The sequence below is a fragment of the Kitasatospora sp. NPDC056651 genome, assembly GCF_042792155.1.
Lineage (GTDB): Bacteria > Actinomycetota > Actinomycetes > Streptomycetales > Streptomycetaceae > Kitasatospora.
In genome coordinates, this window is sequence record NZ_JBHTWX010000061.1 from 1 (window position 1) to 52,357 (window position 52,357).

At 71.7% G+C, this 52,357-nt stretch carries 43 protein-coding genes and 4 tRNA genes; 7 read left to right on the forward strand and 40 right to left on the reverse strand.

Features of this window, described 5'->3' with window-relative positions; translation table 11 throughout:
- Window positions 1-68: 68 nt before the first annotated feature.
- The 9 genes from ACFRAR_RS22940 to ACFRAR_RS22980 form a co-directional block, all read right to left on the reverse strand.
- Window positions 69-518, reverse strand: coding sequence for a GtrA family protein (locus ACFRAR_RS22940; RefSeq protein WP_380700003.1), 450 nt, complete (start codon window positions 516-518; stop codon window positions 69-71).
- On the reverse strand, window positions 515-1,477 hold the full coding sequence (locus ACFRAR_RS22945; protein WP_380700004.1) for a glycosyltransferase family 2 protein: 963 nt from the start codon (window positions 1,475-1,477) through the stop codon (window positions 515-517). Before ACFRAR_RS22945 ends, ACFRAR_RS22940 begins: the two co-directional genes overlap by 4 nt.
- A 190-nt stretch (window positions 1,478-1,667) precedes the next feature.
- Window positions 1,668-2,861 carry an elongation factor Tu gene (gene tuf / locus ACFRAR_RS22950; RefSeq protein ID WP_380700005.1) on the reverse strand — a complete coding sequence of 398 codons (1,194 nt, stop codon included), beginning with the start codon at window positions 2,859-2,861 and terminating at the stop codon, window positions 1,668-1,670.
- Between the two features lie 196 nt (window positions 2,862-3,057).
- Window positions 3,058-5,163 (reverse strand): elongation factor G, encoded by a 2,106-nt coding sequence (fusA, locus tag ACFRAR_RS22955; protein ID WP_380700006.1) that lies wholly within the window; start codon window positions 5,161-5,163, stop codon window positions 3,058-3,060.
- 39 nt (window positions 5,164-5,202) lie between these two features.
- Complete coding sequence (gene rpsG, locus ACFRAR_RS22960; protein WP_030055803.1) at window positions 5,203-5,673, reverse strand: 30S ribosomal protein S7; 471 nt, start codon at window positions 5,671-5,673, stop codon at window positions 5,203-5,205.
- A 2-nt stretch (window positions 5,674-5,675) separates the two neighbouring features.
- The gene (gene rpsL / locus ACFRAR_RS22965; RefSeq protein WP_014144289.1) at window positions 5,676-6,047 is read right to left on the reverse strand and encodes a 30S ribosomal protein S12; all 372 of its coding nucleotides are present in this window, start codon (window positions 6,045-6,047) and stop codon (window positions 5,676-5,678) included.
- Window positions 6,048-6,436: 389 nt separating this feature from the next.
- Window positions 6,437-8,038, reverse strand: coding sequence for a DUF2142 domain-containing protein (locus tag ACFRAR_RS22970; RefSeq protein WP_380700007.1), 1,602 nt, complete (start codon window positions 8,036-8,038; stop codon window positions 6,437-6,439).
- Between the two features lie 18 nt (window positions 8,039-8,056).
- Window positions 8,057-9,718 carry a hypothetical protein gene (locus ACFRAR_RS22975; RefSeq protein WP_380700008.1) on the reverse strand — a complete coding sequence of 554 codons (1,662 nt, stop codon included), beginning with the start codon at window positions 9,716-9,718 and terminating at the stop codon, window positions 8,057-8,059.
- A 263-nt stretch (window positions 9,719-9,981) separates the two neighbouring features.
- Window positions 9,982-10,422, reverse strand: coding sequence for a DUF1707 and DUF4190 domain-containing protein (locus ACFRAR_RS22980; protein ID WP_380700009.1), 441 nt, complete (start codon window positions 10,420-10,422; stop codon window positions 9,982-9,984).
- Between the two features lie 342 nt (window positions 10,423-10,764).
- Here ACFRAR_RS22980 and ACFRAR_RS22985 point away from each other — a divergent pair, with 342 nt between their 5' ends.
- The 4 genes from ACFRAR_RS22985 to ACFRAR_RS23000 all read left to right on the forward strand — a co-directional run bounded on the left by ACFRAR_RS22985 (window position 10,765) and on the right by ACFRAR_RS23000 (window position 15,763).
- Window positions 10,765-11,586 carry an ABC transporter ATP-binding protein gene (locus ACFRAR_RS22985; protein ID WP_380700010.1) on the forward strand — a complete coding sequence of 274 codons (822 nt, stop codon included), beginning with the start codon at window positions 10,765-10,767 and terminating at the stop codon, window positions 11,584-11,586.
- A complete protein-coding gene (locus tag ACFRAR_RS22990) occupies window positions 11,583-13,199 on the forward strand; it encodes a transporter (protein WP_380700012.1) in 1,617 nt (538 codons plus the stop codon). Before ACFRAR_RS22985 ends, ACFRAR_RS22990 begins: the two co-directional genes overlap by 4 nt.
- Before the next feature lie 82 nt (window positions 13,200-13,281).
- Window positions 13,282-14,562: a DUF2786 domain-containing protein gene (locus ACFRAR_RS22995; protein ID WP_380700013.1), complete on the forward strand. Its 1,281-nt coding sequence runs from the start codon at window positions 13,282-13,284 to the stop codon at window positions 14,560-14,562.
- An 88-nt stretch (window positions 14,563-14,650) separates the two neighbouring features.
- A complete protein-coding gene (locus tag ACFRAR_RS23000; RefSeq protein WP_380700014.1) occupies window positions 14,651-15,763 on the forward strand; it encodes an ADP-ribosylglycohydrolase family protein in 1,113 nt (370 codons plus the stop codon).
- Between the two features lie 22 nt (window positions 15,764-15,785).
- On the opposite strand, the gene ACFRAR_RS23005 is transcribed toward ACFRAR_RS23000, so the two are convergent.
- The 21 genes from ACFRAR_RS23005 to ACFRAR_RS23105 form a co-directional block, all read right to left on the reverse strand.
- Window positions 15,786-17,105 carry a serpin family protein gene (locus tag ACFRAR_RS23005; RefSeq protein ID WP_380700015.1) on the reverse strand — a complete coding sequence of 440 codons (1,320 nt, stop codon included), beginning with the start codon at window positions 17,103-17,105 and terminating at the stop codon, window positions 15,786-15,788.
- A 56-nt stretch (window positions 17,106-17,161) separates the two neighbouring features.
- Window positions 17,162-18,160 (reverse strand): ADP-ribosylglycohydrolase family protein, encoded by a 999-nt coding sequence (locus ACFRAR_RS23010; protein ID WP_380700016.1) that lies wholly within the window; start codon window positions 18,158-18,160, stop codon window positions 17,162-17,164.
- A gap of 22 nt (window positions 18,161-18,182) precedes the next feature.
- Window positions 18,183-19,397, reverse strand: a complete 1,215-nt coding sequence (locus ACFRAR_RS23015; protein WP_380700017.1) for a cytochrome P450 — start codon at window positions 19,395-19,397, stop codon at window positions 18,183-18,185.
- 91 nt (window positions 19,398-19,488) lie between these two features.
- Window positions 19,489-20,229 carry an NAD-dependent deacetylase gene (locus ACFRAR_RS23020; RefSeq protein WP_380700018.1) on the reverse strand — a complete coding sequence of 247 codons (741 nt, stop codon included), beginning with the start codon at window positions 20,227-20,229 and terminating at the stop codon, window positions 19,489-19,491.
- 151 nt (window positions 20,230-20,380) lie between these two features.
- The gene (locus tag ACFRAR_RS23025; RefSeq protein ID WP_380700019.1) at window positions 20,381-20,983 is read right to left on the reverse strand and encodes a hypothetical protein; all 603 of its coding nucleotides are present in this window, start codon (window positions 20,981-20,983) and stop codon (window positions 20,381-20,383) included.
- A gap of 127 nt (window positions 20,984-21,110) precedes the next feature.
- Window positions 21,111-21,791 (reverse strand): response regulator, encoded by a 681-nt coding sequence (locus ACFRAR_RS23030; protein WP_380700020.1) that lies wholly within the window; start codon window positions 21,789-21,791, stop codon window positions 21,111-21,113.
- Window positions 21,788-22,975 carry a sensor histidine kinase gene (locus ACFRAR_RS23035; protein WP_380700021.1) on the reverse strand — a complete coding sequence of 396 codons (1,188 nt, stop codon included), beginning with the start codon at window positions 22,973-22,975 and terminating at the stop codon, window positions 21,788-21,790. Before ACFRAR_RS23035 ends, ACFRAR_RS23030 begins: the two co-directional genes overlap by 4 nt.
- Before the next feature lie 82 nt (window positions 22,976-23,057).
- On the reverse strand, window positions 23,058-23,366 hold the full coding sequence (locus tag ACFRAR_RS23040; RefSeq protein ID WP_380700022.1) for a hypothetical protein: 309 nt from the start codon (window positions 23,364-23,366) through the stop codon (window positions 23,058-23,060).
- 175 nt (window positions 23,367-23,541) lie between these two features.
- Window positions 23,542-23,615, reverse strand: a tRNA-Met gene (locus ACFRAR_RS23045).
- 134 nt (window positions 23,616-23,749) lie between these two features.
- Entirely contained in the window at window positions 23,750-27,643 is a 3,894-nt protein-coding gene (locus ACFRAR_RS23050) for a DNA-directed RNA polymerase subunit beta' (protein ID WP_380700024.1), read from the reverse strand.
- Between the two features lie 98 nt (window positions 27,644-27,741).
- A complete protein-coding gene (rpoB, locus tag ACFRAR_RS23055; RefSeq protein ID WP_380700025.1) occupies window positions 27,742-31,218 on the reverse strand; it encodes a DNA-directed RNA polymerase subunit beta in 3,477 nt (1,158 codons plus the stop codon).
- Window positions 31,219-31,927: 709 nt separating this feature from the next.
- Entirely contained in the window at window positions 31,928-32,311 is a 384-nt protein-coding gene (gene rplL / locus ACFRAR_RS23060) for a 50S ribosomal protein L7/L12 (RefSeq protein ID WP_380700026.1), read from the reverse strand.
- A 91-nt stretch (window positions 32,312-32,402) separates the two neighbouring features.
- Window positions 32,403-32,966: a 50S ribosomal protein L10 gene (gene rplJ, locus ACFRAR_RS23065; RefSeq protein WP_030232356.1), complete on the reverse strand. Its 564-nt coding sequence runs from the start codon at window positions 32,964-32,966 to the stop codon at window positions 32,403-32,405.
- A 394-nt stretch (window positions 32,967-33,360) separates the two neighbouring features.
- Entirely contained in the window at window positions 33,361-34,236 is an 876-nt protein-coding gene (locus ACFRAR_RS23070; RefSeq protein WP_380700027.1) for a hypothetical protein, read from the reverse strand.
- Between the two features lie 164 nt (window positions 34,237-34,400).
- The gene (locus ACFRAR_RS23075) at window positions 34,401-35,339 is read right to left on the reverse strand and encodes a hypothetical protein (RefSeq protein ID WP_380700028.1); all 939 of its coding nucleotides are present in this window, start codon (window positions 35,337-35,339) and stop codon (window positions 34,401-34,403) included.
- A gap of 286 nt (window positions 35,340-35,625) precedes the next feature.
- Complete coding sequence (locus tag ACFRAR_RS23080) at window positions 35,626-36,408, reverse strand: hypothetical protein (protein WP_380700029.1); 783 nt, start codon at window positions 36,406-36,408, stop codon at window positions 35,626-35,628.
- Between the two features lie 202 nt (window positions 36,409-36,610).
- Window positions 36,611-37,333: a 50S ribosomal protein L1 gene (rplA, locus tag ACFRAR_RS23085; protein WP_380700030.1), complete on the reverse strand. Its 723-nt coding sequence runs from the start codon at window positions 37,331-37,333 to the stop codon at window positions 36,611-36,613.
- A gap of 77 nt (window positions 37,334-37,410) precedes the next feature.
- Window positions 37,411-37,845, reverse strand: coding sequence for a 50S ribosomal protein L11 (gene rplK / locus ACFRAR_RS23090; RefSeq protein WP_380700031.1), 435 nt, complete (start codon window positions 37,843-37,845; stop codon window positions 37,411-37,413).
- A 165-nt stretch (window positions 37,846-38,010) separates the two neighbouring features.
- Window positions 38,011-38,895, reverse strand: coding sequence for a transcription termination/antitermination protein NusG (gene nusG / locus ACFRAR_RS23095; protein WP_380700032.1), 885 nt, complete (start codon window positions 38,893-38,895; stop codon window positions 38,011-38,013).
- A 209-nt stretch (window positions 38,896-39,104) separates the two neighbouring features.
- Window positions 39,105-39,428, reverse strand: coding sequence for a preprotein translocase subunit SecE (secE, locus tag ACFRAR_RS23100; RefSeq protein ID WP_380700033.1), 324 nt, complete (start codon window positions 39,426-39,428; stop codon window positions 39,105-39,107).
- 147 nt (window positions 39,429-39,575) lie between these two features.
- Window positions 39,576-39,648 (reverse strand) — tRNA-Trp (locus tag ACFRAR_RS23105).
- A gap of 284 nt (window positions 39,649-39,932) precedes the next feature.
- Here ACFRAR_RS23105 and ACFRAR_RS23110 point away from each other — a divergent pair.
- Window positions 39,933-41,180 (forward strand): pyridoxal phosphate-dependent aminotransferase, encoded by a 1,248-nt coding sequence (locus ACFRAR_RS23110; RefSeq protein WP_380700034.1) that lies wholly within the window; start codon window positions 39,933-39,935, stop codon window positions 41,178-41,180.
- A gap of 115 nt (window positions 41,181-41,295) precedes the next feature.
- Window positions 41,296-42,360, forward strand: a complete 1,065-nt coding sequence (locus ACFRAR_RS23115) for an adenosine deaminase (RefSeq protein ID WP_380700035.1) — start codon at window positions 41,296-41,298, stop codon at window positions 42,358-42,360.
- A gap of 8 nt (window positions 42,361-42,368) precedes the next feature.
- On the opposite strand, the gene ACFRAR_RS23120 is transcribed toward ACFRAR_RS23115, so the two are convergent.
- From ACFRAR_RS23120 to ACFRAR_RS23155, 8 genes are all read right to left on the reverse strand, one after another.
- A complete protein-coding gene (locus ACFRAR_RS23120) occupies window positions 42,369-43,412 on the reverse strand; it encodes a UDP-N-acetylmuramate dehydrogenase (protein WP_380700036.1) in 1,044 nt (347 codons plus the stop codon).
- A 79-nt stretch (window positions 43,413-43,491) separates the two neighbouring features.
- Window positions 43,492-44,943, reverse strand: coding sequence for an MFS transporter (locus tag ACFRAR_RS23125; RefSeq protein WP_380700037.1), 1,452 nt, complete (start codon window positions 44,941-44,943; stop codon window positions 43,492-43,494).
- Between the two features lie 88 nt (window positions 44,944-45,031).
- The gene (locus ACFRAR_RS23130) at window positions 45,032-45,595 is read right to left on the reverse strand and encodes a TetR/AcrR family transcriptional regulator (protein WP_380700038.1); all 564 of its coding nucleotides are present in this window, start codon (window positions 45,593-45,595) and stop codon (window positions 45,032-45,034) included.
- A gap of 98 nt (window positions 45,596-45,693) precedes the next feature.
- The gene (locus ACFRAR_RS23135; protein ID WP_380700039.1) at window positions 45,694-46,116 is read right to left on the reverse strand and encodes a MaoC family dehydratase; all 423 of its coding nucleotides are present in this window, start codon (window positions 46,114-46,116) and stop codon (window positions 45,694-45,696) included.
- 5 nt (window positions 46,117-46,121) lie between these two features.
- Window positions 46,122-46,580, reverse strand: a complete 459-nt coding sequence (locus tag ACFRAR_RS23140) for a MaoC family dehydratase N-terminal domain-containing protein (RefSeq protein ID WP_380700040.1) — start codon at window positions 46,578-46,580, stop codon at window positions 46,122-46,124.
- 116 nt (window positions 46,581-46,696) lie between these two features.
- Window positions 46,697-46,861, reverse strand: coding sequence for a 50S ribosomal protein L33 (rpmG, locus tag ACFRAR_RS23145; protein WP_006604855.1), 165 nt, complete (start codon window positions 46,859-46,861; stop codon window positions 46,697-46,699).
- 83 nt (window positions 46,862-46,944) lie between these two features.
- Window positions 46,945-47,017, reverse strand: a tRNA-Met gene (locus ACFRAR_RS23150).
- Between the two features lie 44 nt (window positions 47,018-47,061).
- A tRNA-Thr gene (locus tag ACFRAR_RS23155) sits at window positions 47,062-47,134 on the reverse strand.
- Between the two features lie 278 nt (window positions 47,135-47,412).
- Here ACFRAR_RS23155 and ACFRAR_RS23160 point away from each other — a divergent pair.
- Window positions 47,413-48,678, forward strand: coding sequence for a hydrolase (locus tag ACFRAR_RS23160; protein ID WP_380700041.1), 1,266 nt, complete (start codon window positions 47,413-47,415; stop codon window positions 48,676-48,678).
- A gap of 299 nt (window positions 48,679-48,977) precedes the next feature.
- Here the strand turns inward: ACFRAR_RS23160 and ACFRAR_RS23165 are convergent, their stop codons facing one another.
- Together ACFRAR_RS23165 and ACFRAR_RS23170 are read right to left on the reverse strand one after the other, a co-directional pair.
- Window positions 48,978-49,652, reverse strand: coding sequence for a response regulator (locus ACFRAR_RS23165; protein ID WP_380700042.1), 675 nt, complete (start codon window positions 49,650-49,652; stop codon window positions 48,978-48,980).
- Window positions 49,649-52,276: an ATP-binding protein gene (locus ACFRAR_RS23170; RefSeq protein ID WP_380700043.1), complete on the reverse strand. Its 2,628-nt coding sequence runs from the start codon at window positions 52,274-52,276 to the stop codon at window positions 49,649-49,651. The genes ACFRAR_RS23165 and ACFRAR_RS23170 overlap by 4 nt, the downstream gene beginning before the upstream one ends.
- Between the last annotated feature and the right edge of the window lie 81 nt (window positions 52,277-52,357).

Genomic DNA, 52,357 nt, shown 5'->3' on the forward strand with positions numbered 1-52,357 from the left:
CCCCCTCCGTCGTCGTTCCGGCCGGCTCGGCACTCCTGGCTCGGTGCTGCCGGCTCAGTGCTTCCGGCTCAGTGCTTCCGGAAGACCCACAGCTTGAGCAGCACGAACCGGGCCACCGTGGCGAGGCCGTTGGCCGCCACCAGCCCGGTCACCTCGACGACCCGGGAGGCGTGCGGCACCGCCGCGTCCAGCAGCGCCAGGGCGCCGCTGCTCAGGCCCAGCCCGATCAGGAACGCGACCGCGCCCTGGAGCTGGTGGCGCACCGCGCCGTCGGAGCCGGTGATGCCGAAGGTGAAGCGGCGGTTGGCCGCGGTGTTGGCCACCGCACTGACCGCCAGGGCCACCAGGTTGGCCGCCTGCGGCGGGGTGGCCAGCCGCATCAGGACGAACAGCGCCAGGTAGAAGAGGGTGCTCAGCACCCCGATGACCAGGAAGGACGGCAGCTGCCGGCGGACCGGTCGGGGTGCCCCGGCCGACTCGTCGCGCTCGTCCCGGTCCGCGGAGAGGGTCTCGTTCACGCGCCCGTACCGTACCGGTCCGGCTCCTCGGCCGAGTCGTAGCCGACGAAGTACGCGGGCCGGGCCTGGACGGCCGAGTAGATCCGGCCGACGTACTCGCCGAGCAGGCCGACGCAGACCAGCTGCACGGCGCCGATGAAGAGCATCCCTATGAACAGCGAGGACCAGCCGGGCACGGTGGAACCGAGCGCGTAGGCGATCGTGGTGTAGAGCGCCAGCACGATGCAGGTCAGGAAGCTGAACAGGCCGAGCCAGGTGGCCAGCCGCAGCGGGGCGGCGGAGAAGTTGGTCACGCTGTCCAGCGCGAGCCGGACCATCTTGGACAGCGGGTAGTGGGTGCTGCCCGCGACCCGCTCCTCGCGCACGTAGACCACCTCGCCGCTGGGGAAGCCCAGCCACGGCACCAGCAGCCGGTAGACCGGCTGGTGCTCGGGCATCGCCTTGAGCGCGTCCACCGCGGCCCGGCTGAGCAGCCGGAAGTCGCCGGCCTGGTTGGGCATCCGCTTGCCGACCAGCTTGCGCATCAGCCAGTAGTACGCGCCGGCGGTGTGCCGCTTGAAGAAGGTGTCGGTGCCGCGGTCGCCGCGCACCCCGTAGACGATGTCCAGGCCCTCCTCCCGGGCGAGCGCCAGCATCTCGGGGATCTTCTCCGGCGGGTCCTGGAGGTCGGCGTCGATGGAGACGACGTAGTCGCCGTGGGCGCGGTGGATGCCGGCGGTCAGGGCGGCCTGGTGCCCGGAGTTGCGGGCGAAGCGGACGATGCGGAACTCCGGCCAGTCCTGGCGGATCTTGCGCATCAGCACCGGGGTCACGTCGGTGCTGCCGTCGTCGACGCCGACCACCTCGTAGGGCACGTCGAGGCCGTCGAGGATCGGCCGCAGCCGCTCGACGGTCAGCGGGAGCGCCTCCTGCTCGTTGTAGATCGGCATCACGACCGACAACAGCGGTGCCGTTGACATGCGTTGGTCCCACTTTCCGCGACGGCGGGGCTGGCTGGTCGCCCGACCATAACAGTCGGCCATGAGTGGCCGGTGAAAGGAGCCGGACTCCGGTGAACACCCCGTGAGACGCCGAAGGGCCCCGTGCACCGTGCGGTGCGCGGGGCCCTTCGGACTCAGCCTGTACGAGGCAGGCAGGTCAGATCGTCAATTACTTGATGATCTTGGTGACCTGGCCGGCGCCGACGGTGCGGCCACCCTCACGGATGGCGAACTTCAGGCCCTCCTCCATGGCGATCGGCTGGATCAGCGCGACGGTCATGGCGGTGTTGTCGCCCGGCATGACCATCTCGGTGCCCTCGGGGAGGGTCACGACGCCGGTCACGTCCGTGGTACGGAAGTAGAACTGCGGGCGGTAGTTGTTGAAGAACGGGGTGTGACGGCCACCCTCGTCCTTCGACAGGATGTAGGACTGGGCCTCGAAGTCGGTGTGCGGGGTAACCGAACCCGGCTTGATGATGACCTGGCCGCGCTCGACGTCCTCGCGCTTGATGCCACGGAGCAGCAGACCGACGTTCTCACCGGCCTGGCCCTCGTCGAGCAGCTTGCGGAACATCTCGATGCCGGTGACCGTGGTGGTGGTCTTCTCGTTCTTGATGCCGATGATGTCAACGGTCTCGTTGACCTTCAGGATGCCGCGCTCGATGCGACCGGTGACGACGGTGCCACGACCGGTGATCGTGAAGACGTCCTCGATCGGCATCAGGAACGGCTGGTCCACGGCGCGAGCCGGGGTGGGGATGTTCTCGTCGACGGCCTTCATCAGGCCGAGGAGCTTCTGGCCCCACTCGGCGTCGCCCTCGAGGGCCTTCAGCGCGGAGACGCGGACGACCGGCAGGTCGTCGCCCGGGAACTCGTACTCGGAGAGCAGCTCACGGACCTCGAGCTCGACGAGCTCCAGGATCTCCTCGTCGTCCACCATGTCGGCCTTGTTCAGGGCGACGACGATGTACGGAACGCCGACCTGGCGGGCCAGGAGGACGTGCTCCTTGGTCTGCGGCATCGGGCCGTCGGTGGCGGCGACCACCAGGATGGCGCCGTCCATCTGGGCGGCACCGGTGATCATGTTCTTGATGTAGTCAGCGTGACCCGGGCAGTCGACGTGCGCGTAGTGCCGGCCCTCGGTCTGGTACTCGACGTGCGCGATCGAGATGGTGATACCGCGCTGACGCTCCTCCGGGGCCTTGTCGATCTGGTCGAACGGCGTGAAGGGGTTCAGGTCCGGGTACGCGTCGTGCAGCACCTTGGTGATGGCCGCGGTCAGCGTGGTCTTGCCGTGGTCGATGTGACCGATGGTGCCGATGTTGACGTGGGGCTTCGTCCGCTCGAACTTCGCCTTCGCCACTGAGTCCTCCTGAGGACAGATCCTGTACGCCGTGCTGACGTCAGTTGGTCTTGATCGGGCTGGGTCCGTGGTGCCTGGAGCACCTCGGACCGTCCCGCGGGGTAGGGGGCCGGAGGCCCCGGGAGAATCCGTCCGGATTCTCCCGGGTCGCCTCCTAATAGCCTAAGGGGTCGCAATCATCCCGAATATCGGGACGTCACTCGCCCTTGGACTTGGCGATGATCTCCTCAGCCACGGCCTTGGGGACCTCGGCGTACGAGTCGAACTGCATCGAGTAGCTGGCGCGACCAGAGGTCTTGCTGCGCAGGTCACCGACGTAGCCGAACATCTCGGAGAGGGGCACCAGCGCCGTGACGACGCGGGCACCGTGACGCTCGTCCATGGACCGGATCTGGCCACGGCGAGAGTTGATGTCACCGATCACGTCGCCCATGTAGTCCTCGGGCGTGGTGACCTCGACGGCCATCATCGGCTCGAGGAGGACCGGCTTGGCCTTCCTCGCGCCTTCCTTGAAGGCCATCGAACCGGCGATCTTGAACGCGAGCTCGGAGGAGTCGACGTCGTGCGACTGGCCGTCCAGCAGGCTCACGCGGACACCCTGGAGCGGGTAGCCGGCGAGAACACCGAACTCCATGGCCTCCTGGCAACCGGCGTCGACCGACGGGATGTACTCACGCGGGACGCGGCCACCGGTGACCTTGTTGACGAACTCGTAGCCCTCGGCCTGCTCGAGCGGCTCGATCGCGATCTGCACCTTGGCGAACTGACCGGAACCACCGGTCTGCTTCTTGTGGGTGTAGTCGATGCGCTCGACGGCCTGACGGATCGTCTCGCGGTACGCGACCTGCGGCTTGCCGACGTTGGCCTCGACCTTGAACTCACGGCGCATACGGTCGACCAGCACCTCGAGGTGCAGCTCGCCCATACCCGCGATGATGGTCTGGCCGGTCTCCTCGTCCGTGTTGACCTGGAAGGACGGGTCCTCCTCGGCGAGACGCTGGATGGCGACACCCAGCTTCTCCTGGTCACCCTTGGACTTGGGCTCGATGGCGACGCGGATGACCGGGGCCGGGAAGTCCATGGACTCCAGGATGACCGGGTTCTTCTCGTCGGCCAGCGTCTCACCGGTGGTGGTCTGCTTCAGGCCCATGACGGCGACGATGTCGCCGGCGCCCACCGACTCGATCTCCTCACGCTTGTTCGCGTGCATGCGGTAGATCTTGCCGATGCGCTCCTTCTTGCCCTTCACGGCGTTCAGCACCGAGGTGCCGGACTCCAGGCGACCGGAGTAGATCCGGACGAAGGTGAGCTTGCCCAGGTGCGGGTCGGACATGATCTTGAACGCGAGGGCGGCGAGGGGCTCCTCGTCCGAGGCCTTGCGGGAGATCTTGGTGTCCGGGTCGTTGGGCTTGGTGCCCTCGATGGACTCGATGTCCAGCGGCGACGGCAGGTACTTGACGACCGCGTCGAGCAGGGGCTGAACGCCCTTGTTCTTGAAGGCGGTGCCACAGAAGATCGGCGTGAAGGCCGACTCCAGGGTGCCCTTGCGGATCGCGGCCTGCAGCAGCTCGACCGGGATGTCCTCGCCCTCGAGGGCGAGCTCCATGATCTCGTCGCTGACGTTGGACACGGTGTCCAGCAGCGCCTCGCGGTACTCGTTCGCCTGGTCCACCAGGTCGGCCGGGATGTCGACGACGTCGTACATCTCGCCCTTGGCGGCCTCGGCGGACCAGACCAGAGCCTTCATGCGGACCAGGTCGACAACGCCCTGGAAGTCCGCCTCGGCACCGATCGGCAGCTGCATCACCAGCGGGGTGGCGCCGAGGCGATCCACGATGGTGTCGACGCAGAAGAAGAAGTTCGCGCCCGTGCGGTCCAGCTTGTTGATGAAGCAGATGCGCGGGACGCCGTAGCGGTCAGCCTGCCGCCACACGGTCTCGGACTGGGGCTCGACACCGGCGACACCGTCGAACACCGTCACGGCACCGTCGAGGACGCGCAGCGAACGCTCCACCTCGACGGTGAAGTCGACGTGACCCGGGGTGTCGATGATGTTGATGGTGTTGTCGACGCCGTCGACCGTCCAGTGACAGGTCGTCGCGGCCGACGTGATCGTGATGCCGCGCTCCTGCTCCTGCTCCATCCAGTCCATGGTGGCAGCGCCATCGTGGACCTCACCGATCTTGTACGAGACACCGGTGTAGAACAGGATCCGCTCGGTGGTGGTGGTCTTGCCCGCGTCGATGTGCGCCATGATCCCGATGTTGCGGACCCTGGCGAGGTCAAGGGAGGTTGCAGCCATGGTGGCTCGTTCTCTCTCTGTCTAGTGACGGGGTACGGACTACCAGCGGTAGTGCGCGAAGGCCTTGTTGGACTCGGCCATCTTGTGGGTGTCCTCGCGACGCTTCACGGAAGCGCCCAGGCCGTTGCTGGCGTCGAGGATCTCGTTCATCAGGCGCTCGGTCATGGTCTTCTCGCGACGGGCGCGGGAGTAACCGACCATCCAGCGCAGCGCCAGGGTGCTGGCGCGGCCCGGACGGACCTCGACCGGAACCTGGTAGGTCGCGCCACCGACACGGCGGGACTTGACCTCGAGGGCCGGCTTGACGTTCTCCAGCGCGCGCTTCAGCGTCACGACCGGGTCCGAGCCGGTCTTCTCACGGACGCCCTCGAGGGCGCCGTAGACGATCCGCTCGGCGGTGGAGCGCTTGCCGTGCAGCAGGATCTTGTTGACCAGCTGGGTGACGACCGGGGAGCCGTAAACCGGGTCGATGATGACCGGGCGCTTCGGGGCGGGGCCCTTACGAGGCATTCTTACTTCTCCTTCTTGGCGCCGTAGCGGCTGCGAGCCTGCTTGCGGTTCTTGACACCCTGGGTGTCAAGCGAGCCGCGGATGATCTTGTAGCGGACACCAGGAAGGTCCTTCACACGACCACCGCGCACCAGCACGATGGAGTGCTCCTGCAGGTTGTGGCCCTCGCCCGGGATGTAAGCGGTGACCTCGATCCCGCTGGTGAGGCGCACACGGGCGACCTTGCGGAGAGCCGAGTTCGGCTTCTTCGGGGTGGTCGTGTACACACGCGTGCAGACCCCACGGCGCTGCGGGGAACCCTTCAGCGCGGGAGTCTTGTTCTTCTCGACCTTGTCCTGCCGGCCCTTTCGGACCAGCTGCTGGATCGTAGGCACCGTTTCTCCGTTTTCTGTGTGCCAAGGCTTGGTGGAACTAACCTGCGGTGTCTCCCTCGCACACGGCCCCGTGGTCGACCCACGCGGTCGGGTGTGTTGGGCTTTTTCCGACACGGAATCCCATGGCTGATGTACAGCGACGGCGCTCTACGCGCGGCGCGCTGGGAGGCGCTCCGGCTCGGCGCGGCGACCGGTGTGCATGCACGCACAAGGACCCGGGGACACCCCAGGCACAAGGTCAGAGCGTACCTAGCGCATGGGGCTCGGTCAAAACAAATGCAACGCCGCAGGTCGCGGGGCCGGCACCGGAAGCGCGACGGGAGGCGGGCCGGGAACCGGCCCGCTGCGGGGCTCCCTACCACAACCGGGCACCCCCCGCACCGCGAACCCTACGCCTCCGCGCGGGCCCCGGCGAGCGGGGCGGGGTCCTCCACGGCGCCGATCCCGGCCGTCCCGGGAGACTCCGGCAGCGGGCATTCCCGGTTGTCCGGCAGCGCCACCAGCACCCCCAGCGCGACCGTGCCCGCGGCGTACACCAGCAGCCACAGCACCCAGCTGCCGGGCGGGGACCAGTGGGCCGGCGCGATCAGCAGCGGGCCCGTGGTACCGACCGTGTTGCGGCGCATCGCCCAGAGGAAGCCGGCGGCGTTGGCCAGGGACAGCGCGAAGCCGCAGATCACCAGCAGCCGGCGCCAGGCGAAGCCGCCCCAGGGCAGCCGCTCGTGGCAGATCGCGGCGCACATGATCGGCAGGCCGACGGCGAACGGCAGCAGGTAGCGGCCCTGCCAGATCATGCCGAGCTGGCGCGCCTGCATCGCCTGCGCCACTATCGGTATCACCACGATGCCGGCCATCACGCCGGCGATCGCCAGGGTGTCCCGGAACCGGGCATAGCACAGCGCGATCATCGCCAGCGCCAGCACCACGGCGCACCAGACCAGCAGCGTCACGGCCGGCGGCTGGGCGTCCAGCCAGCCGAAGTAGCCGATCATCTGCTTCATGTAGGTCAGGCCGTTGTCGAAGGTCTTCCGGGCCGCGGTCAGCGGGGTCAGGTCGCTCGGGGTGTCGATGATCGAGTTGTCCGGGTGGGTCGACGACCAGAGCAGCGCCAGGCCGCCCGCGACCATGGCGAGGCCGCCCCAGCCCCAGGTCACCCGCTGGCGGACCACCTCGCGCAGGGCGCCCTTCCTGCTCAGCATCAGGGCGAAGAACATGGCCCCGGCGAACCAGATCAGGCCCAGCGGGCGGATGCTGATCAGCACCAGCGCGCCCACGCCGAGCCGGGCCAGCCGGCGGTTCAGCAGCCGTGGGTCCGGGCTCATCAGCATCGGCAGCCCGGCGCTCCAGACCAGGATGCCCGCCGCGATCTCCGGGCCGCTCGGGTTGACCACGCCGAACATGAACAGCGCCATCGGCGTGGTCGCGGTGACCACGCCGAGCAGGGCGAAGGAACGCCGCCGCCACTCCGCCGCCGAGACCACCGCGCTCGCCACCAGGGCGGAGCAGATCAGCGCCGACATCAGGCGCATCAGGTAGAAGGCCGCCTCGCCGTGCACCAGCAGGCTGGGCCAGCCGACCGCGAAGTAGTACGCCGGGTGGTAGCGGCCCGCCGCGGTGGTCACCTCGACCGTTCCGGGCCGGTCCTTCAGCTCCGGGGCGCAGGCGGCCGAGTTGTCGGAGCGGAAGACGTAGCAGGCGTTGACGTCCTTGAGGTCCTGGTAGATCCGCGGGAGCTCGACACCGGTCTCGGCGAACTTGCCGTCGATGCCGCCCACCACGTGCGGGGCCATGACCTCCTCACCGTTGAGCTGGCCGCGGGCGACGGCCGCGGCCCGGATGAGGTGCGCGTGTTCGTCCGGCGAACCGCCGGTCGGGGTGGACAACGACCAGGACGCGCTCAGCGTGAACAGGATCGCGAACGCGGCCAACCACAGCCGCCTCGGTGAGGAGGCGAGCCGGTCGGCGAGGCTCTTGACGGCGTTGATCATCATCTGGAGTGGGCCTTCGGGTCAGTGCGCGCTCGCGGCGGGCGCCGGTTCGTGCTCCGGGCTGAGCCATACCATGTTCAGCCACGACTGGTCGCCGTCCTTGGAGCACTGTCCACCGGGCGCGAACTTCGGGCAGTGGCCGTCGAGCTTCTGCACGGTGTGCGACACCCACGGCAGGATGCGGTAGTCGTTCTCGTGCGCCGGCATGTAGCGGTCCGACATCGAGGACGAAACCGTACCGAAAAGGAAGAGTAGAGCGAACAACGTGCCGACCACCGCGGCGGGTCGGCCGGGCAGTCCGGAGCCGGCGGCCCTCGCGGTCGCACCCGCCGCCGGGGCCCCGTCGGCCTCGTCCGCCCGTCGGCGCCCGACCAGCCGGAGCGACACCAGGTGGGCGACCAGGGCGCACAACAGCATGCCGCAGTACAGCATTTGGTTGTTGGTCCGGGTGTAGAGCTGGACCGTCTGGGTCTCGTACATGTGCGAGGCGATGTACATCCGCATCACCCAGGCGCTCGCGAACATGCAGCAGATGGTGACGATCATCGGCTTGCGGATGCCCAGCCAGAGGGCGGCGCCCAGTGCGACGAAGATCACCACGGCGAACAGGCCCATGCCGCCGAACTCGCCGGGGATCGGCCACTCCCCCACCTTGCCCGGCATGTCCGTGCGCCACATCAGGAAGTAAGCCGGGTCGGTGAAGTTGTCGAACCGGAACGAGGAGTCCTTGGTGTCCTGGCCGTCCGTCAGCATGGTCACCAGGTAGCTGCCGCAGACCAGCAGGTAGGCGGCGCCGGTGGCGCCGAGGTAGGCCAGGCCCTTGAGCCGGCCGGTCTTCCACGGGAAGTACGCGAGTATCGCGACCAGTACGCCCAGGCCGCTCCACAGGAACCAGCCGGAGTAGGTGAGGAACAGCAGGCCCAGCAGCGCGCCGAAGCCGGCCGCCTTGAGCAGCAGCGTCCGCCAGGCGTCCGTCCCGCTCCGGCGCAGGTGCACCACCAGTGCCACCAGGACGGGCACCAGGACCACCAGCACGGTCTGGCTGTACGGCTTGTAGGCATCGATCAGGGCGAAGGCCGGCAGCACGCCGAACGCGAGCGCGCGGACCGGGCTGAGCAGCATCCGCCAGGAGAGGTAGACCAGCGGGCCGAACGCGGCCGCGCCGAGGATCTGGAGGTCCTTGAAGGCGTACGCGGTGTTGCCGCCGCGGAACCACTCCGCGTAGTAACCGAGGGTGTAGAGCGGTGCCGGCGGGTAGACCGGCGAGCCCGAGGGCTGGCCGTTCGCCACGGCGTGGGCCCACTCGACGATGCGTCCGCTGTCGCCGTTGAGGCCGAACATCGGCCAGGGCGTGCCGAGCAGGGCGATGACCGCGCCGGCCGCCACGAAGCCGCTGGCGAGGCCGGCCAGTGCGGCCGCGGAGAAGCGGGACACCAGGTCGAAGTGCCGGCCCGAGCGGAAACGCATCGCGAGCACGACCGCGCCGAGCACCAGGAGGCCGAGCACCGCGAACCGCAGCTGCACCGCTGCCAGACCGCTCACCTGGGCGATCCGGTCCAGCGGGTTCAGCTTGAAGCGGTGGGCCAGCAGCGGGAGCACCAGCGCGGCCAGGAAGGAGACCACCGCCTCCCCCGCGAGCAGCAGGGGGGCCGAGGCGCGGAGCCGGGCCCCGGAGCGGTCCACCGCTCCCCGGATCAGCGAACGCCCTCCACCGGGCGGGATTCTGGAGGCCTCCTGGGCACTGACTGTCACTGGTACGGTCCTCAGCTCGTGGTCGCCCGGCCGACTCTCCTGGTCGACCGGTGACGGAACGTTCTGCCTCAGGGCGCGTGGCGGCAGCCCCGGGCATCATAGGTCCTTCACGTTCCGAAAACCCCATCGGCAAAGGGCGACGACGCCCGGCGGCAGCGGCGCCCAGCGGCAGCGGCGCCCCGGCCGGACAGGACCTAAGCGAAGGCGAAGAGGACCATCAGCACCCAGAACGCGCAGCCCAGGTAGCCGATGACCAGGCCGAGGACGGCCGCCCAGTCGCCGTCCATGTCGCGGCGGCGGATCTCCGAGCGGGCGATGTGGCCGGTGATCACGGCGGGGGCGGAGAAGCCGATCACCCCGCACACCAGGGAGACGACGGCGAGCGCATTGGTCTGGCGGACCCGGACCGGCGGCGGGGCGGCCATGAAGGTGGCCGGCACCGGCACCACGACGGTCGGCGCCACCATCGGCCCGGCGGGCAGGTCGGCGACCAGCGCGGCCAGCTGGCCGTAGGTCTGCGCCGCGGCCGCCGCCTCGTGGCGCTGCTCGTACTCCTGGGCGGAGAGCCGCCCCTCGGCGAACGCCGCCTTGAGCACGTCGACCGTCCGGTCCCGGTCCGCGTGGCCCGCCCGCATCGCGGCCTGGTGCGGCGCCGCGGACGCCGGCTGATGGCCGTACGGATTACCGGACCCGGGCCCACCCCATGGTTGTACGGACATCCGCCACCTCCCGGTAGCGCGGCACCCCCGCGCATGTCACTGGCTCCTCATAGTGCAGGACGAACGGCGGAACCGAGTAGTTGCCGAACCGGCCCGGCGGCCGGGGAGGAGCTGGGGCCGGGGCGGCGCGCCTCACCCGTACGGCCGACGGGCTCAGGGGATGCTCAACTCGGGCGACAGTCCGTTCGAGCGGTGCCAGGCTGGGCCCCCGCAGGAATCTCGACCACCCTTTGACCACCGGAAGAAGAGAAGGCCGCCATGCAGGCGTCAGCGCCACCGTCCGCCGACCCCCACGGCCCGGGTACCCCGTCCGCCGTCAGCATCCGGGGGCTCTGGAAGCACTTCGGGGCCCAGGCCGCCGTGGCCGGGCTGAGCCTGGAGCTGCCGGCCGGGGCGTTCATCGGACTGGTCGGGCCGAACGGTGCCGGCAAGACCACCACGCTGTCGATGGTCACCGGACTGCTCCGGCCCGACCAGGGCACCGTCCTGGTGCACGGCACCGACGTCTGGGCGGACCCGGTCTCGGTCAAGGCCCGGATCGGCATCCTGCCCGAGGGCCTGCGGATGTTCGAGCGGCTCAGCGGACGCGAGCTGCTCCAGTACACCGGGCGGCTGCGCGGCCTGCCCGGCGCCGAGGTGGACCGGCGCGCCGAGGAGCTGCTCGCCGTCCTGGACCTCGGCCGGGACGCCGACAAGCTGGTCGCCGACTACTCCACCGGCATGCGCAAGAAGATCGGCCTGGCCGCCGCGCTGCTGCACAACCCCGCCGTGCTGTTCCTGGACGAGCCCTTCGAGGGCGTCGACCCGGTCTCCGCCCAGACCATCCGCGGCGTGCTCAAGCGGTACGCGGCGGCCGGATCCACCGTGGTCTTCTCCAGCCACGTGATGGAGCTGGTCGAACAGCTCTGCGACTGGGTCGCGGTGGTGAACGCCGGCCAGGTGATAGCCCAGGGGCCGCTGGACTCCGTACGGGGCGGGCGCAGCCTGCACGAGGCCTTCCTGGAGCTGATCGGCGTGCGCGAGGACGACGGGCAGTCGCTCGGCTGGCTCGGCGGCGAGCAGGCCGGGGGCGCCCGGTGAGCGAGCGGAGCGGGGTGCCCGACGGCCGGACGGTGGTCCGCGCCCTGGTGGCGCTCAAACTGCGGCTGCTGCGCAACGGGCTGCGGCGCAGCCCCGGCCGGACCGCCGTCTACGTGATCGGCGGCCTGTTCGGCCTGGCCCTCGCGGGCGGTGTGGCCGTCGCCCTGGCCGCGCTGAACGGGCGCCACGCGGGCTCCGGGGACGCCGGGGTGATGCTGCTCGGCGTGCTGACCCTGGGCTGGGCCGCGCTGCCGCTGTTCCTGTTCTCCAGCGACGAGAGCGCCGACCCGACCCGGCTGACCATGCTGCCGCTGCGGCCCGGCCCGCTGCTGCGCGGCTCGCTGCTGGCCGCGCTGATCGGGCCGGGCCCGCTGATCAGCCTGGTGCTGGTGACCGGTGCCGTGCTGGCCGGCGCGGCCGGCGGGGTCTCGGCGGCGATCGCGGTGCCCGCCGTGCCGCTCGCGGTGCTCTGCCTGGTCACGCTCTCCCGGGCGGTCGCGGCGGGCAACGCCCGGATGCTCTCCAGCCGACGCGGCAAGGACTTCGCGATCTTCGGCGGGCTGGCCTTCGCCCTGCTGGTCCAGGCCGCCAACGTCGGCTCGCAGAGCGTCTTCGGCCGCCGGGGCGGGCCGATCGACCTCAGCCCGCTGGAGCCGATCGCCTCGGTGCTGCGCTGGATCCCGCCGATCAGCGCGGCGGACGCGCCGCGCACCGCCGGCGAGGGCCGGTACGGCCTCGCCGTGCTCCAGCTCGCCGCGGCCGCCGGACTGCTGGCGCTGCTGCTGCGCTGGTGGCGGCGGAGCCTCCAGGAGCTGATGGTCACCGCCGACTCCTCCACCCTGGAGGTGGCCCGCGGGGTGCGGAGCTCGCGCGGCTGGGGCTTCCTGCCCGAGGGCCGGACCGGCGCGGTCATGCAGCGCCACCTGCGGTACGCCTGGCGCGAGCCGCGGGCGAAGGCGGCGCTGTTCACCAGCATCGGGATGACGCTGGTGATCTGCGTGCTGTCGATGGTCCAGGGCTGGGCGACCGTCTACCTGCTGGCGATGACCGGGGTGTTCCTCGGACTCCAGATGCTGAACCTGTTCGGCATGGACGGCTCGGCGTTCTGGATGGTCGCCGCCACCCTGTGCACCCCCGCCGACGCCCGAGCCGAGCTGCGCGGCCGGGCGTACGCGGTGCTGTCGTACGCCGTCCCGGTGACGGTGGTGCTCGGGCTGGCGCTGGCGGCCGCCACCGGCCAGTGGAAGGAGCTGCCGGCCGCGCTCGGCCTCGCGATGACGCAGCTCGGCTGCGGGGTCGCGCTCGGCTCGGTGTTCAGCGTGCTGGCGCCGTACACCATGCCGGCCGACAGCAACCCGATGCGCAACGCCGCCCCGGGCCAGGGCGGGCTGATCCTGCTCAACCAGTTCGGCTCGATGGTCGGCGTCGCGGTGCTGAGCCTGCCGATCGGCGGCTACCTCGGCTGGACGCTGGTCTCGGGAGCGCCGAGGTGGCCGCTGCTGCTGGTGGGACCGCTGTACGGCGCCCTGGTCGCGGCGCTGGGGGTGCGGACGGCGGCGGGCCGCCTGCTGGGCCGCACGCCGGAGATCCTGGCCAAGGCCATCGAGCGCTGAGTCCCGCGCGACGGCCGGTTCGCGCCGCGGCTCCGGCATCATGGGCAGGAGGCCGGACCGTCGAGGAGAGCAGGGACACACCGTGGGCAAGGGCGCGCAGCAGGGCGGCAACGCCGGGCCACTGCTGGACCAGGCGGTGCGGTCGGTGCTGACGGCGCCGGCGGAGGCACTGGACATCGCCCTGGACACTGGGGCCTCGCTGCTGGCCGCCTCGGCCGGGCAGTGGCCGGCGGTCAGCCGGGCGGTGCTGGCCCACGCGGACACCGCGGTCGGCCGCTGCTGGTCGGCCGGCTGGCGGCCGGCCGACCTGGTCCGGGTGGTGCGGCGCGAGCTGAAGCCCGTCCACCTGGCCCTCGCGGTGGACCTGATCGCCGCCGAGGGCCGCCGGCACCCCGCGGCCGCGCTGGACCGGCGCTGGCACGAGCAGCTGCGCGAGCTGGAGGCCGAGCTGTGGTGGTCCGGCGACGAGGAGTACCTGGGGGCCTTCGCCCACCGGCACCGGCAGGACCGCTTCGCGCTCGCCACCACCCTCCTGGAGCTGCTGCGCACGTGGGGCCGGCTGCCCCCGATCGCCCCGGTGGGGCCCGCCCCCGGGCAGGCCGGGCCGGCCCCCCGGGCGGGGCACCCGGCGCCGGTGACCGGCGAGCCCCGGATGCTGGCACGGATCCGGGCGCTGCTGGCCAAGGCCGAGTCCACCGAGTACCCGGAGGAGGCCGAGGCGCTGACCGCCAAGGCCCAGCAGCTGATGGCCCAGCACAGCATCGACGAGGCGCTGCTGGCCGCGACCGGCGCCGACCGGGACACCCCGGCGGCGCTGCGGATCGGCGTGGACAACCCGTACGAGGGCCCCAAGACGATGCTGCTGGACGCGGTCGCGGCGGCCAACCGGTGCCGGGTGGTGTGGGCGAAGGAGTTCGGTTTCTGCACCGTGGTCGGCTTCGACGGCGACCTGGACGGCGTCGAGCTGCTCTACACCTCGCTGCTGGTGCAGGCCACCCAGGCGCTCAACAAGGCGGGCTCCCGCAAGGACTCGCGCAGCAAGGCGTTCCGGCAGTCCTTCCTGGTCGCCTACGCGGGGCGGATCCGCGAGCGGCTGACCGCGGCCACCGAGCGCGCCACCAAAGCCGCCGCGGCCGGACGCCACCTGCGCGAGGACGGCACCGAGGAGCAGCTGCTGCCGGACGAGCGGCTGCTGCCCGCGCTCGCCGCCCGCTCGGTGGCCGTGGACGAGGAGATCGACCGGCTGTTCCCGAAGCTGGTCTCGCAACGGGTGCGGGTCAGCGACGGCGTGGGCTGGGCGGCCGGGCGCGCCGCCGCCGACCGGGCCGCGCTGCACGGGCGCGCCGGGGCGATCCGCCGTTAGGCCCTGTCCGGAAGGACCCACCGGGGCCGCCCGGCCTCCGGGGAGACCTGATAGAACGTTGTCCGCCACGAACCAAGGGGGATTCGACGTGACGGAACCGGCGGCGGAGTCGGGGTACCGGGACCGGGTGCGCGGGGCGCTGCTCGGCGGCGCGATCGGCGATGCACTGGGCTGGCCGGTGGAGTTCCAGCAGCTCCACCAGATCCAGGACCGGTGGGGGCCGCAGGGCGTGACCACCCTGCCGGCCGGGCCCGGGCCGGCCGAGGTCACCGACGACACCCAGATGACGCTGTTCACCGCCGAGGGCCTGATCCGCGGCTTCGTCCGCGGCTGGACGGGCGGCGGCGGCTCGGTGCCTGAGGCCGTCCACGGCGCCTACCAGCGCTGGCTGCGCACCCAGTTCCAGTCCGCGCCGGACACCGGGCCGCAGCCCCGCCCGTACGACGGCTGGCTGCTGAGCCGGCCGTTCCTGTACGCGCGCCGGGCGCCGGGCAACGCCTGCCTGAGCGGGGTGTCCGAGCACCCGGTGTTCGAGTCGCCGTCCGTGATCGGGCAGCTCGGGCCGGTCAACCCGGGTTCCAAGGGCTGCGGCACCGTGATGCGCTCGGCGCCGTTCGGGCTGGCCCGGCTGGGCGTCGAGCAGTCCTTCGGGCTGGCGGTGCAGTGCGCCCAGCTCACCCACGGCCACCCGACCGGCTACCTCGCGGCGGGCGCCTTCGCGGCGCTGGTCGAGCGGCTCGCCGGCGGCACCGAGCCGTGGGCGGCGGTCGGCGAGACGGTGGAGCAGATCCGCGAGCTGCCGAGTTCCAAGGAGACCGTCCAGGCGCTGGCCCGGGCGGTGCGGCTGGCCCAGGAGGCCGAGCCGATGGCGGACACGGTGGAGCGGGTCGGGCTCGGCTGGATCGCCGAGGAGTGCCTGGCCATCGCGGTGTACTCGCTGCTGGCGGCCACCCTGGACCCCGACCCGGTGCGCACCGCGCTGCTGCTGTCGGTGAACCACTCCGGGGACAGCGACTCGACCGGCGCGGTCTGCGGCAACCTGGTCGGGGCCGCGTACGGCGCCGCGGCGCTGCCCACCGAGTGGGCCGGGGCGGTCGAGGGCCGGGCCGAGCTGCGGCAGGTCGCGGACGACCTGCTGGTGCTGTTCGGCAGCCGCGACCCGCTCCACCCGGGGCTCGGCGGGCGCTACCCGGCCTGGTAGGGGCCACCCGGCCGGGTGGGGGCTACTTCGCCCGGGGGTCGGTGACCTGGCCGAGGAACAGCGGCGCGCCGCCCTGGGTGTCCCGGATCAGGAACAGGAACGGGCGGTCGACGTACAGCTGGACCGGCCGGTCCGCGTTGGGCGCCGCCGCCACGGCGATCCCGGCGCCGCTGCCGGCCGCCGCGACGGTGCCCTCCTCGGCGACCTCGATGGTGGCCTTCTGCACCACCGTGTTGACGGCGAGCGGGTCCTTGGCGATGCCGCCGAGGTCGGCGTGGTCGAAGACCGACCGCACGCCGAGCGAGCGCAGCACGGGGGTGAGCTCCTCGGACGTGTCGACGTGGAAGCGCGGCAGCCGGAGGTCGACCGGCCGTTCGGCGAGGGCGCCGAGGATCCGGTCGAGCTGGGGCTGGTCCAGGCCCTTGGCGAAGGCGGTGAAGCCACCCTGGGCCGGAACGATCAGGTCCATCGCCAGCCTGCCGCCCGCGTACGGGAGCTCGACGGCCTGCCAGGGCTCGCCGACGATCCCGCCCGAGCCGTCGGCGTACCTGAAGCTCCCGCTCCGGCCCATCGTGGGGACGGCCGGGGTGGTGCCGTCCGGCGTGTGGAACGGCCGGTCGGCGGTCTGCGCGGGCTTGAAGGCGGAGGCCCACTCGGCCTTGAGGTAGAGCGCGTCGGTGAGCACCAGCCGGGTGTCCGAGGTGATCGCGTCCGGGGCGAACAGGTCCTTGATCCGGCCGCCGGTGGCCTTCTCCACGGCCGCGTTGACGGTCTTGCGGGCCCCGTCCGGGTCCTTGGCGAAGTCGGACTGGTGCACGCCGGCGTCGAAGGCGGCGGCCAGGGTGGCCAGGTAGTCCGGTGAGACGGCCAGGCCCTGCTGGGTCCAGACGTCGTCGCTGCGACGCAGGGCGACCTTGTCGGTCTCCGGGACGGGCCGGTTCAGCGCCCCGGTGGCCAGGGCGTACTGCCGCGGGTCGAGTCCGGTGTGCAGGGCCTTGGCCAGCTCCTCGGCGGTGGCACCGCGGGCGCCGGGCAGCAGCATGGCGAGCACGGTGGCCAGCCCGGACGGGGAGACCACCAGGTTGCGGTCGGCCGCGTCCGGCGCGGCGGTCAGGGCGTGCAGCAGGTCCAGGCCGAAGGCGTCGGTGGCGGCCGCGGTGGCGGCCAGCTGGGCCGGGTCGTCGGCGGGCCGGCTCACGGGCGGATCCACCCGGACCTCCCCGGGCTCGGCCGGTCCGGTGCTGCCGCAGCCGGCCAGCAGCGGCGTGGCCAGGGCGGCCGCGAGGAGCAGCGCGGCCGGGCGGCGGAGGGTACGACGGGTTGCGGTGCTGCGGTTCGTCATGGCCCTTCGACGCGCCGCCCCGCCACCCGGTTCCGCCCGGCCCCACGGCCGCCCGGTCAGTCCCAGAGCGCGCCGAACTCCAGCAGTTCGTCCCGGTGCTCGATCCGCTCGACCCAGTCGGCCGGCCAGGCCGCCTCGCCGTGGTGGGCGCCCGCGAAGGCGCCGGTCAGACAGGCCAGGGAGTCGGAGTCGCCGCTGGAGTAGGCGGCCCGGCGGACGGCGGCCACGGGGTCGTCCGGCAGCAGCAGGAAGCAGAGCAGCCCGGTGCCGAAGGCCTCCTCGGCGACCCAGCCCTCGCCGGTGGCCAGGCAGGGGTCGGCCTCCGGGTCGCGGGCGGCGAGCGCGGCCTCCAGCCGGTCGAGCACCTCCAGGCAGTCGTCCCAGCCCCGGGCGATGACGGTCTGCGGGGAACTGCCGTACCAGCGGTCGGCGAGGTCGCCGAGCCAGAACTCGTCGTACCGCTCGCGGCTCGCCAGCGCGTACGCCCGCAGCACCGCGGGCAGCCCGGCCGGCGGGACGCCCTCGGCGAGCCTGCGGACGGCGTACGCGGTGAGGTCACTGGCGGCGAGCGCGGTCGGGTGGCCGTGGGTGAGCGCGGACTGGAGCTGGGCCGCGCCGGAGAGCTGCCGGGCGTCCAGCTCGCGGATCAGCCCGACCGGGGCGACCCGCATGTTGGCGCCGCAGCCCTTGGAGCCGACATCGCTGGCCTGCTGCCAGCGGACTCCGTCGTGGCTGAGCCGCTCGCAGGAGCGCAGGCAGGTCATGCCGGGGGCGCGGTTGTTCTGCGGGGAGCGCCACCAGTCGACGAACTCCTCGCGGACCGGCCGCGCCAGCCGCAGCGGGGTGAGCGGCCCGCGCGCCAGGGCGGTGCGCAGGCCGCGGGCGAGGGCGAGGGTCATCTGGGTGTCGTCGGTGACCAGCGCCTTCCCCGGCAGCGGGAGCCGCCGCCAGTCCGGGTGGTCGGCGGCGATCTGCTCGACGCTCCTGAACTCCGTCACCCGGCCGATCGCGTCGCCGATCGCCAGCCCCAGCAGTGCCCCCGTCGCCTTGCCCACGGCAGCTCCCCCCTCTTCTCCGTCACACCTCGACGAGCAGTTCCTTGAGCCCGCGGATCACGTAGCCCGGGTTCCACTCGGGCTCGCGGACCAGCCGCAGGCCCGGGGCCCGGCGCAGCAGGGTGCCGTAGGACTCGGTGAGCTCCAGTCTGGCGAGCGGGGCGCCGAGACAGAAGTGGATTCCGGCACCGAAGGTGATGTGCGGGTTGTCGGTGCGGCCGAGGTCGAGGCGGTCCGGGTCGGCGAAGCGCTCGGGGTCGCGGTTGGCGGAGCCGAACAGCAGGGCGATCTCGGCGCCGCGCGGGACGGTGACGCCGCCGACCTCGATGTCCTCCAGCACCCAGCGCTCGAACATCTGCAGCGGGGTGTCCCAGCGCATCAGCTCCTCGACGGCGGTGGGCAGCAGCTCGTCCACCGAGCCGCGCAGCCGGGCGAACTCGCCGGGGTTGCGGAACAGTGCCCACCAGCCGTTGCCGGTGGTGTTGACGGTCGCCTCGTGGCCGGCGTTGAGCAGCAGCACGCAGGTGGAGATCATCTCCTGCTCGCTGAGCGCGTCGGAGCCCTCCTGGGCCTGGATCAGCGCGCTGATCAGGTCCGTCCCCGGGTTCGCCCGGCGCTCGCGGATCAGGGTCCGCAGGTAGTCGGAGAACTCGACGCTGGCGGTGACGGCCCGGCGGGCCACCTCCTCGCTCGGGTTGAGCTCGAACATCCCGGTGATGTCGGCGGACCACGGCCGCAGCAGGTGCCGGTCGCTCTCCGGCACCCCGAGCATCTCGGCGATCACGGCGACCGGCAGCGGCTCGGCGACGGTGGCGATCAGGTCGCCGCCGCCGGCCGCGAGCAGGTCGTCGACCAGCTCGCCGGCGAGCCGCCGCACGGTGGGGCGCAGGCCCTCGACCATCCGCGGGGTGAAGGCCTTGGAGACGAGCCGGCGGATCCGGGTGTGGTCGGGCGCCTCCAGGTCGAGCAGCCCGTGGTCGTTCAGGGTGTGGAAGGGCTCGTGCGCCGGGTCCGGCTCGGGGCGGCCGAACTCCTCGTGGCTGAAGCGGTGGGTGTAGGTGCGGCCGAGCCGCCGGTCGCGCAGCAGGGCGCTGACGTCCTCGTGGCGGGAGACGAGCCACTGGTTCGTCGGCTCGAAGTATGTCACCGGCGCGTGCTCGCGCAGTTCGGCGTACGCGTCGTACGGGTGGGCCACGAACTCCGCCGACCAGGGGTCGAACTTCGCCGTCGTCGTCATCGGTCGATCACTCCAGGCCGGGAGGGGGGAAGCCGGAAAGATCATCGTACGCACGCGGTGCGTCCGGGGATTTGACCCTTCCGGCTGCCCCTCAGCCCCGTTCCAGGACAAGTCGGCGCACCAGCTTCGGCAGCGCCTGGGAGATCGGCTCTCGGATCACCTCGCTCGCGGCCCCGTCGTACGGCGTCGACTCGCCGTTCACGATGATCAGCTTCGCCCCGGCCCGCACGGCGTTGAGCGGCAGCGCCGCCACCGGGAACACCTGGAGGCTGGTGCCGACCGCGATGAACAGGTCGCAGGCCCGGGAGATCGAGTCGGCCTGCCCGAGCACCTCCGGGTCCAGGTTCTCGCCGAACATCACGACGCGCGCCTTGAGGATGCCCCCGCAGGCCCGGCAGTCCGGGTCCGGCTCCCCCGCCTCGACCCGCGCCAGCGCCTGCGCCATCGGCCCGACCGCCCGGCAGCGCAGGCACTGCGTCTCCCGTGCGGTGCCGTGCAGTTCGAGCACCTTGCGGGCGCTCAGCCCGGACTTCTGGTGCAGTCCGTCGATGTTCTGGGTGAGCACCCGCAGCGGCAGCCCGGAGCGCTCCAGGTCCACCAGCGCCCGGTGCCCGGCGTTCGGCTCGGCGGCCGCCGCGCCCGTCTCCAGCCGCAGCCGCCAGGCCCGGCGGCGCACCTGCGGATCGTCCCGGTACGGCCCGATGGTGACCAGTTCCTCGGCCGACGGGTCCTTCTGCCACAGGCCCTGCGGGCCCCGGTAGTCGGGGATGCCGGAGTCCGTCGAGATGCCCGCGCCGGTGAGCACGGCGATCAGAGGGCGCTTCGCGTTCATACCCCGGACGGTACGGGCGAGGACCCGGGCCCGGCCACCGAAAATCCGGGGGACACCGGACCGGGGGCCGCTTCCGGCCGGACCGCGCGGTTCGGGCCAGGGCGGTTCGGGCCGACGCGGTTCGGGCCAGGGCGATTCGGGCCGGATCGGTTCAGGCCAGTGCGGCACGCGGCAGGTCGACCGGGCGGGCCAGCGGGGCCAGCGCGAGCAGGTAGCAGCCCGCGGCGAGCGGGATGAGGGCCAGGTTCACCCCGGTGGCCAGGGTGCCGACCAGCACCAGGACCGGGCTCCACCAGCGCAGCGTCCGGGCCGCCCCGGCCGAGGCCGCGACCAGCAGCGCCAGCAGGCCGACGTAGAAGAGCAGCGGGCCGACCTGGTAGACGGCCGGCAGCACCCCCGGAACGCTCTGCACCCGGTCGAACAGCCGCGACTGCTCGGGCTTGTCCGCCGCCGCCAGGCCGACCACCAGGTCGATCCCGATCTGCGCCAGCGAGCAGAGCAGCCCCGCGAAGGCCGTTCCCAGGGCCGCCCCGGCCGCGATCCGCCCGGCCGTGCCGCGCGGGGCGAGCAGTCGGCGCAGGGCGAGCAGCAGCGGGACGAACAGCAGCAGCCCGGCGAACATCGCCGCGTGCCCGGCCGTCCAGCCGAGGCCCGGCTCCCGGGAGCCGGGCACCAGGCGGATCGCGCCGTAGAGCGCCATCAGTGCGGGGGCGCCGACGACGGCGTACGGGGTGAGGCGGGACGTGGCGTTCACGGCGTTCTCCTACGGTGGTCCGGTTGCGGTGGTCCGTTCGCGACACCGCAGAGCCTGTCCGCCCGGGCCCTCGGCGCGGATCACCCGCACCGGTGAACTCCCCGGCTCCCCCGCGCGGGGGAGCCGGTCAGGACTCCCCCGCCACCACCGCCCCGGCCTCGTACGCGAACACCACCGCGTGCACCCGGTCCCGCAGTCCGAGCTTGCTCAGCACATTGCTGACGTGCGTCTTCACCGTGTGCTCGCTGACCACCAGCTCGGCCGCGATCTCGGCGTTGGACAGCCCCCGGGCGATCAGCCGCAGGGTCTCCCGCTCCCGCAGGGTCAGCTGCTCCAGCAGCCGCGACGGCGGCCGCACCGCCCGTTCCGGCGTCCCGGGCCGGCGGGCCGCGAACTCGCCGATCAGCCGCCTGGTCACCGAGGGCGCGAGCAGCGCCTCCCCCGAGGCGACCATCCGCACCCCGTGCGCCAGGTCGTCCCGGCGGACGTCCTTGAGCAGGAAGCCGCTGGCGCCCGCGTACAGCGCGTCGAAGACGTAGTCGTCGGCGTCGAAGGTGGTCAGCATGATCACCTTGGTGGACGGGAACTCCGCGCACACCCGGCGGGCCGCCTCCAGGCCGTCCATCACCGGCATCCGGACGTCCAGCAGCAGCACGTCCGGGCCGTGCTCGCGCACCGCCTCGACCGCCTCGGCGCCGTCGGCCGCCTCGGCCACCACCTCGATGTCCGGCTGCGCGTCCAGGATCATCCCGAACCCGGCCCGCACCAGCTCCTGGTCGTCCGCGACGACCACCCGGATCGGCGTCATCCGTCCACCCTCTCCACCGCTCCACCCGCGCCCAGCGGCAGCCGGGCGCTCACCAGGAAACCCCTGCCCGCCGGTCCCGGACCGGCCTCGGCCCGCCCGCCGCAGGCCACCGCCCGCTCCCGGATGCCGAGCAGTCCGCGGCCGCCGGACCAGCCGCTCACCGCACCGTCGGCGGCGAGCGGGACCCCGCGGCCGTTGTCGGAGACCAGCACCTCCAGCTCGCCCGCGCCGCGGGCCACCCGCACCGAGGCCCGGGTGGCCCCCGCGTGCTTGACCGTGTTCGTCAGCGCCTCCTGCACGATCCGGAACGCCGCCGCCGCCACGTCGGCGGGCACCGCGCCCAGCCCCTCGGAGAGTTCGAGCTCCACCGCCACCCCGGCCGCGCGCACCCGCTCGGCCACGTCGGCGAGTTCGGCCAGCCGGGGCTGCGGTGCCAGCTCCGGCCCGGCGCCCTCCTCCTTCAGGACCCCGAGCACCCGCCGGAGCTGGACCATCGCGTCACGGCCGGTGTCGGCGATGGTGTCGAAGGCGCGGACCGCCCGGTCCGGGTCGGCGCGCACCACCACCGGCCCGGCCTCGGCCTGGATCACCATCAACGAGACGGCGTGCGCCAGGATGTCGTGCATCTCCCGGGCGATCCGGGCCCGCTCCTGCGCGACCGCGCGGGCCGCCTCGCCGGCCACCCGCTCGCCGGCTTCCCGGGCCCGTTCCGCCTCCAGCCGCGCCACCTGCCGCTGGGTGCGCACCAGCGCGCCGAAGACGAACGCGCCGACCGAGGTGAGCACGCTGAACAGCGCGCCGTTCGGCGAGTGGGTGCCGATCAGGTTGGCGGTCACCGTGAGCACCAGCACCGCCCAGCGCACCCGGTCCGAGCACCGCTCCGCCACGGTGTAGATGCCGACCACGCCCGCCAGCGGCAGCTGCGGGTTCGCCGAGTGCGCCACCACCGACAGCACCATGAAGGCCGCACTGCTCGCCGCCAGCACCGCCAGCGGGGCCCGCCTCCGCCAGGGCAGCGGCAGCGAGGTGGCCAGCGCCACCAGGTAGACCCACCACGGCCAGTCCGGATCGTCCATGGCGACCGCCCAGACCGCGACCCCGGCCGAGGCCGCCGCCACGAGGCCGTCCAGCACGTACGGGCTCAGCCCGGCCGTCCGGTTCCGCCAGCGCGCCGCGCGCTCCACCCCGGTCCCTCCCCCGTAGCCGGGGACGCCGTCCCCGCGGAGAAGATCATGCCCTACCGGCAGGACCTCCGGAACGGACAGGTCAGACACCGCTGACCGTCACACCGCCGGCCGTGGCCCGGGCAGTGATGCTGTGCGCCGCCCCCTCGCGCGAGGGGACGCCCACCTCCACCCCGCCCTCCGAGGCCCGGGCGTCCACCGTGTACGCCTCCCCGGCCGGCACCTGGAGCCGCACCCCGCCGTCGGTCCCCTCCACGACCAGCTCCCGGACCGGCTCCGCCACCCCGTAGCTCACCGTCAGGTGCTCGTCCTCCGCCCAGAACGGCAGACAGGCCGACATCCCGACCAGCACCCCCGCCGTGATCGCCATCGCGCCCAGCACCCGCTTCATCCCCGGCTCCTTCGAAGGTCCCGTCATCCCGACCCCGGAACCCTCCCCCGGCCGTACCCCGCGCCGCCTCCCTCCCCGGAGCGGTTCGGGCCCCTCCCCCGCACGACGGATCCGGCCGGCCCGGGGAACGCCGAAGGGCCCGGAGGCTTGATGCCTCCGGGCCCTTCGTACTGAGTAGCGGGGACAGGATTTGAACCTGCGACCTCTGGGTTATGAGCCCAGCGAGCTACCGAGCTGCTCCACCCCGCGTCGGTGAACACCACTCTACGCGACTTCGGCCGAATAACCCAATCGGCTTCCCACGGCCCCCACCCGGCGCCCGGGAACGCCGCAGGGCGGCCACCCCGTGAGGGGTGACCGCCCTGCGATCGGAGACCTGCGACTCAGCCGGTGTACGGGCCGTAGTCGTAGTCGTCCAGCGGGACCGCCTGGCCGGAGCCGGCGCCGAAGGGCGACAGGTCGTAATCGTCGTAGCCGACGGCCGAGTACATCGCGGCCTTGGCCTCCTCGGTCGGCTCGACCCGGATGTTGCGGTAGCGGGGCAGACCCGTACCGGCCGGGATGAGCTTACCGAGGATGACGTTCTCCTTGAGGCCCAGCAGCGGGTCCGACTTGGCGTGGATCGCCGCGTCGGTGAGGACCCGGGTCGTCTCCTGGAAGGAGGCGGCCGACAGCCAGGACTCGGTGGCCAGCGAGGCCTTGGTGATACCCATCAGCTGCGGACGGCCGGAGGCGGGGTGACCGCCCTCGGCGACGACGCGGCGGTTCTCCTGCTCGAAGCGACCGCGCTCGACCAGCTCACCGGGCAGCAGCTCGGCGTCGCCCGACTCGATGATCGTCACGCGGCGGAGCATCTGCCGGATGATGATCTCGATGTGCTTGTCGTGGATCGACACACCCTGCGAGTTGTAGACCTTCTGGACCTCGGCGACCAGGTGGACCTGGACGGCACGCTGGCCCATGATGCGCAGGACGTCGTGCGGGTTGGTGGCACCCATGGTCAGCTTCTGGCCGACCTCGACCGCCTCGCCCTCGCTGACGAGCAGCTTCACACGCTTCGAGACCGGGTAGGCGATCTCGTCGGTGCCGTCGTCCGGCGTGATGACCAGCTTGCGGGTCTTCTCGGTGTCCTCGATCCGGACCCGGCCGGCGGCCTCCGAGATCGGAGCCACACCCTTCGGGGTACGGGCCTCGAAGAGCTCGACGACACGCGGCAGACCCTGGGTGATGTCGTCACCGGCCACACCACCGGTGTGGAAGGTACGCATGGTCAGCTGGGTACCGGGCTCACCGATGGACTGGGCGGCGATGATGCCGACCGCCTCACCGATGTCGACCAGCTTGCCGGTGGCCAGCGAGCGCCCGTAGCACATGGCACAGGTGCCGACGGCCGACTCACAGGTCAGGATCGAGCGGGTCTTGACCTCGCCGATGCCGTGGCGGATCAGCTCGTCGATCAGGACGTCACCGAGGTCGGTGTTCGCGGTGGCCAGCAGCTTGCCGTCCACCGTGATGTCCTCGGCGAGCATCCGGGCGTAGACGCTGGTCTCGACGTCGTCGGCCTTGCGCAGCACGCCGTCCGCACCCACGGAGCCGATCGCCAGCTTCAGGCCGCGCTCGGTGCCGCAGTCCTCCTCGCGAATGATGACGTCCTGGGAGACGTCGACCAGACGACGGGTGAGGTAGCCGGAGTCGGCGGTACGGAGGGCGGTGTCGGCCAGACCCTTACGGGCACCGTGGGTGGAGATGAAGTACTCCAGCACGGACAGGCCCTCACGGAACGAGGCCTTGATGGGTCGCGGGATGGTCTCGTTCTTGGCGTTCGACACCAGACCACGCATACCGGCGATCTGGCGCATCTGCATCATGTTTCCACGAGCACCCGAGTCGACCATCATGAAGATGGGGTTCGTCTTCGGGAAGTTCTCGTTCATGGCCTCGGCGACCTCGTTGGTCGCCTGGGTCCAGATGCCGATGAGCTCCTGCTTGCGCTCGTCGTTGGTGATCAGGCCGCGCTCGTACTGACGCTGGACCTTCTCCGCCTTCGCCTCGTAGCCCTCCAGGATCTGGGGCTTGTTCGGCGGGACGACGACGTCGGAGATGGAGACGGTGACACCCGAGCGGGTCGACCAGTGGAAGCCGGACGCCTTCAGGTTGTCCAGGGTCGCCGCGACGACGACCTTGGGGTAGCGCTCCGCCAGGTCGTTGACGATCGCGGAGAGCTGCTTCTTGCCCACCTCGTAGTCGACGAACGGGTAGTCCTCGGGCAGCAGCTCGTTGAAGAGCGCGCGGCCCAGGGTGGTGCTCAGGCGGAAGGGCTCGCCGTCGTACCAGGTCGACTGGCCGTCCTCGTCCAGCGGCGGGGTCCAGCCGCGCGGCGGGACGGTGCCGGCCGGCAGGCGCAGCTCGATCGGGGCCTGGACGTCCAGGTCGCGGGCGTCGAAGGCCATGATCGCCTCGGCGGTCGACGAGAAGGTGCGACCGGCGCCCTTCACGTTCTCGCGGTCCGAGGTCAGGAAGAACAGACCGAGCACCATGTCCTGGGTCGGCATGGTGACGGGGCGACCGTCGGCCGGCTTCAGGATGTTGTTCGAGGACAGCATCAGGATGCGGGCCTCGGCCTGCGCCTCCGCGGAGAGCGGCAGGTGGACGGCCATCTGGTCACCGTCGAAGTCCGCGTTGAACGCGGTGCAGACGAGCGGGTGGATCTGGATGGCCTTGCCCTCGACCAGCTGCGGCTCGAAGGCCTGGATGCCGAGGCGGTGCAGGGTGGGCGCACGGTTCAGCAGGACCGGGTGCTCGGCGATGACCTCTTCGAGGACGTCCCACACGACCGGGCGGGCACGCTCGACCATGCGCTTGGCCGACTTGATGTTCTGCGCGTGGTTCAGGTCGACCAGGCGCTTCATCACGAACGGCTTGAAGAGCTCCAGCGCCATGGCCTTCGGCAGACCGCACTGGTGCAGCTTGAGCTGCGGGCCGACGACGATGACCGAACGGGCCGAGTAGTCGACTCGCTTGCCGAGCAGGTTCTGGCGGAAACGACCCTGCTTGCCCTTCAGCATGTCGCTGAGGGACTTCAGCGGGCGGTTGCCCGGGCCGGTGACCGGACGGCCGCGGCGGCCGTTGTCGAACAGCGCGTCGACGGCCTCCTGGAGCATGCGCTTCTCGTTGTTCACGATGATCTCGGGGGCACCGAGGTCGAGAAGCCGCTTCAGGCGGTTGTTGCGGTTGATGACGCGGCGGTACAGGTCGTTCAGGTCGGAGGTCGCGAAGCGGCCACCGTCCAGCTGCACCATCGGACGCAGGTCCGGCGGGATGACCGGGACGCAGTCCAGCACCATGCCGTTGGGCTTGTTGGTGGTCTGCAGGAACGCGGAGACGACCTTGAGGCGCTTGAGCGCACGGGTCTTCTTCTGGCCCTTGCCGGTGCGGATGATCTCGCGCAGGCGCTCGGACTCCTCCGCCAGGTCGAAGGTCTCGAGGCGGTCCTTGAGGGCCGCCGCGCCCATCGAGCCGGAGAAGTAGGTGCCGAAGCGGTCGCGCAGCTCGCGGTAGAGCAGCTCGTCGCCCTCGAGGTCCTGGACCTTGAGGTTCTTGAAGCGGGCCCACACCTCGTCGAGGCGGTCGAGCTCGCGCTGCGCGCGGTCGCGCAGCTGCTTCATCTCGCGCTCGGCGCCCTCGCGCACCTTGCGGCGCACGTCGGCCTTGGCGCCCTCGGCCTCCAGCTCGGCGAGGTCGGTCTCGGCCTTCTTGGCACGGGCCTCGAGGTCGGAGTCGCGGCGGTTCTCGATCTGCTGGCGCTCGACCGAGACGTGCGCCTCCAGGGACGGGAGGTCGCGCTGGCGGCGCTCGTCGTCGACCCAGGTGATCATGTAAGCGGCGAAGTAGATGACCTTCTCGAGGTCCTTCGGCGCCAGGTCCAGCAGGTAGCCCAGGCGGGACGGGACACCCTTGAAGTACCAGATGTGGGTGACCGGGGCGGCCAGCTCGATGTGGCCCATCCGCTCGCGGCGCACCTTGGCGCGGGTCACCTCGACGCCGCAGCGCTCGCAGATGATGCCCTTGAAGCGGACGCGCTTGTACTTACCGCAGTAGCACTCCCAGTCCCGGGTGGGGCCGAAGATCTTCTCGCAGAAGAGCCCGTCCTTTTCCGGCTTCAGGGTGCGGTAGTTGATGGTCTCCGGCTTCTTGACCTCGCCGTGGGACCACTGGCGGATGTCGTCGGCGGTGGCCAGGCCGATGCGGAGCTCGTCGAAGAAGTTGACGTCAAGCACTGGTCGTCAAGCCCTCTTTCGTAAGTCGAGAGTCGTTCGTGTGGTCTGAGGGGGGCCTGGGGGCGGGCCGGCCGCTGCTGCGGCCGGCCCGACCTCCGTCAGACCTCTTCGACGCTGCTCGGCTCGCGCCGGGACAGGTCGATGCCGAGCTCCTCGGCGGCGCGGAACACGTCCTCGTCGGAGTCCCGCATCTCGATGGACTGGCCGTCCGAGGACAGCACCTCCACGTTGAGGCAGAGCGACTGCATTTCCTTGATGAGGACCTTGAAGGACTCGGGAATGCCGGGCTCGGGGATGTTCTCGCCCTTGACGATGGCCTCGTAGACCTTGACTCGGCCGAGGACGTCGTCGGACTTGATGGTGAGGAGCTCCTGGAGCGCGTAGGCCGCGCCGTACGCCTCGAGGGCCCACACCTCCATCTCACCGAAGCGCTGACCACCGAACTGCGCCTTACCACCGAGCGGCTGCTGGGTGATCATCGAGTACGGACCGGTCGAACGGGCGTGCAGCTTGTCGTCGACCAGGTGGTGCAGCTTGAGGATGTACATGTAGCCGACCGAGACCGGCATCGGGAACGGCTCGCCGGAGCGGCCGTCGAACAGGCGGGCCTTGCCGGTGGAGTTCACCAGGCGCTCACCGTCACGGGTGAGGGTGGTGTTGTCCAGCAGGCCGGTGATCTCGTCCTCGCGGGCGCCGTCGAAGACCGGGGTGGCGAGGTTGGTGCCACCCTCGACCTGGTCGGCGCCGATCGCCTGGAGGCGCTGGGCCCACTCGTCGGCGAGGCCGGAGACGTCCCAGCCCTGCTTGGCGAGCCACCCGAGGTGGATCTCCAGGACCTGTCCCGGGTTCATTCGGGACGGGACACCCAGCGGGTTGAGGATGATGTCGACCGGGGTGCCGTCCTCGAGGAAGGGCATGTCCTCGACCGGGAGGATCTTGGAGATGACACCCTTGTTGCCGTGACGGCCGGCGAGCTTGTCACCGTTGGTGATCTTGCGCTTCTGGGCCACGTAGACGCGGACCAGCTGGTTGACACCCGGGGGGAGCTCGTCGCCCTCCTCGCGGTCGAACACGCGCACGCCGATGACCTTGCCGGACTCACCGTGCGGGACCTTCAGCGAGGTGTCGCGGACCTCACGGGCCTTCTCGCCGAAGATCGCGCGGAGCAGGCGCTCCTCGGGGGTCAGCTCGGTCTCGCCCTTCGGGGTGACCTTGCCGACCAGGATGTCGCCGGTGACGACGTCGGCGCCGATGCGGATGATGCCGCGCTCGTCGAGGTCGGCCAGGACCTCCTCGGAGACGTTCGGGATGTCCCGGGTGATCTCCTCGGGGCCGAGCTTGGTGTCACGGGCGTCGACCTCGTGCTCCTCGATGTGGATCGAGGAGAGGACGTCGTCCTGCACGAGGCGCTGCGACAGGATGATCGCGTCCTCGTAGTTGTGACCCTCCCACGACATGAACGCCACGAGCAGGTTCTTGCCGAGGGCCATCTCGCCCTCGTCGGTGCACGGGCCGTCGGCCAGCACCTGGTTGACCTCGACCCGGGCGCCCTCGTCCACGAGCACCTTCTGGTTGAAGGCGGTGCCCTGGTTGGAGCGGGTGAACTTGGCGGCGCGGTACGTGGTGTACGTGCCGTCGTCGTTGGCCACGGTGACGTAGTCGGCCGAGACCTCCTGCACCACACCGGCCTTCTCGGCGGTGATCACGTCGGCGGCGTCGACCGCGCAGCGGTACTCCATGCCGGTACCGACCAGCGGGGCCTCGCTCTTCAGCAGCGGCACCGCCTGGCGCATCATGTTCGAGCCCATGAGCGCGCGGTTGGCGTCGTCGTGCTCGAGGAACGGGATCATGGCGGTCGCGACCGACACCATCTGGCGCGGCGAGACGTCCATGTAGTCGATCTCGGAGCCCGGGATGTAGTCGATCTCGCCGCCACGGCGGCGGACCAGGACGCGAGGCTCGGCGAAGTGCAGGTCCGCGGTCAGCGGCGCGTTCGCCTGGGCGATGACGAAGCGGTCCTCCTCGTCGGCGGTCAGGTAGTCGACCTTCTCGGTGACCACACCGTCGACGACCTTGCGGTACGGCGTCTCGATGAAGCCGAACGCGTTGACCCGGCCGTACGAGGCCAGCGAGCCGATCAGACCGATGTTCGGGCCTTCGGGGGTCTCGATGGGGCACATGCGGCCGTAGTGCGAGGGGTGCACGTCTCGGACCTCGAAGCCGGCCCGCTCACGGGACAGACCACCGGGGCCGAGGGCGGACAGACGGCGCTTGTGGGTCAGGCCCGACAGCGGGTTCGTCTGGTCCATGAACTGCGACAGCTGGCTGGTGCCGAAGAACTCCTTGATGGAGGCGACGACCGGCCGGATGTTGATCAGGGTCTGCGGCGTGATCGCCTCGACGTCCTGGGTGGTCATGCGCTCGCGCACGACGCGCTCCATGCGGGCGAGACCCGTACGGACCTGGTTCTGGATGAGCTCGCCGACGTTGCGCAGGCGACGGTTGCCGAAGTGGTCGATGTCGTCGACCTCGACCACGATGTCGCGGCCCTCGCCGTCACGCCACTCGGTCTCGCCCGCGTGCAGCTTCACCAGGTACTTGATCGCACCGATGATGTCGGGCTCGGTGAGCACGCCGGAGTCCAGCGACTCGGCGTTGCCCAGCTTGCGGTTGACCTTGTAGCGGCCGACCTTGGCCAGGTCGTAGCGCTTCGGGTTGAAGTACAGGTTCTCCAACAGCGTCTGCGCGGCCTCGCGCGTCGGCGGCTCGCCCGGACGCAGCTTGCGGTAGATGTCCAGCAGCGCGTCGTCCTGGCCCTGGGTGTGGTCCTTCTCCAGGGTGTTGCGCATCGACTCGTACTCGCCGAACTCCTCGAGAATCATCTCGTTGGTCCAGCCGAGGGCCTTGAGCAGCACGGTGACGGACTGCTTGCGCTTGCGGTCGATGCGGACGCCGACCATGTCGCGCTTGTCGATCTCCATCTCCAGCCAGGCACCACGCGAGGGGATGACCTTGCAGGAGTAGATCTCCTTGTCGGAGACCTTGTCCAGGGTGGAGTCGAAGTACACACCCGGGGAGCGGACCAGCTGCGACACGACGACACGCTCGGTGCCGTTGATCACGAACGTGCCCTTGTGGGTCATGAGCGGGAAGTCGCCCATGAAGACCGTCTGAGACTTGATCTCACCGGTCTCGTTGTTGGTGAACTCGGCCGTGACGAAGAGCGGGGCCGCGAACGTGAAGTCGCGGTCCTTGCACTCGTCAATGGAGTTCTTCGGCGGCTCGAAACGGTGGTCGCGGAAGGTCAGCGACATCGACCCACTGAAGTCCTCGATCGGCGAGATCTCCTCGAAGATCTCCTCCAGACCGGACTTGGTGGGGACGTCCTGACCAGACTCCAGCGCCTGCTCGACCCGGGACTTCCAGGCCGCGTTGCCGAGCAGCCAGTCAAAGCTCTCGGTCTGCAGGGCCAGGAGGTTGGGGACCTCGAGGGGCTCCTTGATCTTCGCGAAGGAGACGCGGAGCGGGGCGGTGGATGCGGCGGAATTGTTCGAGGCGTTGCGCGGCGCGGCCAAGAGGGGGGTCCTTCCGAGGGCTCGGAGCTCACTACGCGCGTACCAGCCGGGCCTGCTTGGGCTTGGTGCCGCCTCCCTCGCCACTGGCCTCCGCCGGGGTCGAAACCCCAGGTCAGAGCCGCTTTGCGGAGGCGGTGCCAGACCCCTTCAGGGCAACGCAAACTCCGGGCGACGAGTCACGGAGCAGCTAACAGGCAGCGCAAAGGGACAGTGTAGCCAATGGCGACACTGCTGTCCAGCTCTGATTCGGAGACCGAATCGGAGACTCCTCCCGGTAGCCGGCGGACGCGGACGCCCGCCGGGTACTGCTCTAACTCACGTGGAGTCATTTCCCGCCGGTGCCGCTGGTTATGCATCCAACGGCGAACCAACCGGGCGGACTCGCGCCTTGAGAATCGCGCGCCTCGCCGGGTTCGTCAAGGGCCCGCAGGCGGTGCGGGCCTCGACCGGTCTATCGGTCCGGACCGCCTCGGCGTTACAGGATCCGCGGTGGGCCACCCTCGATGATCGTGATCACCATACCCCCCGGCACCGACGGTGCCGAGTGCTCTCCCGGCCACGCCGGCGGGCCCTACCGGCCGGTCGGGGGAACGCGGCCGGGCACGGCCCCGGCGGCGCCCGGAAGCGGCCCGGAAACGCGAAAAAGCCGGGCCGACCACCCGCAAGGGTGATCGGCCCGGCTTCAGGCCCCCTCAGAGGGGGCGAGAAGTCACTTGACGGTGACCTTGGCGCCGGCACCCTCGAGGGCGGCCTTGGCCTTCTCGGCAACGTCCTTGGCAACCTTCTCCAGGACCTTGGCACCAGCGGTGTCAACGAGGTCCTTGGCCTCCTTCAGGCCGAGGGAGGTCAGGGTGCGCACCTCCTTGATGACCTGGATCTTCTTGTCGCCGGCACCCTCGAGGATGACGTCGAACTCGTCCTGCTCCTCGACGGCCTCAGCGGCGGCACCGGGAACGCCGGCGGCGGCGATGGCGACCGGGGCGGCAGCGGTGACGTCGAACTTCTCCTCGAAGGCCTTCACGAAGGCAGCGAGCTCGATGAGGGTGAGCTCCTCGAACTGCGCGAGCAGCTCGTCCTGGGTCAGCTTCGCCATGATGGCGTCCTTCCACTAAATCGGCAGGTTGGTGCCGGATGTACGGGTGGGGCGGGCGTACGGGCCCGCAGCGAGGCCGGAGCCTGCCGAATTACTCGGCGGCAGCGTCCTCGGCGGCGGGAGCCGGCGTACCGGCACCGCCCTGCTCGACCTTGTCGCGCAGCGCGTCCACAGTGCGGACGAGCTTCGACGGCAGGGCCTGGAAGAGCGCGGCAGCCTGGGACTGCTTGGCCTTCAGGGCACCCGCCAGCTTGGCGAGCAGCACCTCGCGGGACTCGAGGTCCGCGAGCTTCTTGATCTCATCGGCGGACAGCGCCTTGCCGTCAAGGACACCGCCCTTGATGATGAGAGCGGGGTTCTCCTTGGCGAAGTCACGCAGAGCCTTCGCCGACTCCACCGGGTCACCGGTGACGAAGGCAACAGCCGTCGGACCACTGAACAGGTCGTCGAGCTCCGTGATCCCGACCTCATTGGCCGCGATCTTGGTCAGCGTGTTCTTCACCACGGCGTACTCGGCGTTGTCGCCGAGCGAGCGACGCAGGGTCTTGACCTGCTTCACCGAGAGACCGCGGTACTCGGTCAGCAGCGCCGCGGAGGAGCCACGGAACTTGTCCGTGATCTCGGCGACGGCAGCAGCCTTGTCGGGCCTGGCCATAGGCTTACGCCTCCTTCCGTGATGTCGAAGTCGGGCCGACCGCGAAAGTCGACCTGGGTCGCCGTGGACCGACCGGACGGAAGGAAAGCTCCTGCGAAAATGCAACGAGCCCCGGTGCGCAGGGGCACGGGGCTCGGAACGACCTCGACGGGCGGCCGCGCGAACGCGGAACCCGGAAGTCGAAGCTCCAGACACACCTGCGCGGGCTGCCTGCGACGAAGCGCAGATCCTTCGGCCACCGGATCCCTGACGGGCTCGCGGCGACAACCAGCGGTCTTTGGCTTCCGCCAGATTAGCCGGAGCCGTCCGCGAGGTGCAAATCGCCCTCGGACGGAGCATCCCCGGAGCCCGGCGCGCACGGGTCGGCGGCCCGGCGGCTCAGCGGGCCAGCGACTCAGCGGGCCAGCGGGGAGACCGTCAGGACGCCGGTGTCCACGGTGTCCGTCTCGGCCGGCGCCTGGGCCGAGAGCAGCGCCCCGGCGAAGTCGGTGTAGAGCACCGAGTCGTCCGCCCGGCCGCTGTCCCCGCTGCCGGTGCGCTGGAGCCGGACCAGCTGGTCCTTGTCGTTGAGCCAGAGGTCCAGGGTGAGCGACAGCGATCCGCCGGGCGCGAGCGCGGCCCGCAGGCCGTCCCGGCGGGACTGGGTCAGCTGGGTCTGGGCCGCCGCGTACTTCTCGGCGGTGGTGGAGACCCGGTAGTGCTCGACGGTCGAGTCCTCGTACTTCTCCTCGCCGACGAAGACCGGGTCGGTCCCCTCGGCGGTGGCCGCCGTCAGCGCCTCGACCGGGTTCAGCAGGTCGATCAGCCCGGCGTACGGCACCTCCTTGTGGCCGTCCGGGTCCGCGGGGACGGTGAAGCGCTCCCAGTGCTTGCCGCCCTGCCGGGCCGCGGTGGCGGCGTCCCCGCCCTGGTAGGCCACGGTGTCCACGACGATCAGCTGGTCGGCCTCGGCCGGGGTGGAGCGCTTGATCTGGAGCGCGGTCTTGGGCTGCCAGAACAGCGGGCCGGATCCGGCGTCGGCGCCGAGCCGGTAGCTGACCTTGGCCCGGCGGGCGGTCTGCATGGCCAGCTGGGCGGAGAGCAGCACCCCGTGCGGCGAGCGGTCGGTCGGCTTGGCCTGGGCGCTCGGGGAGGCGGCGGAGGGCACGGCGCTGGTCGGGGTCGGGCTGCCGGTCGGCGTGGCGGTCGCTCCCCCGCCGTCGCAGCCGCTCAGCCCGCCCGCCAGCAGGACGACGACGGCCGCTGCCGCCAACCGCTGCCGTCCCGCCATCGTCCGTTTCCCCTCTCGCCCGGCCCCGTCCGACGGCGGCCTCGTCCGGCCACCTTGTCACCCGTTCCCGATCGGCCCGGTGGCGGCCCCCTCGCCGGAGGCCGTCACTGCGGCCGGGTCCACCGGGTCGGCCGAGTCCGGTGGCGGCCCGACGGCTCGGAGGGTCAGCTGCTGCTGTCCTTGCCGAGCTTCGCCAGGGCAGCCGCCTCCACGACGTCGGAGGCGGTCGGCGCGGCGGTGTCGACCGCGGTTCCGTAGTCCGAGTAGAGGACCGAGGCCTTGAACGCGCCCGCCTTGGTCGCGCCGCTCTCGGTCCGCTTGACCACCAGCTGGTCGGCGTCGACCCAGACGTCGACCTGCTCGCTGGTGATGCCGCCCGCGGCCAGCTTCTGCTTGAGCTGGTCGAGCTTCTCCTGGCTCAGGCCCTTGCTGCTGGACGCGCCGGCGATCTCGTCGGCGTTGAGCACACCGGAGTAGTGCGTGGTGGCCTTGCCGCCCACCGTCTCCTGGCCGACCTCGGCGACCTTGCCGGTCGCGATCAGCAGGCGCACGGCCTCGACCGGGTCCGCGTCCTTGAACTGGTTCGCACTGGTGCCACCGGACGCCTTGGCCAGGTCGGCGGTGCCGTAGTGCACCCAGTGCTTCCCGCCCAGGGCCTCGACCGCGTCACCGCCGATGTGCAGGTACATCCCGTCCTTGGCGAAGCGGTACGGCGCGGACTCGCTGCCCGTGAGGACCGCGATCATCTTGCCCATCGGGGAGCCCGACATGTCCATCGTGAGGTCGCCCTGGAGGCCGTCGGCCCAGGAGATCGCGCCCGTGCCCTTCATGGCGATGTCGCCGATGGTGATGGTCTCGTCGACCTTGGCCGACTTGGCGGCGCTGGTCTTCTGGGTGACCTGCTCCAGGTAGACCGCCGGGCTGACCTTCTCCGGCTTGGCGCCACCGGTCGGGGCGGCGGCCGACGGGGTGGCCGAGGTCGCGGCGGCCGTGGTCGGCGCGGCCGGGGCGGCCTTCTTGTCGTTGCTGTCGTTGCAGGCGGTCGCGGTCAGCGCCAGAGCGGCGAGGACGACGGCGACGGCGGTCTTGCGGGTTCCAGCCATGATTCCCCCCTGAGGACCCCGGGGCGCGTGGTGCGCCCGGGGCGGTAGCCGGCTGTTGCTGGTGGGCTCGGTGTCCGGGCCCGGCCTGATCAGCCGAGAGGCTTGAGCGGCTTGAGCGGGTCGGCCGTCGGCGCGGCGGCCGGGGCGAGGCGCGGAGCGCGCGTGGAGCCACCCCCGTGAGATCCGAACCCCCGTGGAAGAGCCGACGATCAGCTCTTCTCATCTTCTTCTCACGCGGACTCTAACGGATCCGCGAATCCCCCACCCACCAGATATCCCCTCCCGGTCATCCGCCCGCGGCGGGCGTCGCGTCCGCCGCGCCGGGAGCCGAGACGTCCGTCGTGGTCACCGTGGTTCCGGCGCTCCCCCTGACCGTCTCGCGCAGCCGGAGCAGCCGCATCCCGGGCCCGACCCAGACGTCGTACCCGATCGCCGTCACCCCGTGCCGCCGGTACCAGTCCAGCGTGGACGCACGCTGCTGCGCACTCAACTCCCCGTCCTTGCCGAACAGTTCGTCCACCGGCGCGGAGCCCTGGTAGTGCGCCGCGGTCACCCCGGCCAGCTGCTCGCCGCCGAGCGAGCCGAGCTTGACGCCCTGCGCGACGTCGTACGCCCGGCCACCCGGGCTGCTGATCAGCGCGGTCGTCCAGCCGCCCGCGAAGCCGCCCGGGCCGGCGCCCGCCGCGGGGTCGGCCGACTCGGCGGTGCTCCGCTCCGCGTGCTTGGTCGCACCGCCCTGGTACACGAGGTCGAGCGCACCGTCCTTCAGCGTCAGCCGTCCGCTGCCCAGCTCGTCGGTCACGGTCAGCGCGGCCTCGTCCGCGGCGCCCCAGACCAGCGTGCCGCTCGCGGTGCGCCGGCCGCCCGGGCCCTCCTGGAGCACGTCGATCCGGGCGCTGCCGGCGTCGTCCAGCGTCTGCGCGGCCGTGAGCACCACCTGCCTCGGCGGCACCGGCGCGGGCTCCCCGGGGGTGGCGGTGGTCGGGGCGGCCAGCAGGCTGCACCCGGTGGTGGTGGCGAGCAGCAGCGCGGCTGCCGCGAGAACGGTGGGGCGAGGGACGGGTGGCACGGCACACTCCGGCGGTCACGGCTTCTCCACGTGGTCTGACCGGCAGAGCGTACGACGCTTCGGCCGACCGTTCCCATCCGCCGGCGGCCCGGTCCGGCGACCGGTGCGCCGCCCGTCGCGCGCCGCGGGAACGACGGCGGGCCCGCACCCCTGGTGAAGGGGGTGCGGGCCCGCCGTACGGACTGCTCTAGAGCACTGGGGCTCAGACCGCGGCCGGGTCCTCCTCGACGAGGAGGTTGCGGGTGCGGTTCGGGTCCACCAGGATGCCGGGGCCCATGGTGGTCGAGAACGCGGTCTTCTTGATGTAGCGGCCCTTGGCGGCGGACGGCTTGGCGCGGAGCACCTCGTCCAGCGCGGCGGCGTAGTTCTCGACCAGCTGCTCGTCGGTGAAGGAGGCCTTACCGATGATGAAGTGCAGGTTCGAGTGCTTGTCGACGCGGAACTCGATCTTGCCGCCCTTGATCTCGTTGACGGCCTTCGCGACGTCCGGGGTCACGGTGCCGGTCTTCGGGTTCGGCATCAGACCACGGGGACCGAGCACGCGGCCCAGGCGGCCGACCTTGCCCATGAGGTCCGGGGTGGCGACGACGGCGTCGAAGTCCAGGCGACCCTTGGCGACCTCGTCGATGAGCTCGTCGGAACCGACGATGTCGGCGCCCGCAGCACGCGCGGCCTCGGCACGCTCGCCGGTCGCGAAGACCAGGACCCGAGCGGTCTTACCGGTGCCGTGCGGGAGGATCACGGTGCTGCGGACCATCTGGTCGGCCTTGCGCGGGTCGACGCCCAGACGCATGGCGACCTCGACGGTGCCGTCGAACTTGGTGGTGCTGGTCGCCTTGGCGAGGCGGACGGCCTCGAGGGGGGCGTAAAGGCGCTCGCGGTCGACCTGGGCGTCCGCGGCCTTCAGGGCCTTGCTGCGCTTCATGGCTGCTCCTGAATGGTGAATGGAGTTGTGGTGTCTCGGGCCTGCGCGGGCCCTACCACAGAGGACAAGGGGGCTTTTCAGCCCTCGACGGTGATGCCCATCGACCGGGCGGTGCCGGCGATGATCTTCTCCGCCGCGTCCAGGTCGTTGGCGTTCAGGTCGGGCATCTTGGTCGTGGCGATCTCGCGGACCTGGGCGCTGCTGAGCTTGGCGACCTTGGTCTTGTGCGGCTCGCTGGAGCCCTTGTCGATACCGGCGGCCTTCAGGATGAGGCGCGCGGCCGGCGGCGTCTTCGTGATGAAGGTGAAGGAACGGTCGTCGTAGACCGTGATCTCCACCGGCACGATCATGCCGCGCTGCGACTCGGTCGCAGCGTTGTAGGCCTTGCAGAACTCCATGATGTTGACGCCGTGCTGACCCAGCGCGGGGCCGACCGGCGGCGCGGGGTTGGCCGCACCGGCGTTGATCTGGAGCTTGATAAGCCCCGTGATCTTCTTCTTCTTGGGAGGCATGTCTCTCCGGGTCCTTCCGAGAGGTGATTGCTGGTGCGTGCGGAGCCGGGGCGACACCCGGCCGCCAGCACACACATCGGACCAGGCTAACGCGTCCGCGCCGCTGGACCAAAACGGATTCGGGGCAGGGCCCTCGGCCCCGCCCCGAATCCGAAGACCGTATGACTAGTTCTTCTGGATCTGGTCGAAGGAGAGCTCGACCGGGGTCTCCCGGCCGAAGATCTCGACCAGGCCCTTGACCTTCTTCGAGTCCGGGTTGATCTCGTTGATGGTCGCCTGGAGGGTCGCGAACGGACCGTCGGTGACGGTGACCGAGTCGCCGACCTCGAAGTCCAGCACCTGGATCTCGCTCGGCTTGACCGGCGAGGGCTTGCCGGCCTCCTTGGCCGCCTGGCGCTCGACGTCCGGGGCGAGCATCTTGACGACCTCGTCCAGGGTCAGCGGGTACGGGTCGTAGGCGTTGCCGACGAAGCCGGTGACACCCGGGGTGTTGCGCACGACGCCCCAGGACTCCGGGGTGAGGTCCATGCGCACCAGGACGTAGCCGGGGAGCTTGTTCTGGCGGATGGTCTTGCGGTCGCCGTTCTTGATCTGGACGACCTCCTCCTGCGGCACCTCGGCCTGGAAGATGTACTCCTCGACGTTCAGCGAGACGGCGCGCTGCTCCAGGTTCTGCTTCACCCGGTTCTCGTAGCCGGCGTAGGTGTGGATCACGTACCACTCGCCCGGCATGAAGCGCAGGTCCTCGCGGAACTTGGCGACCGGGTCGACCTCGACGGCCTCCTCCTCGGCCTCCTCCTCGGCCTCGGTCTCGGTCTCGGTCTCCTCGGCGGCCTCGACCTCGCCCTCCACGTGCAGCGCGGCCTCCTCGGCGGGCTCGCCGGCCTCGGCCTCGTCGTACGCCTCGACCTCGTCCTCGTCGCTGTCCGCGGCGTCCACGATCTGCTCGGCGGACTCGACGTCGTCAGCCAGCTCGGCCGCGTCCAGCTCGGCGGCGACATCCGCCTCGCGGACGGTCTCGTCGGCGTCGTACAGGGGGGACTCAGACACGGTGGCTGCTTCTTTCCTGGAGATGGTGAAGGTGGCGCGCTCCGCGACCGGCCCGGCGTGCGGCCGCTCGCGCGGGCGCCAGGTGAGGTCTCGGAGACTTCAACAGTACCGAGTCCACGGTAGCCGCGCGTACGTCCGGCGCCGACAGCTCGACCCGGACCGAAGAATCGGCCCGGGTCGGGAGACTGTTGCGGAGGTGGGCGGTCGGATCAGCCGAAGACCAGGAGGCTCAGCTTGGAGAAGCCGTAGTCCAGGCCCGCCACGAAGGCCATCACGACCACGACGAACGTGACCACGACGGCGGTGTAGTTGGTGAGTTCGCCCCGGGAAGGCCAGACGACCTTGCGCAGTTCGGCGATGATCTGGCGGTAGAACAGGCCGATCCGCGCGAACAGGCCCTTCTTGGCCCGCTTGCCGGACTTCTTGTTTCCGCGCTTGCCCGACGCCTCGGCAGAGGTGGCCTCCGCGGCGCTGTCGGCACCCTCGGGGTTGCCGCTCTCAGGCGTTGCGGTGGAGCCCGTGGTCTCCGTCACTCGTCCTCACCTGAATCCGGGTCCTGCCGGACTTCGCCGCGCACCCGGTGGGGCACGACCGGCCGGCTAGCGGTGCTGATCGGTGCCATCTCCGCATCAAGCCCGCTCACTCCTGTGGAGCGAACGGGCTGAAAACGGATCTAGCAGCAGGGCAAGAGGGACTCGAACCCCCAACCGCCGGTTTTGGAGACCGGTGCTCTACCAATTGAGCTATTGCCCTACGGCGCCTCGCGGCTCCGGTGGCGACCAACCTACCGCATCTCCCCCCGCTGTCTGCACAGGCGGTGAAAGCTCCGGATCTTTTCGGCTGGCCGTCGAGCAGTGAGTGTACGTGGTCGAGGGGTGTTTGGTCGAACCTCTTCCTCCGGACCGGGCGGCCGGCCGCCGGATGTCCGGCACGGCGGGGCTCCCGCCGGGGGATCGCCGGGGCCGCGATGCGGACGGAAACGTACGGATGCCGATACCCCGATGCCCGGTCCGTCCGGGTTCTGCGACCATGCAGGCATGAGCGCTTCCACCCCGCAGCCCGACCAGTCCATCCGCCCCGCCGACCGCCGGGTCTCCGCCCGCATCGGCGCGATCGCCGAGTCCGCGACCCTCGCCGTGGACGCCAAGGCCAAGGCCCTCAAGGCCGCCGGGCGCCCGGTCATCGGCTTCGGCGCCGGCGAGCCCGACTTCCCGACGCCGGACTACATCGTCGAGGCGGCCGTCGAGGCCTGCCGCGACCCGAAGAACCACCGTTACACCCCGGCGGGTGGCCTGCCCGAGCTGAAGGCCGCGATCGCCGCCAAGACGCTGCGCGACTCCGGCTACGAGGTGGACGCCTCCCAGGTGCTGGTCACCAACGGCGGCAAGCAGGCGATCTACGAGGCCTTCGCGGCGATCCTGGACCCGGGCGACGAGGTCATCATCCCGGCCCCGTACTGGACCACCTACCCGGAGTCGGTCCAGCTGGCCGGCGGTGTCCCGGTGGAGGTCGTCTCCGACGAGACCACCGGCTACAAGGTCTCGGTCGAGCAGCTGGAGGCCGCCCGCACCGAGAACACCAAGGTGGTGCTGTTCGTCTCGCCGTCCAACCCGACCGGCGCGGTGTACACCGAGGCCGAGGCCGAGGCGATCGGCCGCTGGGCGCTGGAGCACGGCCTGTGGGTGCTCACCGACGAGATCTACGAGCACCTGGTGTACGGCGACGCGACCTTCACCTCGCTGCCGGCCCTGCTGCCCGAGCTGGCCGACAAGTGCGTCGTGGTCAACGGCGTGGCCAAGACCTACGCGATGACCGGCTGGCGGGTGGGCTGGGTGATCGGCCCCAAGGACGTCATCAAGGCCGCGACCAACCTCCAGTCGCACGCCACCTCGAACGTCTCCAACGTCGCCCAGCGCGCCGCCCTGGCCGCCGTCGCCGGCGACCTGGACGCGGTGGCCGAGATGCGCGAGGCCTTCGACCGCCGCCGCAAGACCATCGTGCGGATGCTCAACGAGATCGAGGGCGTGCTCTGCCCCGAGCCCGAGGGCGCCTTCTACGCCTACCCGTCGGTCAAGGGCCTGCTGGGCAAGGAGATCCGCGGCCGGCGCCCGCAGACCTCCGGCGAGCTGGCCGCCCTGATCCTGGACGAGGCCGAGGTCGCGGTCGTCCCGGGCGAGGCCTTCGGCACCCCCGGTTACCTGCGGCTCTCCTACGCGCTCGGCGACGCCGACCTGGTCGAGGGCGTCAGCCGGGTGCAGAAGCTGCTCGGCGAGGCCCGCGACTGACCCAGGCATCAACCTGACATTCGGGATTCACCCGACACGCCGCCTCCTTTCACCCCTTCAGGGGATCGAAAGGAGGCGGTTCCCGTTCGGGGGCCGTATACGGCAGTATTCGCGAATGGAACGCCTGTTGAATCCGCGAGACGTCAGGGGCCTCCCGAAGGCCCACCTGCACCTGCACTTCACCGGCTCGATGCGCCCCGCCACCCTCCTGGAACTGGCCGACAAGCACGGCGTCCGGCTGCCGGAGGCGCTCAGCTCCGGCGAGCCGCCCCGGCTGCGGGCCACCGACGAGCGGGGCTGGTTCCGCTTCCAACGGCTGTACGACACCGCCCGCTCGGTGCTGCGGGACGAGGAGGACATCCGCCGGCTGGTCCTGGAGACCGCCGAGGACGAGCGGCGGGACGGATCCCGCTGGCTGGAGATCCAGGTCGACCCGACCTCGTACGCGCCCCGGCTGGGCGGGCTGATCCCCGCGCTGGAGCTGATCCTGGACGCGGTCGAGCACGCCGCCGCGGCCACCGGGGTGGGTATCCGGGTGCTGGTCGCGGCCAACCGGATGAAGTCCCCGATGGACGCCCGGACGCTGGCCCGGCTGGCCGTCCGCTACGCCGACCGCGGGGTGGTCGGCTTCGGCCTCTCCAACGACGAGCGCCGGGGCCTGGCCCGGGACTTCGACCGGGCCTTCGCCATCGCCCGCAACGGCGGGCTGCTGGCGGCCCCGCACGGCGGCGAGCTGGCCGGCCCGGAGTCCGTCCGGGACTGCCTGGACGACCTGGGCGCCGCCCGGATCGGCCACGGCGTGCGGGCCGCCGAGGACCCTCGCCTGATGGAGCGGCTGGCGGACCGGCAGGTCACCTGCGAGGTCTGCCCGTCCTCGAACGTCTCGCTCGGCGTCTACGAGCACCCCGAGGAGGTGCCGCTGCGCCGGCTCTTCGACGCAGGGGTGCCGCTCGCCCTGGGTGCGGACGACCCGCTGCTGTTCGGCAGCCGGCTGGCCGCCCAGTACGAGCTGGTCCGGGACGTGCTGGGCTTCTCCGACGCCGAACTCGCCGAACTGGCCCGGCAGTCGGTGCGCGGCTCGGTCGCGCCGGAGGCGGTCCGCAAGGAGCTGCTGGCGGACATCGACGGCTGGCTGGTCGGCGACCGCGCCCCCGCGGAGGCGGCCGCCGTACCCGTCTGAGGCCCGGACTAGAGCTTGACGCCCACCATCACCGGCTCGTTCACCAGCTCCACCCCGAAGGCCTCGCGGACCCCGTCCCGGATCTCCCGGGCGAGCGCCAGCAGGTCCTCGGCGGTGGCCGAACCGCGGTTGGTGAGTGCCAGGGTGTGCTTGGTGGAGAGCGTCGCCGGGCCGCTGCCGTAGCCCTTGCCGAAGCCCGCCTTGTCGATCAGCCAGGCCGCCGAGGTCTTGGTGCAGCCCTCCGGGGCCGGGTAGGCGGGGGCGTTCTCGGCCCCCGGGCGGGTGCGGAAGGACTCGTACTGCGCGGCCGTGAGCACCGGGTTGGTGAAGAAGGAGCCGGCCGACCAGGTGTCGTGGTCCGCCGGGTCCAGCACCATGCCCTTGCCGGAGCGCAGCTCCAGCACCGCGCCGTACGCCTCGGCCAGCGGCACCCGCTCGCCCTGCTCGACGCCGAAGTGCCGGGCCACCTCGGCGTACTTGACCGGGGTGGAGAGGCCCGCGCGGTCCGCCAGGGCGAACCGCACCCGCAGCACCACGTAGCGGTCCGGCTCGCCCTTGAAGCGGCTGTGCCGGTAGGAGAACGCGCACTCGGCGTTCGAGAGCGTGACCACCGCGTCGGCGGTGCGGTCGTACGCGACCACCTCGGTGATCGACTGCGCGACCTCCTGGCCGTACGCGCCCACGTTCTGCACCGGGGTGGCACCCGCCGAACCGGGGATGCCGGCCAGGAACTCGATGCCCGCCAGCCCGTGGTCCAGCACGGTGCGGCGGACCACCTCGGACCAGGTCTCGCCCGCCGCGACCTCCAGGACGGTGCCGTCCAGGGCGAGGCCCGTGGTGGCGATCCGCAGCGCGGTGCCGGGGAAGCCGGCGTCGCCGATCACCAGGTTGGAGCCGCCGCCGAGGACCAGCAGCGGTTCGCCGGCCGCGTCGGCCTCGCGGACGGCCGCGATCACCTCGTCGTCGGTGTGCGCGGTCACCAGGCGGCGGGCCGGACCGCCGAGCCGGAGCGTGGTCAGCGGGGCGAGGGGGGCGTCGTTTTCTACCAGCACGCCCACCAGCGTACGGGTGGCGGGGACGCCCCCCGGCACCCCCGCCACCCGTCGCTCGCCTCCCGCCGCCCGCCGCGGCTCAGATCCGGGCGGGCTCGGCCGGGCTCCCGGCCCGCTCCCCCTCGGCCTCGACCCGCACCCCGCTGCGCCGCGGGACGAACACCGCGGCGAGCGCCCCGAGCGCGACGGCGGCCGCGCCCACGTACAGCGCGGGCACCAGCCCGTCCGTGAAGGCCTCCGCCGACTGGTAGCCGCCCCGGGCCGAGAACACCGCCGCCAGCACGGCGACCCCGAGCGCCCCGCCGACCTCGCGCATCGCGTTGTTGGCGCCGGAGGCGATCCCCTGCTCCTGCGGCCGGACGCTGGCCATCACCAGCTGGGCGGTCGGGCCGAAGTACAGCGACATGCCGATCCCGCAGATCACGATGGCCGGGAGTTGGGCGACGTAGTCCAGGCCGGTGCTCCCGTCCACGACCAGGCCGAACAGCGCCAGGCCGACGGCCTGCAGCGCCAGCCCGGTGACCACGATCGGCCGGCCGCCGATCCGGTCGGAGAGGATGCCCGCGAGGGGCGAGACCAGCAGCGGCATCGCCGTCCAGGGCAGCATCCGGACGCCCGCCTCCTGCGGGCTGAAGCCGCCGACGCCCTGGAGGTACTGGCTGATCAGGAAGATCGAGCCGAACATCCCGAGGTACATCAGCAGGCTGGCGGCGTTGACGGCCGAGAAGGCCCGGACGCGGAACAGCCGCATCGGCAGCACCGGGTGGGCGGCCACGCTCTGCTCGTACCGGACGAAGGCGGCCAGCAGCAGGACGCCGCCGATCAGGGCGCCGAGGACCAGCGGGCTGGTCCAGCCGTCCGGGTTGCCCCGGATCAGGCCGAGCACGATGCCGAACATCCCCAGGCTGACCAGCACGGTCCCGGGCACGTCCAGGGTCCGGCCGGCTTCGCCCCGGCTCTCGCCGAGCCGCAGGAAGGCCAGCGGCAGCAGGACGAGGCCGACCGGAACGTTCACCCAGAAGATCCACTGCCAGGAGAAGTGCTCGGTCAGCGAGCCGCCGATCAGCGGTCCGGCCGCGACGGCGAGGCCACTGACCCCGGACCAGATGCCGAAGGCCAGTCCCCGCTTGGCCCGGGGCACGGCGGCGGTGAGCAGGGTGAGGGTGAGCGGCATCATCACCGCGGCCCCGACGCCCTGGACGGCCCGGGCGGCGATCAGCTCGCCGATCTCCGGGGAGAGGGCGGCCGCGGCGGAGCCGGCGGTGAAGACGGCCAGGCCGACCAGGAAGATCCGGCGGCGGCCGAAGCGGTCGCCGAGGGCGGCACCGAACATCAGCAGCACCGCGAAGCTCAGGGTGTAGGCGCTGACCGTCCACTCCAGGTCGGACAGCCCGCCTCCGAGTTCCTCGCGGATCGACGGCAGTGCGGTGGTGACCACCAGGTTGTCCAGTGCGGCCATGAAGCTGGCCGCGCTGACGATCACCAGGGTCCAGATCGCGGCTCTGCCCATCGCCGCCGGTTTCTCCGTCATGGTTTCCCCCAGGTTCCTCTAGGTAGTTATCGATCAATAACTTCTGTGGACCGAAAAAAGGCCGCACGGACACCGCCGTGCGGCCGGCCTACGCGGGCGGCCCGCACCCGTCGAAGCCGCCCCAGATCCGGTGGTCCGGCGGATAGCCGAGCGCCACCAGGGTGTTGATCAGCATCCCGTACGCGAAGAACTGCGTGGCGTCCTTCATTCCGCCGCCGATCCGGATCCTGACCCGGTCGAACAGGTCCTCCCACAGCAGCCGGGCGGTCTCCCCCACCTCGTCCTCACCGGCCGCCCTGGCCGCGGACGTCGAGACGTAGAGCTGCATCTGCATCATGAGCTGGTCGCCGTTCTCGACCAGGCCCAGGTACGCGGTGGACATCGCCTCCGCGGCCGCCTCGCCGGACAGCCCGACGGAGGCCTCGTCGAAGACCCGCCAGGTCTCCTCGACGCAGCGCTCGGCGGCCGCGGCGAAGATCGCCTGCTTGCTCGGGAACAGTCGGAACAGGTACGGCTGCGAGACGCCCACCCGGCGGGCGATCGCCTCGGTGGAGGTGCCGTGGTAGCCACCCCGGGCGAACTCGGTCAGGGCGGCCCGGACGACGCTCTCGCGCCGCTCCTCCGCGCTCATCCGGATGCTCGACTTCGCCATGGATCCCAAGTTAGTGGCCAATCACTATCTACGCAAGGCCCGCGCCGGCGGCCGGAGATCCCGTACGGGACCCCGGCCGCCGCGACCCCCTGGGCCGCTCAGCCCAGCCGGACGACGGCCCGGGACATCCCGAGCACCTTCTGGCCGCCCGTGGTGGCCAGCAGGTCGACCTGCACCCGGTGGTCGTCCAGCTTCTTGGCGACCTTGGCCGAGACCTCGACCACCGCGCCGACCCCGTCGTTCGGCACCGGCACCGGACGGGTGAACCGCACGCCGTACTCGACCACCGCGGCCGGGTCGCCGACCCAGTCGGTGACCACCCGGATCGCCTCGGCCATGGTGAACATGCCGTGCGCGATGACGTCCGGCAGGCCGACCTCCAGGGCGAACTTCTCGTTCCAGTGGATCGGGTTGAAGTCGCCCGAGGCGCCCGCGTACCGCACGAGTGCGTCGCGGGTCACCGGGAAGGACCGTGCCGGCAGCTCGGTGCCGACCTCGACCTCGTCGTAGCTGATCGCCATCGCGCTCACTCCCCCGCCTCGTCGGCGGCCCGGGCCACCAGGGTCATGACCGACGTCACCACGTGCTCGCCGGTCGCGTCCGTCACCTCGCCACGCACGGTGAGCACGTCGTTGCCCGCCAGCGACTTGATGTTGTCGATGGTCACCTCGACCGACAGCCGGTCGCCCGCCCGCACCGGGCGGGTGTAGGCGAACTTCTGGTCGCCGTGCACCACCCGGCTGAAGTCCAGGCCCAGCTCCGGGTCCTCGACCACCTGGGCGGCGGCCCGGTAGGTGATCACGAACGGGAAGGTCGGCGGGGCGATCACGTCGGGGTGACCCAGCGCCTTCGCCGCCTCCTGGTCGGCGTACGCCGGGTTGGCGTCACCGATCGCGGTCGCGAACTCGCGGATCTTCTCCCGGCCGACCTCGTACGGCTCGGTGGGCGGGTAGCTACGCCCGATGAAGGAGGGGTCGAGCGCCATGGCGGCTCCTCGGAACGCGGATGGATACGAAAAAACTCCGGGCCGCACCCCCTGTTGAGGAGTGCGGCCCGGAGTCAGAGACCTGATTCACACAGGCCCGGCGCCCTACGTGAGGGTCAGCGGGTCTCGCGGTGCGCGGTGTGCGAGTTGCAGCGGGGGCAGTGCTTCTTCATCTCAAGACGGTCCGGGTCATTACGCCGGTTCTTCTTGGTGATGTAGTTCCGCTCCTTGCACTCCACGCAGGCCAGCGTGATCTTCGGGCGGACGTCGGTGGCAGCCACGGGAGTGCCTTCCTTGGACAACGAATAAGAACACAACAAGAGTAGCCGACCGGGAGTGCGATCTCCCGACCGACTACGCGGGGTAGCGGTGACCGGACTTGAACCGGTGACACAGCGATTATGAGCCGCTTGCTCTACCAACTGAGCTACACCGCCACAGTGATCCGCAGCACAACCGGAGCTGAACCGCTTCACACCCGAGCCCCCATGCGGAATCGAACCGCAGACCTTCTCCTTACCATGGAGACGCTCTACCGACTGAGCTATAGGGGCGAACGAGGAAGAGATTACACGTTTCGCGCCCGGAGGTGAAATCCGTATCCCGCGGCGAAGACCGCAGGTGGGCGAGGTGCACGGACGAACGATCCAAGGCCCGGCGTTCGATCGGCCTGCGAGCCGGGCGGCCCGCCCCGGTACGACTATTGCCCGCCTCCCGGCGACCCGCCCCGCGGGCCCATAGGCTCGTCGCTCATTGATCGGGAGGACTGGCCGGCTGGACGGGCCAGCCGTACGGGGCCGACCGCGCGGGCCGGCCCGAGAAGGAGCCGGCGATGGACAGCGCAGCCGCGGACGGGCCGCACTCCGGGCCCGGACCGGCGGCCAACCCACTCGGGCACGGCCCCGTCCTGCTGCTCACCGACGCCCGGCTGGCCGACGGCCGCGTGGTGGACGTCCGGATCAGCGGCGACCGGATCCAGGCGGTCGGCACCGCCGGCAGCCTCGGCCCGCTGCCCGCCCTGCCCGGCACACCCACCGTCACCACCGGCGCCCGGATCGACCTGCGGGGCTACCTGCTGCTCCCGGCCCCCGCCGAGGCGCACGCCCACTACGACGCCGCCTTCTCCGCCGCCCTGCCCACCCCGCCGCCGGACAGCCCGGCCGACCTCACCCGCCGGATCACCGAGGCCGCGCTCACCTCGCTCGGCTACGGCGCCACCGCCCAGCGCACCCACGTCCGGATCGGCGACGTGCACGGCCTGGACCGGCTGGAGGCGGTGCTGACCGCCCGGCAGGCACTGCGCGGGCTGGCCGAGCTCCAGGCCGTGGCGATGCCCCGGCTGCTCACCGGACGGGCCGGCGCGGACGGGCGGGCCCAGCTGCGCGAGGCGCTCAAGCTCGGCGCCACGGCGGCCGGCGGCTGCCCGGAGCTGGACCCGGACCCGGCGGGGTACGTCCAGCTGCTGCTGGAGGCCGCCCGGGAGGCGGACTGCTCGGTGGACCTGCACACCGACGCCGAGGACGCGCCCCGGCTGGCCCGGCTGGTCGGGGCGCTGGCGCCGCTGCGGCCGAGGGTGACGCTCGGCCCGTGCGGGGCGCTGGCCCGGGGCGCGGCGACGGTGCTGGCGACCGCCGGGGTGCGGGTGGTCTGCCTGCCGCAGAACGGCTGCTGCACCGGGCTGGAGGGCCGGGCGACGGGCCTGCGGCCGGGCCTGGTACGGGAGTTGGCCGCCGCTCGGGTGCCGCTGGCGGCGGGCAGCGGGGCGCTGCGCGATCCGTCCAACCCGGTCGGCCGGGCGGATCCGCTGGAGTCGGCCTATCTGCTGGCCGCGGGTGGGGAGTCGGACCCGGAGGCGGCGTACGACGCGGTGGCGAACCAGGCCCGGGCGGTGCTCGGCCTGCCGCCGGTCCGGGTGGACGCCGGGTTCCCGGCGGAGCTGCTGGCGGTGCGCGGGGACAGCCTGGCCGGGGCGCTCGCGGGCGGGCACAGCCGACTGGTGGTGCACAGCGGCCGGGTGGTCAGCCGGACCAGCGCGGTACGGGAGTTCGCGGACACGGTGGCCCTGGCGCTGCCCCGGCAGTGCGGCGGGGACGACTGAGCCGGGCCCCGGCCCGTTCCGCGAACAGCTGGGGGCGCGCGACGGATGCCGCGCGCCCCTCCCCCACCTGCTGGCCGTCCGGGGACGGCGGCCGGAGCGGCCCCGGGCCTCCCCCACACGGAGCAGGGCCCGCTCCTTCGACCCCGACGCTACGCCCACGGAGCACCATCGCCGAGCGGCCTTGACGCCCTCCTGTCGCCCACCGCCCCGGCCTTGACGGCGCCTTGACGGATCGTCGGCGGGGCACGCACCGCCGCCCCGCGCGCCGTCGCCCCGCACGCCGTCGCCCCGCACGCCGGTCAGGGGACGTACCGGTAGCCGATCCCCGGCTCGGTCACCAGGTGCCGCGGCCGGGCCGGGTCGCGCTCCAACTTGCGGCGCAGCCCGGCGAAGTAGACCCGCAGGTAGTTGCCGCGCCCTTCCTGGGCCGGGCCCCACACCTCGCGCAGGATCTGCCGGCCCGGCACCAGCCGGCCCGGGTTGGCGAGCAGCAGGGCGAGGATGCGCCACTCGGTCGGGGTGAGCCGGACCGGGCCCGCCGGGCCGTTCACCGTGGTGGCCACGAGGTCCACGGTGTGGTCCCCGATCACCGGCAGGCCCGACGGCACGCCGCCCGGCGGCCGGCGCAGCACGGCGCGCAGCCGGGCCAGCAGCTCGTCCATCAGGAATGGCTTGGTGAGGTAGTCGTCGGCGCCCGCGTCCAGGGCGCCCACCTTGTCGGCGGCGTCGGTCCGGCCGGAGAGCACGATGATCGGCATCGCGTTGCGGGTCCGCAGGCCGCGCAGCACGTCCATCCCGTCGAGGTCGGGCAGGCCGAGGTCGAGCAGGACGGCGTCCGGGGCGTGGTGGGCGGCGCGGTCGAGCGCCTCGCCGCCGCTGGCGGCGGTGCGGACGGCGTACTGCCGGGCGCTGAGGTTGATCCGCAGGGTGCGCAGCAGGGCCGGCTCGTCGTCGACGACCAGGATCTCGCTCATGAGCCGGCCTCGCCGCGCCCGGCGGCGGGCAGGGTGAGCAGCATGGTGGTGCCGCCGCCCGGGGTCTCCTCGACCTCCAGGCTGCCGCCCATCGCCTCGGCGAGGCCGCGGGAGAGGGCGAGGCCGAGGCCGACCCCGGTGGTGTTGTCGGTGTCGCCGAGGCGCTGGAAGGGCAGGAAGACCCGGTCGCGGTCCTCCGGGGCGATGCCGGGGCCGCGGTCGATCACCCGGATCTCGACCTGGTCGGCGTGGTGGCTCGCGGTGACCAGGACGGGCACGCCGGGGGCGTTGTGGCGCAGCGCGTTGGTGATCACGTTGGCGAGCACCCGCTCCAGCAGCGGCGGGTCGGCGAGCACCGGCGGGGCTCCCTCCTCGATGTCGACCGTCAGGTCGGGCGGCTGGACGGGGGCGTACGGGTCGGGGAGGCTGTCGAGCGCCCGGGGCAGGATCTCGTCCAGGTGGGTCTCGGTGAGGTGCAGGGTGAGCGCGCCGGCCTGGAGGCGGCTCATGTCGAGCAGGTTGTCGACCAGTCTGGTGAGCTTCACCAGCGACTCGTCGGCGGTGGCGAGGAGTTCGGCCTGGTCCTCGGCCGAGAACTCGACGTCGGGACTGCGCAGCGAGCCGACCGAGGCGCGGGCGGCGGCCAGCGGGGTGCGCAGGTCGTGGCTGACGGCGGCGAGCAGTGCGGTGCGCATCCGGTCGGCGGCCCTGATCGGCTCGACCTCGGCGGCGGCCACGGCCAGCCGGTCGCGTTCCAGCGCGGCGGCGAGGTGGGCGGCGAAGGCGGTCAGCACCCGCTGGTCGGCGGCGGGCAGCCGGCGGCCGGTGAGCACCAGGACGGCTCCCTCGCCGGCCGGGACCTCGGTGGTCTCGTACGGGCCGGCCCCCTCGCCCGGCCGGTCGCCCTCGGGCTCGTTCCCGTCCTCGCGCTCGCGCCCGCCCCCGTGCCCGCCCGCCTGCCCGCCCCCGTGCCCGCCCTCGCTGTGGGCGAGCACCTCGCCGTCGGCCCGGGAGAGCAGGGCGACGGCCCGCATGCCGAAGGCCGTCCGGGACTTCTCCAGCAGGGCGGGCAGCGCGTCGGCACCGCGCAGCACGCTGCCCGCCAGGGTGGAGAGGGTCTCGGCCTCGGCGGTGGCACGGGCGGCCCGGCTGGTGAGCCGGCCGGCGTGGTCGACCACGGTGGAGACGGTGAGCGCGATGGCGGCGAAGACCACCAGGGCGACGATGTTGTTGGTCTCGCCGATGGTCAGGCTGTGGATCGGCGGGATGAAGTAGTAGTTGAGCAGCACCGAGGCGACGAACGAGGCCAGCAGGGCCGACACGGCGCCGCCGAGCAGGGCGACGATGACCACGCCGAGCTGGAAGATCAGCGCGTCGGTGGTCAGGTTGATGCTGTGGTGGGCCTGGGAGAGCAGGGCGGTGAGCAGCCAGGGCAGCACCAGTCCGGCCAGGTAGCCGGCGATGGTGCGGCGCCGGGAGTGGCGGCGGCCGAGCGAGGGCAGCCGGCCGCGGCCGGTGAACTCGTGGGTGACCATGTGGACGTCGATGTCCTCGGAGGCGTCCACCGTGGTCTGTCCGGTGCCGGGGCCGGTGAGGAAGCGGTTGATCCGGCCGCGGCGGCTGGTGCCGAGCACCAGCTGGGTGGCGTGGTGGGCGCGGGCGAAGGTGAGCAGCGCGGTGGGGACGTCGTCGCCGACGACCACGTGGTAGCTGCCGCCGAGGGTCTCCACCAGCTGCCGCTGCTGGGCGAGCGCGCCGGAGGAGGCGCCGGCCAGGCCGTCGCTGCGGGAGACGTGGACGGCCAGCAGTTCACCGCCGGCCGTGCGGTCGGAGATCCGGGCGGCGCGGCGGATCAGGGTCTCGCCCTCGGGGCCGCCGGTGAGGGCGACCACGACGCGCTCGCGGGTCTCCCAGACCCGGTCGATCTTGTGGCTGGCCCGGTAGTCGCGCAGGCCCTCGTCCACCCGCCCAGCCACCCAGAGCAGGGCGAGTTCGCGCAGGGCGGTGAGGTTGCCGACCCGGAAGTAGTTGGAGAGCGCGGCGTCCACCTTCTCCGCCCGGTAGATGTTGCCGTGGGCCATCCGGCGGCGCAGCGACTGGGGGGCCATGTCGACGAGTTCGATCTGGTCGGCCCGGCGGACCACCTCGTCCGGGACGGTCTCGCGCTGGGGGATGCCGGTGATCTTCCGGACGACGTCGTTCAGCGACTCCAGGTGCTGGATGTTGACGGTGGTGACGACGTCGATCCCGGCGGCGAGCAGCTCCTCGACGTCCTGCCAGCGCTTGGCGTGCCGGCCGCCGGGGATGTTGGTGTGCGCCAGCTCGTCGACCAGCAGGACGGCCGGGCGGCGGGCGAGCGCCCCGTCGAGGTCCATCTCCTCGAACTCGGCGTCCCGGTAGGCGCGTCGGGCCCGCGGCAGGACCTCCAGGCCCGCCAGCATGGCCTCGGTGTGGCGGCGGCCGTGGCACTCGATGTACCCGACCACGACGTCGGCCCCGCGCTCCTGTCTGCGCCGGGCCTCGTCCAGCATCCGGTAGGTCTTGCCGACCCCCGGCGCGGAGCCGAGGTACACCCTCAGCCGGCCGCCGCGGAGGCCGGTGCCGGTGGTGAGGTCGCGGGCCATGGGCACTGCTCTTTCCATCGGGAGGTGGTGCACGTCTGCGGACGCGGGTCGGCCGGCCCGGGCCCGGGAGTCGTCCTCCCG

Excerpts from the sequence above, each read along its gene's own strand:
- ACFRAR_RS22980 (WP_380700009.1), bottom strand. The coding sequence starts at position 10,422 with ATGCGGGCGGGCCACGCGGACCGGGACCGGACGGTCGACGTGCTCAAG.
- ACFRAR_RS23160 (WP_380700041.1), top strand. The coding sequence starts at position 47,413 with ATGGACAGCGCAGCCGCGGACGGGCCGCACTCCGGGCCCGGACCGGCG.
- ACFRAR_RS23165 (WP_380700042.1), bottom strand. The coding sequence starts at position 49,652 with ATGAGCGAGATCCTGGTCGTCGACGACGAGCCGGCCCTGCTGCGCACC.
- rplJ (WP_030232356.1), bottom strand. The coding sequence starts at position 32,966 with ATGGCCAGGCCCGACAAGGCTGCTGCCGTCGCCGAGATCACGGACAAG.
- ACFRAR_RS23020 (WP_380700018.1), bottom strand. The coding sequence starts at position 20,229 with ATGAACGCGAAGCGCCCTCTGATCGCCGTGCTCACCGGCGCGGGCATC.
- ACFRAR_RS23040 (WP_380700022.1), bottom strand. The coding sequence starts at position 23,366 with ATGAAGCGGGTGCTGGGCGCGATGGCGATCACGGCGGGGGTGCTGGTC.
- ACFRAR_RS23135 (WP_380700039.1), bottom strand. The coding sequence starts at position 46,116 with ATGGCGATCAGCTACGACGAGGTCGAGGTCGGCACCGAGCTGCCGGCA.
- rpsG (WP_030055803.1), bottom strand. The coding sequence starts at position 5,673 with ATGCCTCGTAAGGGCCCCGCCCCGAAGCGCCCGGTCATCATCGACCCG.
- ACFRAR_RS23170 (WP_380700043.1), bottom strand. The coding sequence starts at position 52,276 with ATGGCCCGCGACCTCACCACCGGCACCGGCCTCCGCGGCGGCCGGCTG.
- ACFRAR_RS22985 (WP_380700010.1), top strand. The coding sequence starts at position 10,765 with ATGCAGGCGTCAGCGCCACCGTCCGCCGACCCCCACGGCCCGGGTACC.
- ACFRAR_RS23110 (WP_380700034.1), top strand. The coding sequence starts at position 39,933 with ATGAGCGCTTCCACCCCGCAGCCCGACCAGTCCATCCGCCCCGCCGAC.
- ACFRAR_RS23070 (WP_380700027.1), bottom strand. The coding sequence starts at position 34,236 with ATGGCGGGACGGCAGCGGTTGGCGGCAGCGGCCGTCGTCGTCCTGCTG.
- ACFRAR_RS23015 (WP_380700017.1), bottom strand. The coding sequence starts at position 19,397 with ATGACGACGACGGCGAAGTTCGACCCCTGGTCGGCGGAGTTCGTGGCC.
- ACFRAR_RS23125 (WP_380700037.1), bottom strand. The coding sequence starts at position 44,943 with ATGACGGAGAAACCGGCGGCGATGGGCAGAGCCGCGATCTGGACCCTG.
- ACFRAR_RS22945 (WP_380700004.1), bottom strand. The coding sequence starts at position 1,477 with ATGTCAACGGCACCGCTGTTGTCGGTCGTGATGCCGATCTACAACGAG.
- ACFRAR_RS23075 (WP_380700028.1), bottom strand. The coding sequence starts at position 35,339 with ATGGCTGGAACCCGCAAGACCGCCGTCGCCGTCGTCCTCGCCGCTCTG.
- ACFRAR_RS22970 (WP_380700007.1), bottom strand. The coding sequence starts at position 8,038 with ATGATGATCAACGCCGTCAAGAGCCTCGCCGACCGGCTCGCCTCCTCA.
- fusA (WP_380700006.1), bottom strand. The coding sequence starts at position 5,163 with ATGGCTGCAACCTCCCTTGACCTCGCCAGGGTCCGCAACATCGGGATC.
- rplK (WP_380700031.1), bottom strand. The coding sequence starts at position 37,845 with ATGCCTCCCAAGAAGAAGAAGATCACGGGGCTTATCAAGCTCCAGATC.
- rplL (WP_380700026.1), bottom strand. The coding sequence starts at position 32,311 with ATGGCGAAGCTGACCCAGGACGAGCTGCTCGCGCAGTTCGAGGAGCTC.
- rplA (WP_380700030.1), bottom strand. The coding sequence starts at position 37,333 with ATGAAGCGCAGCAAGGCCCTGAAGGCCGCGGACGCCCAGGTCGACCGC.
- ACFRAR_RS23140 (WP_380700040.1), bottom strand. The coding sequence starts at position 46,580 with ATGGCGCTCGACCCCTCCTTCATCGGGCGTAGCTACCCGCCCACCGAG.
- ACFRAR_RS23130 (WP_380700038.1), bottom strand. The coding sequence starts at position 45,595 with ATGGCGAAGTCGAGCATCCGGATGAGCGCGGAGGAGCGGCGCGAGAGC.
- ACFRAR_RS23005 (WP_380700015.1), bottom strand. The coding sequence starts at position 17,105 with ATGACGAACCGCAGCACCGCAACCCGTCGTACCCTCCGCCGCCCGGCC.
- ACFRAR_RS23030 (WP_380700020.1), bottom strand. The coding sequence starts at position 21,791 with ATGACGCCGATCCGGGTGGTCGTCGCGGACGACCAGGAGCTGGTGCGG.
- ACFRAR_RS23115 (WP_380700035.1), top strand. The coding sequence starts at position 41,296 with ATGGAACGCCTGTTGAATCCGCGAGACGTCAGGGGCCTCCCGAAGGCC.